Origin of the sequence: Geomonas oryzae (genome assembly GCF_004117875.1) — a bacterium.
Classification (GTDB): domain Bacteria; phylum Desulfobacterota; class Desulfuromonadia; order Geobacterales; family Geobacteraceae; genus Geomonas; species Geomonas oryzae.
Genome location: NZ_RAHW01000005.1, coordinates 399,519 through 457,189, shown reverse-complemented (window position 1 = coordinate 457,189; position 57,671 = coordinate 399,519). Strand labels below are relative to the sequence as shown.

At 64.9% G+C, this 57,671-nt stretch carries 35 protein-coding genes and 1 riboswitch (1 of these 36 only partly in view); of the genes, 27 read left to right on the top strand and 8 right to left on the bottom strand.

Features of this window, described 5'->3' with window-relative positions; genetic code table 11:
- Positions 1 to 2,721: the 5' portion of a PAS domain-containing sensor histidine kinase gene (locus D6Z24_RS14990; RefSeq protein WP_129127403.1), read on the bottom strand. The gene continues 183 nt to the left of window position 1, outside the view; the window shows 2,721 of its 2,904 coding nt (coding positions 1–2,721); the start codon lies at positions 2,719 to 2,721; its stop codon lies off the left edge, out of view.
- Between the two features lie 274 nt (positions 2,722 to 2,995).
- On the opposite strand from D6Z24_RS14990, the gene D6Z24_RS14985 reads away from it, so the two are divergent.
- The 4 genes from D6Z24_RS14985 to D6Z24_RS14970 all read left to right on the top strand — a co-directional run bounded on the left by D6Z24_RS14985 (position 2,996) and on the right by D6Z24_RS14970 (position 11,439).
- Positions 2,996 to 5,155, top strand: coding sequence for a hybrid sensor histidine kinase/response regulator (locus tag D6Z24_RS14985; protein ID WP_129127402.1), 2,160 nt, complete (start codon positions 2,996 to 2,998; stop codon positions 5,153 to 5,155).
- A 215-nt stretch (positions 5,156 to 5,370) separates the two neighbouring features.
- Entirely contained in the window at positions 5,371 to 7,887 is a 2,517-nt protein-coding gene (locus D6Z24_RS14980) for an ATP-binding protein (RefSeq protein WP_162605148.1), read from the top strand.
- On the top strand, positions 7,884 to 9,146 hold the full coding sequence (locus D6Z24_RS14975; protein WP_129127400.1) for a hybrid sensor histidine kinase/response regulator: 1,263 nt from the start codon (positions 7,884 to 7,886) through the stop codon (positions 9,144 to 9,146). The genes D6Z24_RS14980 and D6Z24_RS14975 overlap by 4 nt, the downstream gene beginning before the upstream one ends.
- Positions 9,147 to 9,159: 13 nt before the next feature.
- The gene (locus D6Z24_RS14970) at positions 9,160 to 11,439 is read left to right on the top strand and encodes a response regulator (protein ID WP_129127399.1); all 2,280 of its coding nucleotides are present in this window, start codon (positions 9,160 to 9,162) and stop codon (positions 11,437 to 11,439) included.
- Positions 11,440 to 11,506: 67 nt separating this feature from the next.
- Here D6Z24_RS14970 and D6Z24_RS14965 read toward each other — a convergent pair whose 3' ends face one another.
- On the bottom strand, positions 11,507 to 14,368 hold the full coding sequence (locus tag D6Z24_RS14965; RefSeq protein ID WP_129127398.1) for a hybrid sensor histidine kinase/response regulator: 2,862 nt from the start codon (positions 14,366 to 14,368) through the stop codon (positions 11,507 to 11,509).
- Between the two features lie 202 nt (positions 14,369 to 14,570).
- Between D6Z24_RS14965 and D6Z24_RS14960 the strand changes: the two genes are divergently transcribed.
- Positions 14,571 to 16,073: a hypothetical protein gene (locus tag D6Z24_RS14960; protein ID WP_129127397.1), complete on the top strand. Its 1,503-nt coding sequence runs from the start codon at positions 14,571 to 14,573 to the stop codon at positions 16,071 to 16,073.
- Here D6Z24_RS14960 and D6Z24_RS14955 read toward each other — a convergent pair.
- The 4 genes from D6Z24_RS14955 to D6Z24_RS14940 form a co-directional block, all read right to left on the bottom strand.
- Positions 16,045 to 16,635, bottom strand: a complete 591-nt coding sequence (locus D6Z24_RS14955) for a DUF4337 domain-containing protein (protein ID WP_129127396.1) — start codon at positions 16,633 to 16,635, stop codon at positions 16,045 to 16,047. The genes D6Z24_RS14960 and D6Z24_RS14955 overlap by 29 nt on opposite strands.
- A gap of 14 nt (positions 16,636 to 16,649) precedes the next feature.
- On the bottom strand, positions 16,650 to 17,441 hold the full coding sequence (locus D6Z24_RS14950) for a PTS sugar transporter subunit IIA (RefSeq protein ID WP_129127395.1): 792 nt from the start codon (positions 17,439 to 17,441) through the stop codon (positions 16,650 to 16,652).
- Between the two features lie 2 nt (positions 17,442 to 17,443).
- The gene (gene mgtA, locus D6Z24_RS14945; RefSeq protein ID WP_129127394.1) at positions 17,444 to 20,125 is read right to left on the bottom strand and encodes a magnesium-translocating P-type ATPase; all 2,682 of its coding nucleotides are present in this window, start codon (positions 20,123 to 20,125) and stop codon (positions 17,444 to 17,446) included.
- A gap of 393 nt (positions 20,126 to 20,518) precedes the next feature.
- Positions 20,519 to 20,688, bottom strand: a riboswitch (M-box (ykoK) riboswitch).
- 70 nt (positions 20,689 to 20,758) lie between these two features.
- Positions 20,759 to 23,341, bottom strand: a complete 2,583-nt coding sequence (locus D6Z24_RS14940) for a sigma 54-interacting transcriptional regulator (protein WP_129127393.1) — start codon at positions 23,339 to 23,341, stop codon at positions 20,759 to 20,761.
- A gap of 474 nt (positions 23,342 to 23,815) precedes the next feature.
- On the opposite strand from D6Z24_RS14940, the gene D6Z24_RS14935 reads away from it, so the two are divergent.
- The 14 genes from D6Z24_RS14935 (at position 23,816) to D6Z24_RS14870 (ending at position 44,564) form a co-directional block, all read left to right on the top strand.
- Entirely contained in the window at positions 23,816 to 24,229 is a 414-nt protein-coding gene (locus D6Z24_RS14935; protein ID WP_129127392.1) for a hypothetical protein, read from the top strand.
- Positions 24,230 to 24,311: 82 nt separating this feature from the next.
- Positions 24,312 to 27,914, top strand: coding sequence for a translocation/assembly module TamB domain-containing protein (locus D6Z24_RS14930; protein ID WP_129127391.1), 3,603 nt, complete (start codon positions 24,312 to 24,314; stop codon positions 27,912 to 27,914).
- A 193-nt stretch (positions 27,915 to 28,107) separates the two neighbouring features.
- The gene (locus D6Z24_RS14925) at positions 28,108 to 28,683 is read left to right on the top strand and encodes a DUF1318 domain-containing protein (RefSeq protein ID WP_246014680.1); all 576 of its coding nucleotides are present in this window, start codon (positions 28,108 to 28,110) and stop codon (positions 28,681 to 28,683) included.
- Entirely contained in the window at positions 28,680 to 37,007 is an 8,328-nt protein-coding gene (locus D6Z24_RS14920) for a CHAT domain-containing protein (RefSeq protein WP_129127389.1), read from the top strand. Before D6Z24_RS14925 ends, D6Z24_RS14920 begins: the two co-directional genes overlap by 4 nt.
- Before the next feature lie 39 nt (positions 37,008 to 37,046).
- Entirely contained in the window at positions 37,047 to 37,547 is a 501-nt protein-coding gene (locus D6Z24_RS14915) for an SH3 domain-containing protein (protein WP_129127388.1), read from the top strand.
- A gap of 12 nt (positions 37,548 to 37,559) precedes the next feature.
- Positions 37,560 to 38,450, top strand: coding sequence for a M48 family metalloprotease (locus tag D6Z24_RS14910; protein ID WP_129127387.1), 891 nt, complete (start codon positions 37,560 to 37,562; stop codon positions 38,448 to 38,450).
- A 340-nt stretch (positions 38,451 to 38,790) separates the two neighbouring features.
- Positions 38,791 to 39,744 (top strand): ABC transporter substrate-binding protein, encoded by a 954-nt coding sequence (locus D6Z24_RS14905; protein WP_281275035.1) that lies wholly within the window; start codon positions 38,791 to 38,793, stop codon positions 39,742 to 39,744.
- Complete coding sequence (locus tag D6Z24_RS14900) at positions 39,741 to 41,687, top strand: sensor histidine kinase (RefSeq protein ID WP_129127385.1); 1,947 nt, start codon at positions 39,741 to 39,743, stop codon at positions 41,685 to 41,687. Before D6Z24_RS14905 ends, D6Z24_RS14900 begins: the two co-directional genes overlap by 4 nt.
- A gap of 12 nt (positions 41,688 to 41,699) precedes the next feature.
- Entirely contained in the window at positions 41,700 to 42,350 is a 651-nt protein-coding gene (locus D6Z24_RS14895; RefSeq protein WP_129127384.1) for a response regulator transcription factor, read from the top strand.
- 111 nt (positions 42,351 to 42,461) lie between these two features.
- Positions 42,462 to 42,689: a hypothetical protein gene (locus D6Z24_RS14890; RefSeq protein ID WP_129127383.1), complete on the top strand. Its 228-nt coding sequence runs from the start codon at positions 42,462 to 42,464 to the stop codon at positions 42,687 to 42,689.
- A gap of 238 nt (positions 42,690 to 42,927) precedes the next feature.
- A complete protein-coding gene (locus D6Z24_RS14885) occupies positions 42,928 to 43,107 on the top strand; it encodes a CsbD family protein (RefSeq protein WP_129127382.1) in 180 nt (59 codons plus the stop codon).
- A 152-nt stretch (positions 43,108 to 43,259) separates the two neighbouring features.
- Positions 43,260 to 43,451, top strand: coding sequence for a Thivi_2564 family membrane protein (locus D6Z24_RS14880; RefSeq protein WP_129127381.1), 192 nt, complete (start codon positions 43,260 to 43,262; stop codon positions 43,449 to 43,451).
- Between the two features lie 57 nt (positions 43,452 to 43,508).
- Positions 43,509 to 43,658 (top strand): lmo0937 family membrane protein, encoded by a 150-nt coding sequence (locus tag D6Z24_RS14875; protein WP_129127380.1) that lies wholly within the window; start codon positions 43,509 to 43,511, stop codon positions 43,656 to 43,658.
- A gap of 81 nt (positions 43,659 to 43,739) precedes the next feature.
- The gene (locus tag D6Z24_RS14870; protein WP_246014683.1) at positions 43,740 to 44,564 is read left to right on the top strand and encodes a hypothetical protein; all 825 of its coding nucleotides are present in this window, start codon (positions 43,740 to 43,742) and stop codon (positions 44,562 to 44,564) included.
- Between the two features lie 74 nt (positions 44,565 to 44,638).
- Here D6Z24_RS14870 and D6Z24_RS14865 read toward each other — a convergent pair whose 3' ends face one another.
- Positions 44,639 to 47,215, bottom strand: a complete 2,577-nt coding sequence (locus D6Z24_RS14865) for a sensor domain-containing protein (RefSeq protein WP_129127378.1) — start codon at positions 47,213 to 47,215, stop codon at positions 44,639 to 44,641.
- 253 nt (positions 47,216 to 47,468) lie between these two features.
- On the opposite strand from D6Z24_RS14865, the gene D6Z24_RS14860 reads away from it, so the two are divergent.
- From D6Z24_RS14860 to D6Z24_RS14840, 5 genes are all read left to right on the top strand, one after another.
- Complete coding sequence (locus D6Z24_RS14860; protein WP_129127377.1) at positions 47,469 to 48,995, top strand: mercuric reductase; 1,527 nt, start codon at positions 47,469 to 47,471, stop codon at positions 48,993 to 48,995.
- A 64-nt stretch (positions 48,996 to 49,059) separates the two neighbouring features.
- The gene (locus D6Z24_RS14855) at positions 49,060 to 49,743 is read left to right on the top strand and encodes a TVP38/TMEM64 family protein (protein ID WP_129127376.1); all 684 of its coding nucleotides are present in this window, start codon (positions 49,060 to 49,062) and stop codon (positions 49,741 to 49,743) included.
- A 223-nt stretch (positions 49,744 to 49,966) separates the two neighbouring features.
- Positions 49,967 to 51,022: a pyruvate dehydrogenase (acetyl-transferring) E1 component subunit alpha gene (gene pdhA / locus D6Z24_RS14850; RefSeq protein WP_129127375.1), complete on the top strand. Its 1,056-nt coding sequence runs from the start codon at positions 49,967 to 49,969 to the stop codon at positions 51,020 to 51,022.
- A gap of 1 nt (position 51,023) precedes the next feature.
- Complete coding sequence (locus D6Z24_RS14845) at positions 51,024 to 51,986, top strand: alpha-ketoacid dehydrogenase subunit beta (RefSeq protein WP_129127374.1); 963 nt, start codon at positions 51,024 to 51,026, stop codon at positions 51,984 to 51,986.
- Positions 51,987 to 52,113: 127 nt separating this feature from the next.
- Positions 52,114 to 53,328 carry a dihydrolipoamide acetyltransferase family protein gene (locus D6Z24_RS14840; protein ID WP_129127428.1) on the top strand — a complete coding sequence of 405 codons (1,215 nt, stop codon included), beginning with the start codon at positions 52,114 to 52,116 and terminating at the stop codon, positions 53,326 to 53,328.
- 62 nt (positions 53,329 to 53,390) lie between these two features.
- Here D6Z24_RS14840 and D6Z24_RS14835 read toward each other — a convergent pair whose 3' ends face one another.
- Positions 53,391 to 54,482, bottom strand: coding sequence for a Glu/Leu/Phe/Val family dehydrogenase (locus D6Z24_RS14835; RefSeq protein WP_129127373.1), 1,092 nt, complete (start codon positions 54,480 to 54,482; stop codon positions 53,391 to 53,393).
- A gap of 224 nt (positions 54,483 to 54,706) precedes the next feature.
- Between D6Z24_RS14835 and D6Z24_RS14830 the strand changes: the two genes are divergently transcribed.
- From D6Z24_RS14830 to D6Z24_RS14820, 3 genes are all read left to right on the top strand, one after another.
- A complete protein-coding gene (locus tag D6Z24_RS14830) occupies positions 54,707 to 55,537 on the top strand; it encodes a rhomboid family intramembrane serine protease (protein ID WP_129127372.1) in 831 nt (276 codons plus the stop codon).
- 142 nt (positions 55,538 to 55,679) lie between these two features.
- Positions 55,680 to 56,309, top strand: coding sequence for a uracil phosphoribosyltransferase (gene upp / locus D6Z24_RS14825; protein ID WP_129127371.1), 630 nt, complete (start codon positions 55,680 to 55,682; stop codon positions 56,307 to 56,309).
- A 64-nt stretch (positions 56,310 to 56,373) separates the two neighbouring features.
- On the top strand, positions 56,374 to 57,651 hold the full coding sequence (locus D6Z24_RS14820) for a uracil-xanthine permease family protein (protein ID WP_129127370.1): 1,278 nt from the start codon (positions 56,374 to 56,376) through the stop codon (positions 57,649 to 57,651).
- Positions 57,652 to 57,671: the final 20 nt, after the last annotated feature.

Below are 57,671 nucleotides of genomic sequence, written 5' to 3'. Positions count from 1 at the left end.
CCCGGCGTTGTCGGCGACGGTGACGATGCATCTTTCTCCATCCTTGAAAAGCCTGATCCATATCCGCGGCGTGGCCACCGCACGCTCCTTGAGGGCTTCCCTCGCGTTGTTCACCAGGTTCATGATGACGTGGGTAAACTCGTTTCGGTGCCCCGTCACGATGAGTTCGTCCGTCTCCTCGATGCTGAGATCGACACGCAACGCTTTCAGCGGCGCTTCCAGAAGTTTCACCGTGGTGGCCACGGCGGCATTGACGTTGAACGGCCGCGGCTCCTTCTCCTCCTTCAGAAAGTCCTTGAAATCGGTGATGGTGTCCGACATGTGCCGGATGACCTCCATCACCCTGGCAACCTCTCCCTTCAGGAAATCACCACTGAACTGCCCCAGTTCGTAGGTCAGTTGCATCTGCTGGACGATGAGACCCAGGACGTTCAACGGCTGCCGCCACTGGTGTGCGATGTTGGCCAGCATCTCCCCCATGGCCGCCAGACGGCCCTGCCGAACGAGGAGCTGCTCCTTTTCCCGCAAGTCTTCTACAGCGGCAAGGCGTTGCTCGGTTTCCCGCTGCAGGGCAAGGTACGCCTGCTCCAGCTCCGCCGTCCGCTCTCTTACCCGCAGCTCGAGCTCGTCCTTCGCCTTGCGCAGCGCCTCCTCCGCCTCTTTCCGGCGCGTGACGTCCTCGATGATCGCCACTTCGAATTTCGGCCTGCCGCCGAGATCGCGCACGAGCGAAAGGGTGAGCCTGGCCCATACCTGGTCCCCCGTTTTGTGGATGAAGCGCTTCTCTACGCTGTAGCTGTCCAACTCGCCGGCGGCCATCCTCCTGAACGGCACAAGGTCCAGGTCCAGATCCTCGGGGTGAGTGATGTCGGGCCAGGGAGTCGCCAGCATCTCCTCCCGGCTGTAGCCCAGCATGTTGCAGAATGCCGCATTGACATCGATCCAGCGCGCATCCTCAAAGGAGACCCGCCCCATCCCGACGGCCGCCTGTTCGAAGACGGCACGGAACTTCTCTTCGCTATCCCGCAGGGCGTTCTCCATCCGCTTGCGCGCCGTTATTTCCTGGTTTACCGCGACTGCGCCGGTGATCTCGCCCTTGTCGTTCCTGATGGGGACCGCGGAAAGGAGGATGACCTTTCTACTGCCGTCGAACGCTTCTATCTCTACTTCTTCGTTGAGGATGGTCTCCCCTTTCAGGATGGCCCTTGCGCCTCCCCATTCTTCTGCGGCGATCGCTTCTCCGGAATCGGTCCGCCACCCCTTGTACGTTTCGTATCCGGCGATCCCGACCTTGGGGGCGCCGCCCCATATCTCTTCAGCAGCCCTGTTGCCATGCAGGATGTCGCCGCTCGCGGTGATCACCCATACCCCGACGGGAAGCGTTTCAAGCACGGTGCTCAGCAGTTCCTCACTTTCCCTCAGTGCCTCCTGGGCCTGCCTTTTTATCGTGATATCCCGAATGGTCAGAACTCCCATGTGCAGTTTTCCCTGCGCATCACGGATCGCCGTACCCCGGTAACTGTAGATCCTCTGCCAGCTCCGCTCCCGGTGCCTTACCAAAAGCTCCACGTCGTGCAACTCCTCGCCCCTCATGATCCGGCGCACCGGCCACTGTTCAAGGGGGAGGAGTTCCCCTTCCATCGTTCTCAGTTCGATGGTTCGTGCCGCGCTCTCGAAGGTCTTGAGTTCGTCGAGTTCCTCCTCGAAGTCGTACATCTCCAGGGCCCGGCGGTTCCAGTAGAGCCCCGCAGTCTCCACGTCGATGACGATGAGTCCCTCGGCCATGTTGTCGATGATGTCGCGCAGCTTTTCCTCGCTTTGGCGCAGCGCCTCGCGGGTCTTCCGGTCTTCCACCGCCTGCACATGGACTTCAGCGCGTTTGCCTATTTGGTAGACGATCACGGAGAAGATGACGATCCAGGAGAGCATGAGGAGGCTTATGCTGAAGGTGATGCCGTAGAGGCCGTAAGCCTCGCCGGTGAGGACGAGCCACCCGAGCAGGATGGGGAGGGTCACCGCCGGCAGCAGCAGGGCGCGTGATACGAAGCCGCCCGGCGTGGGGGACGTGAACACCGCCATGAAGGCATCTCGCGGTCTGGCGAGGAGAAGCCCGATGCCGAGGAGCATGAGCGATAGGGTCGTGGGCCAGGCGATGCCCGTCACGCGCGGGGCAGCATAGAGCCCTTCTACGTGGTACAGGTAGCCTAGAAACCCCATAAGTCCCAGTAGGCAAAGGACACCCCCCAGCAACTGGGCCGCCTGGATCGCCACCCTTTTCCCTTGCAGCAGCAAGAAAATGCCGATGCCGCAGAGGGTGAAGGCGGTGGCGCCGGGGGGACCCATCCGGTTCGGGTGCAGGACTCCCAGTGCGCCCGGCTGTTCATACGCCACGAGCTGGTCGATGCCGAAATCGACATCTAAGAGGTGCTCCGCCAGGGTGAGGGCGGCGATCACCGTCGCCGGTGCCGCCAGGACGGCCGCCAGGCTCCTGGCGCCCCTGGGATCTTCCGCCACTACGGCGACGGCAAGGCCGCAGAGAAGCAGGCACAACGAGGCGTTCGTCTTCATCACGAAGTGGTGCAAGCCGCTCGAGGTGAGGAGGCCGGAGATCCAGAAGACGAGATGGATCGCTCCGATGACGGCAGCCACCATCCCGCTCAGGGCCGCGCCGCGTCGCAGTTGCTGTTCCGTAGGCTTTAAGTGTCTGAGGTAGGGGGCCATGCAGCCTCATGTCTGCGGGAACCAGGATTAAAAAAACCTTACTCAATATAGCAGTCCTTTCCCGGAGTGCAGCTACCTCAATCAAAGGTTTTGCACCCCGACGCCGACATGTCAGATGTTTTACCTCTGCATGCTTTCTTAAACCGCATCGACATACTATCGGCTGATGCTTTACCCGATTATTTTAGTTACAGCTATTGCCATACTGGCAAAATGAAGCAAACTGTCTGGAACATATACAAAACCAATCTCATAGGAGCTGACATCCGCCTCCATGTTTATGGCAAAGGGAAAAGCTAAGACTGACACAGCACTCGGCAGATCGGTCAATGTTCTGAAAAGGCACCTCTTCGCCGGGGTGGTGGTGCTGAACATAGTCGTTGCCGGGATGGTCTCGCTCGCCTTGATGAAAAGCCGGGACGTGTACACGGAGCGGGCTAGCGTCACGACGCAGAACCTTGCCAGGGTGCTCGACGAGAACATATCGGGCATCTTCTCCAAGATAGACATATCCTTGCAGGCGGTCTGCGACGAGTACGAACGGCAGCTCGGCGCCGGGCGGGTGGACTCCGCAGCCCTCAGCCGCTTCATAATTCGACAGCAGGCCCGGCTCCCGGAGCTGGTCTCGCTCAGGGCGACCGATGTGGCGGGGGTCGCGTTATACGGCCCGGATGTCACGCCGGCAACCACGAAGAGCCTCGCCCATCGCGACTACTTCATATACCTGCGCGACACCCCCGGCGCGGGGCTCGTCATCTCGAAGCCGCTCATCGGCGGCATCTCCGGTAAGTGGATGATCGTCCTTGCCAGGCGCGTGAACGCTCCGGACGGTTCCTTTGCGGGCTTAGCCTACGCCGGGGTGACCCTCGACTACCTGTCCCATACTTTCTCCAAGCTCAACATCGGCAAGCAGGGGTTGTTGTCGCTGGTGGCGTCGGACTTGAGCGTCGTGGCGCGCTACCCGAAATTGAACCGCTCCCCCGGGGGCTCGGAGATCAAGGTCACTTCCAGCCGGTTCAGGTCTTTGCTCGCCAAAGGCGAGAGCATGGGAACCTACCGCACGAAGAGCAGCGTGGACGGGGTGGAGCGGGTCTTCTCCTTCCGGAAGATAGCGCTGCCGCAGCCGCTCTACGTCTTCGTCGCCATGTCCACGGCCGATTACCTTGCCAACTGGTACAACGACCTCTATCGCGGGGTACTCTTCGTGCTGGTCTTCATGATCATGACGACGACACTCACGCAGGTTTTCAACCGCGAGTGGGACCGCAGCAGGGAGGCGGAGCAAGCGCTGAAGGCGATGGAGGACGAGCGGCTAAAGATGGAGAAGCTGGAGTCTCTCGGCATCCTGGCCGGCGGCATCGCGCACGATTTCAACAACATCCTGACCGGCATCATGGGAAACCTCTCCTTTGCGAGGATGCAACTGGAGCCGGAGCACCGCTCCCAGCCTCTTTTGGAGGCGGCGGAACGCGCGTCGCTGCGCGCGGGAGACCTGGCCAAGCAACTGCTCACCTTCGCGCGCGGCGGAGCGCCGGTCCGGGCGGTCACCTCGGTCGGCGTGCTGGTGGACGAGGCCGTCTCGCTCACCCTGAGCGGTTCCACCGTGAAGGGGATCGTGGACGTCCCGGCATCGCTGAGCGCTGTGGAGGCCGATGCGGGACAGATGTGCCAGGCCTTCAGCAACATCATCATGAACGCGGTGCAGGCGATGCCCGAGGGGGGACTGCTCGTCATCACCGCTCGCGACCACCTTCTCGAGGCGAACAACTGGCAGAAGCTCCCCCCCGGACCGTACGTGAGCGTCGCGTTCTCCGACGAGGGTGGCGGCATCCCGCAGGAGGACCTCAAGAAGGTTTTCGATCCCTACTTCACCACCAAGCCGCAGGGGAAGGGGCTGGGTCTCGCCTCGGTCTACTCCATCGTCAAAAGACACGGCGGCAGCGTGAGCGTCGATTCTCAAAAAGGGGACGGTACGACCTTCACCGTCTACCTCCCATCATTGGGGGCGAGCGGTGAGGAACATGCACCCGAGGTGACGCGCATCAGCCAGGAGTCTCCCACCGGGCTCTCCCTGCTGGTCATGGACGACGAGGAGGTGATCCGGCAGCTGGCGGCGGGGGTGCTCGGGCACCTGGGACACCGGGTGGTGACCTGCGCCGACGGCGGCGACGCGGTGCAATTGTACCGGGAGGCGCTGCAGGAGGGAGCGCCCTTCTCGGCGGTGCTGGTGGATCTCACCATACCCGGGGGGATGGGGGGAAAGGATGCGGCGCAGCAGATCCTCTCCCTCGATCCGAAAGCGCGCCTCGTCGTGATGAGCGGCTACTCCAACGACCCGGTCATGGCGAACTTCCGCGACTACGGTTTCCTGAAGGCCCTGCACAAGCCTTTCGACGCCCAGGCGATGGCGTCAGTGCTGGAGTCCCTGCTTTAGATCGGGCCCCTGTAAGGGAAATCGAATCTTTACCTGCGTTTATCGCAATGCCGACTTGATTGTATTGTCCCGCGGATTGCACTATATTAGCGGCTCTTTAACAGAGAGGCTGCGGAACTGTGTTGTCACAGGAAGTACTGTCAAAGTAGCTGCCCGAACGATGTGCGGGCTGTCTTGCGGCAGACTTCGGAAACTGTGCTGCTATGAGGTTACCCATGAACTCGACGGGATCCCGGCATGATCAGGCACACCTGCCTTCGTCCTTTGCCTGCTTCGTCCGCTTCTTTTGTCCCCTCCTTTTCTTCTCCGCCGTTTTTCTGCTGACATGCCTTGCCCCCACCGCCGTCCTCGCCTCTTCCAGAACCGTCTCCGTCGGCATCTACGACAACCCCCCGAAGATTTTCGTCTCGGCCGCCGGAAAGCCTGCGGGGATCTTCGTCGACATCATCGAGCACATAGCCGCAAGGGAAGGGTGGCAGCTGCAGTACGTGACCGGGACCTGGAGCCAGGGGTTGGAGCGCCTGCAAAACGGCGAGATAGACCTGATGCCTGATGTCGCATATACGGCGGAGCGCGAGAAGGTTTATTCCTTCAACAAGGTAGCTGTCCTTTCGGGCTGGTCGCAGGTCTATGCCAGGAAGGGAAGCGGCATCCAGTCGATACTGGACTTAAACGGCAAGCGTGTGGCGGGCCTTGAGAAGACCATCCAGCTGGAGACCCTGGACCGGCAGGCGAAGAGCTTCGGCTTGAAGATAACCCAGGTGCCGGTCTCGAACTACAAGACGGAATTCGAGATGATCGCCTCGGGCAAGGTCGATGCCGGGGTGACCAACCGCTATTACGGGTTGATGTTCGCCAGGAAATCGGGTTTGGAGGATACCCCGATCATGTTCGATCCGGCTCCCTACTGCTTCGCGGCACGAAAGGACGCCGCCGGGCCGCTGCAGCTTTTGGAGGTCATCGACGGCCACCTCACCGCGATGAAAAAGGATCCCCAGTCCGCGTACTACGCGACGCTGAAGCGGTGGACCTCGGAAGAGGTGAGCTTGAACATGCCTGCATGGCTGAAGATCCTCGGGGGGACGCTGGGGGGGCTCCTCGTCATGAGCCTGATCGGCGGGGTCGTCCTGAAGCAGCAGGTGAACGTACGGACCAGGGAGTTGCAACAGATCAACCGGGAGATGGAGCAACGCATCGACGAGCGTACCGGTTCCTTGCGGCAGGCGAACCAGCAGCTGTGTAACGCCCTGGACGAACTGGCCCGTGCCAAGGAGGGGGCCGAGGCCGCCAACCGCGCGAAGTCGCTGTTCCTCGCCAACATGAGCCATGAAATCAGAACCCCGCTGAACGCGGTGCTCGGGTTCAGCCAGATCGTACTGCACGACCCGAACCTCTCGCCGGCGAACCGGCGCAACCTGAGGACGGTCAACCGCTCCGGCGAACACCTCCTGGCCCTGATCAACGACGTGCTCGACATGGCCAAGATCGAATCGGGGCGCATGAGCGTCGAAGCGCTCCCTTTCGATCTGCACGGAGTGCTGCAGGACGTGGTGGAGGTTTTCTCTCCCAAGGCGGCTTCCAAGGATTTGCAGCTCATCCTCGAGGTCCGTCCGGATACGCCGCGCTACGTGCTTGGGGATGCGGGGAAGCTGCGCCAGATCGTCATCAACCTGGTGGGAAACGCGGTGAAGTTCACCGACCAGGGATGGGTCGCGCTGCGCGCGCGGGGGGAGATGCGTGACGGCCGCCCGTTCGTGGAAGTGGAGGTGGAGGATACCGGCCCCGGCGTGGCGCCGGAGGACATCCAGCACGTCTTCGGCCTCTTCGAGCAGGCGGACGTCGGCCGAAGGACCCAGGGAGGGACCGGACTCGGGCTCCCGATCAGCCGCGAGTACGCCCGGCTCATGGGGGGGGATCTGTCGGTTTCCAGCGAGCCGGGGCATGGCGCATGTTTCCGCGTGACCCTTCCCGTAGTCGAGGCGGAGCAGGCGCCTGCTCCGGTTCCTGCCGGGCAGCCGCGCCGGGTGCTGCGCCTGAGGCCGGGACAGCGGAACTGGCAGCTTTTGGTGGTGGACGACCGCGACACGAACCGGGAGATCCTGGTGAAGATGCTCACCCCGGTGGGGTTCAGCGTCATCGAGGCGAAGGACGGACAAAGCGGCATCGAAGCTTTCGCCTCCCGTATGCCGGACCTCGTTTTCATGGACGTGGTGATGCCGGTCATGGACGGGCGCGAGGCGACCAGGCGCATACGTGCGCTGCCCGAGGGGAGGAAAGTCCCCATCATAGCCGTTTCGGCCAGCGTCTTCGAGGATCAGTTGCGTGAAGTCATGGCGGCGGGGGGCGATGATTTCCTGCGCAAGCCGTTTCGCGAGGAGGAGCTTTTCGAGAAGCTGGCCCGGCTGCTTCCGGTCGAGTTCGAGTACGAAGACGAGGAGGGCGCCCCGGTCGCAAGCGGGGAAGACGCCTTGTCCGATGCGGGGATGGCCGAGGCGGTGGCGCTCCTGCCGCAGGAGGTGCGCTCCGAACTGATAGCAGCTGCGCGGGAGCTGGACCGCGGACGCATCCTTTCCCTGCTCGGCAGCATCGGCGAGAGCGCCCCCGGGGTGGCCGACCGCCTGCGCGACCATGCGGAAGGGTACCGTTTCGATCTGATCGAGGAGGTGCTCCAGCAAACGCCGGTGCAGGGGGGGGAGCCTGCGGCGGAGGGTAGGGAGGCGGACACGGTATGACGGAAAAAACGTCAATGATCCTGATCGTCGACGACACCCCGGCCAACCTGCAGCTGCTGGAGTCGATCCTGAAGGAGAAGGGGTACGAGGTGCGGGGCGCCATCAACGGTCCCATGGCGCTCAAGGCGGCGCGGCTGCAGCCCCCGGACCTGGTCATGCTCGACATCAACATGCCGGAGATGAACGGTTTCGAGGTGTGCCGCGCGCTGAAAGGCGACCCCGCACTCGCCTGCATCCCGGTGATCTTCGTCTCCGCTGCGGTGGAGACCGAGGACAAGCTGCGCGCCTTCGACGAGGGGGGCGTGGATTACGTGACCAAGCCGTTCCAGGCGCAGGAAGTGCTCGCCCGGGTGGAGACCCATCTAGAGCTCTCCCGGGTGCGCGGCGCACTGCAACGGCAAAACGCCGAACTCGCGCGGACGCTGGAGAACCTGACCCGCGCCCAGGTGCAACTGGTGCAGTCGGAGAAGATGGCGGCCCTGGGGCTTCTGACCGCGGGGGTCGCTCACGAGCTCAACAACCCCCTCAACTTCATCGCCGCCAGCGTACAGGGGCTGAAAAAGACCGTGGCGCCGATCGACGAGTTGATGACGCTCTGCCAGGCGCTGCCGGGCGGGGTATGCGATGAGGTGATCGGACGCATCGAGGCATGGTGCCGGGAAAACGAGTTGGGCGAGCTGCGCGAGAGCATGAACGAGCTCGTGAACAACGCCTGTTACGGCGCGAATCGCGCCGCCGAGATCGTGAGCAGCCTGAGGATCTTCTCCCGTCTGGACGAGGCGGAGCGAAAGAGCGTGAACCTGCACGAGTGCCTCGACGCCGCCCTCTTGCTCTTGAACGGCAGCTACAAGGACCGCGTCCGGATCGAGCGGCACTACGGAGAGCTTCCTCCCTGGCTGTGCCAGCCGGGCAGGCTGAACCAGGTGTTCATGAACCTTTTGGGGAACGCGGTCGATGCCGTCCTTGCCAAGCCTGCGGCAGGTGACGAGTGGATCCGCGTCAGCACCCGGATGGCGGAGCGCGAGGGACGGCACTGCGCCGTCGTGGAGATCGCGGACGGCGGCGTGGGCATGACGGACGAGGTGCTGAAGCACCTGTTCGAACCTTTCTTCACCACCAAGGAAGTCGGCAAGGGGGTCGGCCTCGGGCTTTCCATCTCGCACGGCATCGTCCGCGACCACCAGGGCGTCATCGAGGTGGAGAGCCGCGTCGGGCAGGGGAGCCTGTTCCGCGTGGTCCTGCCGCAGCTCGAAACCTGAGAAAGGAGCCGCCATGAGCGAAAAAACTCCCGCAGCCAAACCGAGACTCCTCTACGTCGACGACGAGCGGCCGAATCTCGTGGCGCTGCGTGCGCTTTTGCGCGACACCTACGAGGTGTTCGTCGCCGAGACCACCGACGAGGCTTTCGCGCTTCTTTCCGGGCACGACATCCCCCTTGTGGTTTCCGACCAGCGCATGCCCGGCATGACGGGGACCGAGTTCCTGGAGAAGGTCGCGGCGATCTATCCGGACTGCATCCGCATGATCCTCACCGGGTATTCGGATATCGACGCCGTCATCAACGCCATCAACCGCAGCCAGATCTACTACTACTTCAAGAAACCGTGGAACGAGACCGAGATCCGACTGACGCTCTCCAACGCGCTGGAATCGATCATGACGCAGCGCCGGCTGGTGGAGAGCGAGCGGCGCTTTAGGAGCACCTTCGAGCAGGCGGGGCTCGGGCTTGCGCACCTCGAACTTGGGGGGCGCATCCTGCGGGCGAACGGCAAGCTGCAGGAATTCCTGGGAACGACGGAAGCGGAACTCCTGGGAACGCCGCTTGGCGACTGGTTGCCCGGCTTCGACCCGACCGAGCCGCTCGGCCACCCCGGGCAGCTCGTGGTCAGGGAGGCCCCGGTGGCGACGCCGCAGGGGGAGCGCTGGAGCCGGCTCACCTCCTCGGTTTCGCTGGACGGTCATGGAAAGCCGGATTACCTGATCACCCTCGTGGACGACCTCACGGAGCGGCGGCAGACCGAGGAACTGGTCCTCAAGCTGTATCACGTCGTGGAGCAGAGCCCGCTTTCCATCCGCATCACGGCGAAGAACGGGATCGTCGAGTTCGTGAACCCGAGCTTCACCCGGATGAGCGGCTACACGGCGGAGGAGATGGTAGGCAAGCAGGCGGATCTCCTGCTTTCGGAGCAGGCTCAGGAGGCGGACCACAAGACCCTCTGGGATTGCATCACCTCAGGGGCGGTCTGGCAGGGAGAGATGCCGAGCCGCACCAAGGACGGCCGGCTTCTCTGGACGCGCGTCACCGTTTCGCCGGTCCGCACCAGAGACGGGGTCGTCACCCACTACGTGACCATCAAGGAAGACATAACGGAGCGGCACCGCCTGGAGGAGCAGCTGCTGCAATCGCAGAAGATGGAGGCGATCGGGCAGCTCGCGGGGGGCGTGGCCCACGATTTCAACAACATCCTCATGGTCATCATGGGGTACGGCGCCATGCTGAAAGGGGACGGCCTCCTTGCCCCCGAGCAGAAGGAGAAGGTCGACCACATCCTCGAGTACGCCGACCGGGCCGCCCAGCTCACCTCGAGCCTGCTCGCCTTCAGCCGCAAGCAGGTGATGAGGCTGCAGCCCGCCAACCTGAACGACATCATCCTGCAGGTGCAGAAGTTCCTGGCGCGGGTCATCGGGGAGGATGTCCAGTTGAGATCGGCGGTAAGCGCGGAGCCGCTGCCGGTCAGGGTCGACAGCGGCCAGATCGAACAGGTCCTGATGAACCTGGTCACCAACGCCCGCGACGCCATGCCGGGGGGGGGCGTGGTGACCATCGAGACCCGCCGGCAGATGATCGAGGAGTGCGGCGCATCGACCGGTGAGCACCCGGCGCCGGGGGCTTACGCGGTCGTTTCCGTCTCGGACACCGGGGTCGGGATGGACGAGACCACGAGGACCAGGATATTCGAGCCATTCTTCACCACCAAGGAGCCCGGCAAGGGGACCGGCCTCGGCATGTCCATCGTGTACGGCATCATCAAGCAGCACAACGGCTTCATCAACGTGTACAGCGAACCGGAAGTGGGGACCACCTTCAGGGTCTACCTGCCGATGTACCGGATGGGAGGGGCTGCCGAGGAAAGCGCCGCCGTGCCGGACGCTCCCGGACGGGGAACGGAAACGATCATGGTCGTGGAGGACGAGCCTTCACTGCGCCGGCTCTTGGACAGCATCCTGACCGAGCACGGGTATCGGGTCATCCTGGCGCAGGACGGGGCGGATGCCATCGAGAAGTTTCAGGGGACGCCGCCGGGGACCATCGCGCTGGTGCTTATGGACCTCATCATGCCCAGGATGAACGGCAAGGAGGCCTGTGAGGAGATCAGGAAGGTCGACCCGGAGATGCGCGTGGCGTTCACCAGCGGCTACACCAGGGAGTTCATCGACATCCGCGACGCCATGGCCGAGGATGTCGAGCTCATCATGAAGCCGGTCCAGCCTACGGAGTTGCTGCGGAAGGTACGGGACATCCTCGACCGTTCCGCGACGCCGGCCGCATAAGGTCCCCGTAGGACCTCACCGAGGCGCTGCAGTCGGCGCCTGCCGTGGAAAGAAGGAGGCGGCCGGCTCAGTGCGCGAGCAACTGGGCGATCTTTTCGTGGAGCTGCCTGGAATCCAGCGGCTTCGAGATGTAGTGCATCCCTTCCTCCACGATGCCGCGCTGGGCGACGATGTCGGCGGTGTAGCCCGACATGAAGAGCACCCTCATCCCGGGGCGTACCGTCCTGATGCGTTCGGCCATCTCCCTGCCGTTCATCCCCGGCATCACCACGTCGGTCAGGACCATGTCGATCTCATCCCCCTGCACGCAGATGTCGATGGCGCTTTGCGGCGTACCCGCCTGGATCACCTTGTACCCCATCTCCTCGAGCATCATCGTCGTCGTGCAAAGGAGCATCTCCTCGTCCTCGACGAGCAAAATGGTGCCGCTGCCGCTTTTCGGCAGGACGGCATCGACCTCCTCCTCGCGCGCCTCCTCGTGGTGACGCGGCAGGTAGATGTTGAACACGGTTCCCTGCCCCGGCTCGCTGTAGACGTTGATGAACCCGTTGTTCTGGGTGACGATGCCGTACACCGTGGCGAGCCCGAGTCCTGTGCCGACCCCCACCCCTTTCGTCGTGAAGAACGGCTCGAATATGTGCTCCCGCGTCTCCCGGTCCATCCCGGTGCCGGTGTCGCTTACGGTGACCTTCACGTAGTCGCCCGGGACGCAGCCGGCGTGGTGGCGGCAGTAATCCGTGTTGAGGCGGATGTTCGCGGTATCGATGTTCAGGTTGCCGCCGTTGGGCATGGCGTCCCTGGAATTCGCCGAGAGGTTCATGAGGATCTGGTCGAACTGCGAGGGATCGATGAGGACGGTCCAAAGCGGCGTCGCCGGCTTGAAGGTGAGCTTCACGTCCTCGCCGATCAGGCGGCAGAGCATGCTCTCCGCGGCGAGGATCTGGCTGTTCAGGTTGACCGGCTTCGGGGAAACGATCTCCTTGCGCGAGAAGGCGAGCAGCTGCCGCGTGATCTCGCTGGAGCGCTGCGCCGCCTTCAGGATGTGGTCGAGAAACTTCTGTTCCGGCGCGTCGTCGGGGATGCGGTGCCGGCAAAGCTCGGCGGCGCCGATGATGACGCCCAACATGTTGTTGAAGTCGTGGGCGACCCCGCCGGCGAGCCTGCCGACCGATTCCATCTTCTGGGACTGTCTCAGCTGCTCCTCGAGCTTTTTGTGTTCGGTCACGTCGCGCCAGATGCAGTAGTAGACCCGGCGGTCCTGGATGTTGACGATCTGCGCGTTGACCTCGACATTTCTCAGCTCGCCGCTCTTGGTACGCTGCACCGTCTCGAAACTCCCGCGCCCCTCCCTGACGATATCCGCTATCCGCCCGCGTGTCTCCTCCTGCGTCTCCTGGGCCTCAACGTCGAAGATGGTGAGCTCCGCGAACTCCTCACGGCTGTAGCCCAACTGCCGGCAAACCGCGCCGTTGAAGTTTAGAAAACGCGCCGTCTCCGGGTCGATGATGACGATGCCGTCGGGCGATTGCTCGAGGAGTACCCGGTTCAGCTTCGACTCCTCCTCGATGACCCGCTCCATCTTCTTGCGGTCGGTGATGTCGGTGACGACGGCGATGCGGCAGGTGCGCCCCTTGTAGACGATGTCGTGCGAGGTGACCACGATGGGGAAGACCGAGCCGTCCTTTTTGCGGTGGTGCCACTCCCCTACGTAGGTGTGCCCGGTGAGCTTCGCGGCGACATCGGTGATCCTGCGCTTCTCGTAATCCGGGTAGAGGTCGGTCAGGTTGAGTGCCAGCGCCTCCTCGCGCGCGTACCCGTAGGCGAGGGTAAACGCCTCGTTCACCGCGACCATCTCCATGCTCCCGCGCTCGTAGATCAGCATGGGAGCCGGGTTGTGCTCGAATAGGTCGCGGTATCTCTGCTCGCTTGCGCGCAGGTCCGCCTCGGCTTCCTTGCGGGCCGCCTCCTCCTTTAAGATCAGCATGGCGTGGACGATGAAGCTGGAGACGGCGATGCCCGCCGCCAAAAGGAAAACGAGCAGCGCGATCAGGCGATTGCGGTACGAGGTAAGGGAGGCGAGGATCTCCTTTTCCGACGAGGTGACCGCGATGGACCAGAAGGTGTTGCCAAGCGCCACCGGGTAGTAGACCGCGAGCTGTTTCGTCGGTTTGTTTGCCCGCACGTCGACTCTGGCGGTGTAGCTCCCCGTGCCGGGGCGCCCCTTCAGCATCTCCCGAGCCATGGCTTGGCGGGAAGGGGACTCCTTGGCGTTTTCGAAAACGCTTCTGCCGCTATGACCGGCAACCGGGCAGTACAGCTCGGTGCCGTCGCGGCTTATCACCCAGGCGTACCCGGTCTTGCCGGTTCTGATGACGTCGAAATAACGGTGCGCCAGGTTCTGGAAGTTGATGACGATGGCGATGCTCCCCTTGAAGCGTGTCCCGTCGAAAACCGGGACGTGGAGGGCCACCGCGTCGTACCCCTGCACCGCCCGGAATACGTCGCTCACCACCGGTTGGTGCGTGCGCAAAAGTTCGCGGATATGCTTTTGATCCGCGATGTTTTGCCCCTCCGATTCCCGCTGCGGAACGGTGAAAAGAATGGTCCCGTTTTCGTCCACGCGGGTGAAGGACCGGATCTGCTCCTTGTGGGCATCGTAGAAGAACTCCATCTGCTGCCGTCCGGGAGCGTCGAGGGCGACGATTTCCTTCATCCTTGCCAGGGAACCGAGGATGCCGGTCCAGGTGGAGAAATATTCCTCGATCCCCTGGGCCGCCTGCCTGGCGTGGATCATCTGCTCGTCGTGCAGCCTGGAGATGGCCGCATCCTTCGCCTTGTCATAGGAGAGGGTGAAGATGAGCCCGCACACGATCGTGGCGACAATGACCAGCAGGGCGAGCGCCCTTTTCTGTATGAACCTCTGCATCATAATGAAAAACCCTGGCCGCCATATGGGCGGGGTATTTGCGGTGCACCGCTACATCACTCTTATCGACCGTTGCACGGGAAACTGTGAGGGAAAAAACGAACCGGAGGGGGCGCAGCCACTGGTTGAATGCGGTGTCGTTGCAAAAGCGAGTGCCGCCGATACAATTCGTTGGTCTTTTCTAATAGGCTAAGGGGAGGTTCCGATGAAAAGCTACCAGGAGATTGCCGCCTTTGTCGTCGCGGTCGCCACCGCTTTCTTCTACCTGCTGTGGTTCTTCATCCCCCCCGTCCGCCTGGTCTGGCGCTGCCTCTCCACCGAGGAAAACCTCCCCGTGATGAACACGCTGAAGGCCTGCTGGGATTCCGCCTGGCCCTTCAAACCGGCGATGTTCAGAAGGCAGATGCGGCTTTGGCTGGAGCTGAGGCTTTTGCACCCGAAGCCGCGCAAGGAGCCCGCCTGGTACCTGGATGCCAAGACCAAGAGGTACCAGCTGCAGTTCGACGACGAGGCCTACCGCCGCGAGCTCGCCGAGTGGCGGCGGGCCAACCGGGCCAAATTCGGCGCCTTGAAGATCAAGGAGCGCGAGCCGGTGATCGAGGTGTTGGACGTTTTCAGGTTGAACGACGAGAGCACCAAAAACGGAATCAAGCAGTACCTGCTCGCCGTGTCGCAACTGCGCCTTTCGCTGGACGAGGAGGCCTCCTTTCTCTGCAGCGTGAAGATCGAGCACGGTTTCCTTTTGCCCTTGAACCTCTTGGCCGGGCTCATGTCGCGCTTCTCCGACGACTGGGACCCCATCATCTCCTCCTACGACCGGATGTCGCACCGCGGTTTCTCGGCGCAGCAGATGACCATCTTCAACCTCTGGCTTTTGTGGGGACCGAGCGTCCCGATCTGCAGCTGCGAACAGTGGCAGGGCCCCGTCACGCTGCAGTACGGCTTCGGCGACGAGAACAATTCGGTGCGGGTAAGGGTGAGGGACGAGAGAAAGGAACAGCTGCTGGCCGACCTGAGAAAAGCGGCGGCGGCGCAAACCGGCGCGGCGCACCCCGCCCTGCACGCCAGCGTGACGGGCAAGCTCTGGCCCCCCAGCAGCTTTTTCCAGGGGGAGATCTGCGGTGCGCAGCAGGAGCTTTTGAACCCGGACCGGGAGGCCTTCATCCTTGAGTACGAGGGGCACAGCGTGGTGGGGAACCCGGCGAGTTCGCGGCTCTTCTACACCGCGTACGTATGGGCGCTCTTCGTGGTGGGACGGGAGCAGAAACCGGGAACGGAACAGGTGCGCAGCGAGCCTTGGCTGCACGTGATCCCGTTCTTCGAGCACGGCAACATCGTCGATGAGTCGTGCTACGAGATGGCGAAGCTGCAGCTTGCCCGGAAGGTGCTCGAATACGTGAGGGCGAGCGGTCACCTGGAGGCGGATCCGAGTCTCGCCCCGCTCAGGCTCTGGTACGTGACCGCCCTGGACGACTCAGGCTGCGGGCGCGGCATCGAGGTGCCGCCGCGGGGCAAAAGCATCAAGGCGACGCTGGAGGAGCTGCTCTCGGAGAGCGAGCACCGGCCGCTCAGAAAAAGGATCATCACCGACGACGCGTCCTACGCCGGGCTCCTGTCGGGGTGCCACCTCTCCAAGGTCGTCTCGGAACTGTTCGCCGCGATCGAGGGGGAGAGCGGCGCTAGGAGAGGGCGCGCACCAGCGCGGTAGGATGCAGCGGCAGGCCGGCAAGGCCTGCGACACCCATGACGATCCCGAACCCCGCCACGGCGAGCGCCAGGTACAGGAGCTTTTTCTTCTGGGTGAGCGAGGCGATGGCGAGCATGGCAAGCGATACCGCGAGCGTCGCGTCGGAGAGGTCGAACTGGTCGTCCCGGTAGTTCAGGTCGTCGTACTGCTTGCCGAGCCCGTTCGCGCGGGCGGCGAGCTTTTCCTCCTCGCCCTTGTAGCGCGCGATGTTCTCGCCGTACTCCTTCTTCTGCCGCTCGAGCGCGGCGGAACTCTCGCGCGGCGCCAGCGCGCCGATCGCCGCCACCTGGTTCAGCCCCAACTCGGCAAGGTGCTGTTTGAGTTTCTTCGCCTGGTACTCGTTCCAGGTGTCCACCTGGTCCGATTTGGCCTGCAGCATCGCCTGGACGATGTTGTCGTCCTTCACCTTGCAGACCGCCATGAACACCGAGATGATGGCGACCGCCACGGCGACCTTGTTGTTGAGCGCGTTTCTCTCCTCGGATGAATCGAGGCGCTGCTGCAGATCGTTTGCTTCCGTCATGGCAAACCTCCCGCTTACTTCCCTCCCGAAGTCCTCAGTGCCAGGCAGTCGATGAGCAGACGCTCGCCGGTGAAGGAGGCGTCCTTTCTTTTCACGATGCGCCAACCGCCGGCGTTGAAGGAGCTGTGCGAGGTCACCTCTTCGGCGAGCCCGGGCATCCCCTCGAGGAGCTCAACGAGCGCCTGGTCGTGTCCGAGCACCACCGGTTTGAGCCCGGTTCCCACCAGGATGGTGACCGGCTCGACGAGCAGGTTCGCGAGGTCCTGGGGGACCGGCTCCACGGCGGCCGCCTTCCCCTGCAGGCGGATCATCCTGGCGCGGGAGTCCGGGCCGACCGTTCCCTTCGTGGTGCTGATCAGGTCGAGCAGGTGGTCGCGGATGTCGTTCAGGCTGTCCGCCGCGTTCAACCGCTCGATCTCCGGGTAGATCTCGAGCGCCTTAGCCAGCAGAGAGATCTCGCGCAGGTAGTTGCTGCGCTGGTTCTCCGGGACGAGGTACATGGCGATCACCTTCACCGGTTTGCCGTCCGGCGTGCCGTAGTCGATCCCCTTGGGGCTCCAGCCGACGACGCAGATCAGGTCCTCGTCGAAGGGGACGCGGGCGTCGGGGCAGGCCCAACCCTTGCCGAGGGCGGTCTTCGAGGCCGCCTCCTTGGCGAGGATGAGGCCGGCCACGTCGGTGTCCGGGGGAAGCGACGGGACCGCCTCCAGGATGTGGGCGAGGAAGCGGAGCGCGTCCTCCTTGTCGTAATCGTCCGGGATCTCGAGGAGACGCCCTTCCTGTAGTGCGTCGAGCAGGCTGTCCATGATCAGTCACCTCCAAAGCGTTTGAAGAACCAGGTCTTCACGAAGTGGGTCAGGATGGAATAGGTCAGAAGGAACGCGACGATATAGACCCAGTACACCGGCGGCAGCGGCACGAGGTTTAAGGCGCCCGCGAAGGGGGAGTAGGGGAGCCAGGCGCCGAGCCCCATGATGGCGAGCGTCGTCAGGGTCATCGGGAGCGAGGCCGAGCTGCCGAAGAACGGCACGCGCCTGGTCCTTATGATGTGCACCACGAGGGTCTGGGTGAGCAGCGACTCGACGAACCAGCCGGTCTGGAAGAGCCGCGCGAGCCCGTCCTGCTGCAGCGCGGTGACGCCGGGGGCGTTGTAGGCCGCGCAGCCGAAGACGTACCACATGAGCGCGAAGGTCGCGTAGTCGAAGAGCGAGCTTATGGGACCGATGCAGAACATGAAGCGCTTTATGTTGCCGATGTTCCACTTGAGCGGCTTCGCCACCAGTTCCTCGTCCACCCGGTCGGTCGGGATCCCGGTCTGCGAGAAGTCGTATAGGAGGTTGTTGGCGAGGATCTGCACCGGCTGCATCGGGAGGAAGGGGAGCAGGTAGCTCGCCCCCATCACCGAGAACATGTTGCCGAAGTTGGAGGAGGCCCCCATCCGGATGTACTTGATGATGTTCGCGAAGACGCGGCGCCCCTCCATGATCCCCTCTTCGAGGACGAGAAGGCTCTTCTCGAGGAGCACGATGTCCGCGGTTTCCTTGGCGACATCGACCCCGGAGTCGACCGAGATGCCGACGTCGGCGGCTTTGAGCGCCGGGGCGTCGTTGATGCCGTCCCCCAGGAAGCCGACCACGTGCCCGTTGTCGCGCAGGCTGCGCACGATCTGCTCCTTCTGGGCCGGGGAGAGCTTCACGAAGACGTCCACCTCCTGGACCACCCGCGCGAACTCATCGTCGTCAAGGCGCGCAAGCTCCGCACCGGTCAGCATACCCTCGGCCTTCAGTCCCACGTTGCTGCAGACCTTCTTGGTCACGAGCCCGTTGTCGCCGGTAAGCACCTTCACGCGCACGCCCGCCTCCTGCAGAAGCGCGAGCGCCTCGCTTGCCTGCGCCTTGGGGGGATCGAAGAAGGCGATGAACCCCAGGAGGATCATCTGGGACTCGTCCTTCACCTCGAACTGGGTCTTCTCGCGCGGGAATTCGCGGTAGGCGATGGCGAGGACGCGGAAACCGTCGCGGTTGTGACGCTCCACCTCCTCGAAGAGGTTGTCCCGGATCATGTCAAAGAGGGGGTAGACCTCCTCGCCGATCTGGTAGTGGCTGCAGCACTCGTAGATCTCCTCCACCGCCCCTTTGCAGATGAGCACGTGGTCACCCTCGAAGTCGACGACGACCGACATGCGGCGGCGCTGGAAGTCGAAGGGGAGCTCGTCCACCAGGCGGCAGAGCTGGACGTTCATCTCGGTGTGGTCGAGGATGGCGCGGTCGATCAGGTTTCTTAGGCCCGTCTGGTAGTGGCTGTTCAGGTAGGCGTAGGTGAGGACGTCCTCGCTGGTGCGGCCGGTCAGGTCGACGTACTTCTCGAGGACGACCTTGTCCTGGGTGAGCGTCCCGGTCTTGTCGGTGCAGAGGATGTCGATGGCGCCGAAATTCTGGATCGAGGGGAGCCGCTTGATGATCACCTTCTTGGCCGCCATGGTGAGCGCACCCTTGGCGAGGTTCACCGTGACGATCATCGGGAGCATCTCGGGGGTGAGGCCGACGGCGATGGAGAGGCCGAAGAGCAGCGCATCGACCCAGTTCCCCTTGGTCATGCCGACGATCATGAAGACGGCGGCGGTCATCACCAGCATGAAGCGGATCATGAGCCAGGTGAAGGAGCGGGTCCCCTTGTCGAAGCTCGTCTCCTCCGGCTTTTCGGCAAGCGACGCGGAGATGGAGCCGAAGAGGGTCCTCACCCCGGTGTTTACGACGACGGCGCGCGCCGAGCCGCTGTTCACGCTGGAGCCCAAGTAGCAGGCGTTCGGGAGTTCCCAGGCGGAGAGTCCGGCCTCGTGCTCCTTGTCGACCATGGCGCTCTTTTCGACCGGCATCGATTCGCCGGTGAGCGCGGACTGGCTCACGAAGAAGTCCTTGGCGGAGAGAAGGCGCACGTCGGCGGGGATGATGGAGCCCGCCATGAGGAGCACGATGTCGCCCGGGACCACGTCGCTTATGCGGATCTCGGTCTCCTCGCCGTCGCGCAGCACCAGGGTGCGCGACTGGACCCTCTTGCCGAGCGCCTCTACCGCCTGGCCGGAGCGGCGGTCCAGGATGAAGGAGAGACCGACGCTCAGGATGATCATGGCGCTCACGATGAGGGCCGACTTGGTCTCGCCGACGATGCCGGAGATGACGGCGATGACGAGGAGCTGGATTACGAGCGGGCTCTTGCAGCGCTCGAAGAGGTCGGCGAGCACGGTGAGGCGTCTCGCGTGGGCGAGCTCGTTGGCGCCGAACTCGTCGAGGCGTTTTTCGGCCTCCTCGGCGGAGAGCCCCTCCTTCGCCTTCGTGTCGAGCTCTTTCAGCGCGTCGCGCACCGAGATGGAGCAAAGCTCCACCAGGCGGCGCTCGCTTTCCCCCTGCGACGCCGATTTGTGCGCCTGCTGGCGCTGGGCGGGCGTCTGCTTTGTCGAACGCCCTACCTGTATATTGGAAACGATGAACATCCTGCCTTCTCCTGTACGGCAACCTTGCGTGCGGGCAAAGCGTACCACATCCGCAGCCGGACGGACCGGTGCTAAGACGGTGCGCGTGACCGCAATACGACGCCGGATGCGCCACGGGCGTAGAGCGCCCTGCGTAAGCCGGTCGGTGCTTGCATCAAGAGGGAGTTCGTGTGGAAGACTCCCCGCTGCTTATCGAGTCCCGTTCCTGGGGGCGGAACCGGATCAAAGCGGGCAGGGAAGGAGGAAGGCTTTGAAGGGGGTTATCGCCGCGGGAACGGGATGGGTAACGGATATTCGCTACTATGACTGTCCAATGTGAAAAACCACCACCTTTCTGTGCGATGTGTAGAAACGAAAAAAGGCCACGGGAGAACCCGGGCCTGGATGTGCCTCACGGTTCCCCACTCGTCGGTTTTCGGCAGTGCACAACGTAGGTCGCGAGGGACCAGCTACCTTAAGTAGAGCCTTAATCCGGCAATACCTGGTCTACCCATTGGCGTCTTTCGACGTTTCCGGGCAGTAGCCTGTGTTTGTGCAAACGCCTCATCTTAACGAGGAACTCTGTCTGTTTATACCCTGTCGGGAAAATTGTCAACCCGTTATCGTCGGGGAGGGGGACTGGCGTGCGATCGGCTAGAGGATCGCCACGAAAACCGTCGCTGCGGCGACGATCAGGAAACGGTGACCGGCGAGCGCGCCGACGGGGAGACCGTCCTGCCGCTGCAGCTTGCCGAGGATCCTGAGCGAGAAGAGCGCCGCGAGCACGATGAGCGGGTAGATGAGAAGGCGCAGCGTGCCGAACTCGGGGGTGAGCCGCGCAGCGTCGAGCCGGCCGCCGAGGCCGAAGGCGTCGATCATGAGCGGGACGAGCGTGGCACCCCCCTCGACCAGGGCGCGGAAGAAGATGAGGAAGAGCCCGGCCGCGGCGAGCGGGAGGTAGGCGAGACCGCTCGTGGTGAAGACCTGGCGCCACCCGGTCCCGCGCACCGTCGCCGAGGCGAGGAGGGTCAAGAGGGTGAAGCCCGCCACGATGGCGAGGGCGACCAGGTAATCGGTGACGCTCCATAAAGTGCGCGAGAAGATCTCGATGTGGCGGCCGGCGACGAGCGGCGTCCCCTTGGCGGCGATGACCACGCCGACCAGGGTCGTGCTGAAAAAGGCCTCGCGCAGGCCGCGCCGGGCGCGGTTGAACCCTCCCCAGGTCGGGTTTCTGAGGTCCAACTGCATGGAGTGGTGCGGGCAGCTCCTCACGCAGTTCAGGCAGAGGACGCAGTGGTCAGAGCTGTCGACCCCGGAAGGATGGAGCCCCATGGGGCAACCCTTTTCCTTGATGCAGTCGTCCACCCGGCAGCGGCTCAGGCAGACGTTGTGGTTACTGTGCATCTCAAGCGGAGAGATGCGCGAGACGAGGCTCACGATGCGCCCGAGCGGACAGAGGAACTTGCACCAGCCGCGGCGCCCGATGACGAGGTCGGCGCTCACCGTGGCGGAAAGTATCCCGAAAAGCAAAAGTCCGGTCGCCCCGGCGTAGGTGAACATCCCGGTCGCCTGCTCCGCCAGGAGGATCAAAACGAGCGCCACGAAGGAGAGGGTGGGGCCCCAGCGGCGCAGCCAGGGGGCGGGGTCGCGCACCACCCGGCTCGACACGCCCAAGTACTCGCCGATCGCCTCCATGGGGCAGAAGCTGCACCAGCCGCGTGCGAAGAGAAACGCGGTGACGAGAAGTGCCGGCCACCCTATGGTCCAGGCGGCGAGGTTCGCCGCGTTGTTGAGAGAGGGCCCGAAGAGGGTGTAGAGCGTCACCGTCAGAAAGAGCGGCACGGTGACGTAGCGCAAAAGGCGCGGGAAACGCGGGTTGCGCGCGAGCCTCTCCACCGCCGGGAGGGTGAGGAGGTCGAAGTGGCCGTCCCCGAAGGGGTGCCCCTGCAGGGAGATGTGCTCCGGGTGGATCTCGTCGTCGTTGCACACCACCACGGCGCGCGAGACGACCTGGTACAGCTCGCTCGCGTTCAGGGGCCAGTCGTGGTCCACCAGGCGGTTCAGGGCGTCCTGGGAGAGGCGGCGCACGCTTTTGTGGTGCTTCGCGTTCAGTGACTTCAAAAGGCTCCGTGCGATGACCGGGATGTCCTTCTTGCGCTCCCTTAAGGGGGCCAACTCCACCGTTTCGCCGGAGAGTTTCTTGAAGAGGACCGCGTTGAACTTGCCGCTGTCGACCATAGGGGCGAGCGGCTTGCCGCTGGTCGCGATGATGCGCACCTGGGTGCTTCTAAGCTTCGTCTCGCCGCGGCGCGTGAAGTGGCCGCTCTCCATGAATTCGACCAGTTCTTCCTGCACCGCGGGGGTGAGGCAGTCGATGTTTCTGAGGATCATGTCGCCGCCGGCGGCGAGCTCGATCATGCCGCGCCGCACCCGGCGCGCGTACACCGCTCCCTCCGGGGCGTGTCCGAAGAGCGCCGCCTCCTGGGCGAGACCCAAAAGCAGCGAGCTCTGCGCCGCCGATTCGCTCGCCGCGCACTCCTCGCCCAGAACCGGCGGGGGCGCGGCGCAGTCGAGGAATAGGACGGGGCGGTTGTCGTCGCTGTGGAAGTGGATCAGGCGGGCGGCCAGGTCCTTCCAGGTGCCGGGCTCGCCGAGGATGAGGACGTGGCTCCTCGTGCCGGCCAGGTGCTCGAGGCGCTTGTTCAAGAGGCGGACCCAGGGGGAGATGCCGGGGAACTCACCGAATTCCGGAAGGAGCTGCCAGCCGATGATGTTGGTGATCACCTCGCGGTGTTCGCTCTCCTCGCGCTGGTGGCGGTGCGCCCAGCTCCCGAGCTGTGCCGCGAGGATGCGGCTCATGTTGGCGTAGAGAAGCGGCATCCGTTCGAGGAGTTCCTCGAAGTCCTGCCGGGTGAGCCGTGCCGCCTGCACCTCGGTGATGGCGCGCACGTCGGCGGAGCGCTTCTCGTCGGTCAGGATGGCGCGTTCGCCGATCACGTTGCCGATGCCGAGTTCGGTGAGGTTCAGGATCTGCCCGGAGCGGTCCAAAAGCTCCACCCGGATGCGCCCCGAGAGGATCACGTAGAGCTCCATCGCCGGCTCGTTCCTCGCGAGGATGACCTCGTCGGCGGCGAACCGGCGCAGCTCGAGGCGCCCGGCCACCTGCCGGAGGTCGCCCGGGGCGAGGCCGTTGAAAAGACGGATCCCGGAAATGGTTTCGCAACTGATGGTGCCCATCGATCTCCCGTTTTCGGCGCGTGGTGTACCCGGCGCGGGGGAGGGTGTCCCACCGCGGCCGCAGCTGGGGCTGCCGAAGACGGTTCGATGGTAGCGTAAAAGGTGGGGGGCTGTCTAAAACGTATACCGCCCGCGATGTTGCAGGCGCGTATACGTCCCGTCGGGGCATCCCCTCCTCCGGAGAGGGAGGGTTAGGGAGGGGGCGTGCAGCGGCTCGATCCTACTTCCCGCCTCCCAACCACCCCCTCCGTGGGGAGGGGCGCGTTCATTCCGGCACTCCGTCGATTGCATCATATTCTCAATGTTCCGGTGCTGGTCTGTGCTGTGTCTCTAACCAATGAAGCGAATATAATCGCCCCCCCGTTGTCTGTCATAGTTGCCGTGCTAGACTTTTATCGCCCCAAATTAGCAAAGCGGCAGACAGTGAATCGGAGCCGCTGATTGAGTTGAAGACTTCCATGACCTGGAGGCCTCATGCTTGAATCAGGAAAGATTCATGTGTGGCTGGCAGCGACGCTTGCTGTTGCTTTGGGTGTCTTCCTCTTCTTGCGCGTGGGGGAGGCGAACCTCGACCACCAGACCAGTGCCAGCGGCATCCTCACCATGCAGGAGTGCATCGCCTGCCACTCTGAAGGGGCGACGCATCCGGTAGCCATCTGTCTCGACGACCACTGCCTCTACACAAACGACCATTCCCTGATGCACCGTTACCCCCCGCCGGGCAAAGAGCTGGACTACGCGCCGGCAGCCGAGATCCTCGCCGCGGGGTGCATCCTCGAGGACGGCAAGATCACCTGTCTCTCCTGCCATGATCTGACGCAACCCGCGCCCCACCTGATTCGGGTCGGCGACCAGCTCTGCGGCATCTGCCACAGGCTCCTGCGGTGAGCGCGCCGTTTGACTTTAAAAGTGGGAGATGATAAGAGAAATTGCCTCGCAACTTCCGCTGGACCTCCCGGGACCCTGACCGATGCGCCCTCGTCTCCTCGCCTACATCCGCACCATCCGCCTCAGACGCGTACTCCTCGTAGGGAGTGCACTGGCGCTCTCCGGACTCCTCCTCATGGTGCTGCTCGTGGTGTCCCTGCCGACCCTCATCTCCACGTCGCCGGTGCAATCCCTGCTGAGACTCGGCATCTCCAAGGGCCTCAAGCGCCCCGTTTCCTGGGATGACCTCACCGCGTCCTGGTCCCGCGGTATCGCCGTCTCCGGCCTCACCCTGGGGGAAGGGCCGCCCCCGCTGCTGCATGCCTCACTCAAAGAGCTGAAGATCGTTCCCGGCCTTTCCCGCGAGAAGAGTTCCGGGCGCTGGCGCGTGAGCCTGGATGTGAAGCTTGCCAGGCTCGATGCCGACCTCGCCCCGGGGCCGCCCAAGCCTCAGGAGAAGCCGGCGGACCCGCTCACGCGGATCGCGGAAGGGGTGCAGAAGTTCCACACCATGGAGTGGCCGCTCCCGGTCGAGGTGCGGGCGATGGTCGACGCGGCCCCGATGACGCTGCGTTACGCCGATCCGGAGTCCAAGCGCCAGCTCCTCATGAATAACTTCGCCTTCGGGCTCGCGGTCCCGTCGCTTTCCACGCTGCCGGTCACGGCGTCGCTCACCGGAGCGGTCTCCGTCGACGGCGGCAAAGCCCAGCCGGTTCGCCTCAAGGCGCGGGTCGCCGATCTCGTGACCGCGGCGCATCGCATCAAGCCGTCCGCGGCGCTCTTCGGGGTTGAGGCCGGTCTTCCCGGCGCCGATTTCGACATGAAAGGCGGTGTAACGCGACCCGAGGGGCTGAAGGCCAGGCTGCACCTCTCCCTTGCCGAGGTGATGAAACTGGCGACGCCTCTGGTGAAGAAGCCTCTGCCGGAGCTTGGAGGCGCTCTCCAGGTGGCCCTAGATGGGGAGACCGATCAGGCGGGGGACCTCCGCCTGGCGCTCGCGCTCGACGGCGAGCGCCTGTCCGTAAGCAAACTCCCCGGGAAGAGGGGGAAGGTGGCGCCCCTCGACCTTCGCTTGCGCCAGAAGCTTACGAGTGATCACAAGAGGCAGCAGGTGACCTTCAGCGAGGGGAGCCTTGCGAGCCCGGGACTCATCACCGCGTCCTGGAACGCCGTAGTCGACCGTCCCACCGAAAAGTCCCGCGCCGTCTCCGCAGAGCTTTCCGGAGTGCGCCTGGAGCTTTCCCGCGCCGCCGCGCTTGCCGCTCCCTTCCTCTCGAAGGGATTGCCGCTCAAGGAGGTGACCGGGAGTGCGACCCTTGCGAGGCTCACCGCGCGCCTTAGGGGACCGGAGAACGACGGCGAGGTGGCGGTATCCGGACTGGCCCTGGCCCTGCCGCGGCTTTCCCTAAAGCGCCCCGCCGGCGCGGTGCAGGGGGAGAACATCGCACTTTCCCTCGACCGGGCCGTTCTGCCGCTTAAAAAGATGACGCCGGTGCGGGCCACCGCCGAACTGTCCCTGTCGGCCGCAACGCTCGAGGCGGCGGGGAAGAAGCCTCTGCGTGCGCAGGGTGTGCGGGGGCGGGTGGCCCTGAACCTCTCCGGCATCGACTTGAAGGGAAAGCGGGCAGTCGCGGACGCCACCCAGAGCCTGGGCATCGAACGCCTGGCCGTTGGGGAGGATCTGGCGTTCGAGAAGCTGCGCGAGGAGGTTTCGCTTAAGGGACGCGTTCTTTCCGGCGGCACCGTGGACGCGGCGCTTCCGATTTTAAACCTCGAGGCCGCGTCGCTGCAGGCGCACCAGGGGGAGCGGGTTGTGACGCTTCGCCCCTTTGCCGCGCGGCTTGCCGCGGAAGGGGTGCATCTGCCGGCCAAGGGGAAGGGGAGCCCGACCGTGGCGCAGGCGAATTTCACCCTGACCGCGTCCGACGCGCTCACCCTCACCGCAAAAGGGGCGCTCACCGGAGAGGGAAGGCAGCTCGCGGCGACCAGGGGGGAGGCGCGCATCGACCTGCGCCGCCTCATGCCGGTTGCCGCCCCCTTCCTTCCCGCCGGCTTCGACGCGGCCGGGCTCGCCTCCGCCTCGTGGGACCTGGCCCTGCCGCTGCCGCTCGCGCAGGCTCCCGCGGAGACGAACCCGCTCCGCAAGGCAAAGGGTGGCGTCCTCCTGCTGGAGCGCGGCGAACTGACCGTCAAGCTGAGCGATATGGACCTGAAGCTTCCTGCCGCCCAGGGAGGCTACCGGATCAAGGGGGTGAATACGGCGCCGCAACTGCGCTTTTCCGTGCCGCGCGCCGACCTTCCCCTAACCATCGATGGCGGGGCGCGCTTCGCAGCACTCGAGGGGCTCACCGGCAAGGCGGCGACGCTCCCTTTGCAATCCGGTGCGCTCAAGCTGCAGGGGGAGCTTTCCGGTTGGAAGGAGCTCCGCCTCACCGAGGAGCTGACCGTGGCGTCGCTGGGCCTTTCCCAGATAGCCGAGCTCACCGTCGGGCGCCTCGACACGCTCATGGATGAGCGCGAGCTGAAGCTCGACACGGCGACCCTCTTGAAGCGCCTCGACGCCACCATGTTCGCCCACCTGGAGGGGAACTTCCCCCCCGAGGCGAAGCAGGTCATCGCGGGGTGGCGCCTTGCCGGCAGCGTCGCCGCCGGCGCGCGCGTCGATCTGACGGCGGCGAAGGAGCTCAAGGTGCGCGGCTACGGCAAGTGCCGCGACCTGGGCGTTGCCGACGGCAAGGGGGTGGGGGCGGACGGCATGCGTGCCGACCTCGTGCTCGACCGGACCTACGCGCTGGCGCAAGGAAAGGGGGAGACGTGGGAGCCGCTCTCGACTGCGCTCGTGCGTCCCGCTCCGGTTGCCCCGTTCACCGTGGCGAACTCCGATCTCGCGAACCGGATCTACCAGGACCTGCGCGGTGAAAGCGGCGGTCCGCGTAAGATCGGCGTCCGCAGCGCCTCCTTCAGGTCCGGCGCCCTGCCGCTTGCCGCGAGCGCCCTGGACGCCGACCTCCTCCTGGAGCCCGAATCGCTCGGTCTCTCCTTCTTCCAGGCCGAGTTCGCCGGGGGGACGGTGCGCGCCCGGGGCATGATCGACCTCACCGGGGCAACCCCGGTGCTCTCCACCTACTGCAATTTCTCGCGCCTCGATCCGGTGCTTCTCTTTCCGGCCGCCGGGTCGCTTCGTCCCGGAGGCGAGGGAGAGCTTACCGGCGAGCTGAGCCTTTCCGCGCCGCTTGCCACCGAGAAGCGCGCGCTTCTGGAAGGGATGCGCATGAACCTGAACCTGCGCCGCTTCAGCTCGCGGGTGCTGGACCGTGCCCTTTTCGCGGTCGATCCGTACCAGAGAAACGAGAAGATCGTGGCGCAAAGAAAGGCGCTCAAGATGGCCGATCTGAAGGGGCTGCGCGTGAGCGCCGTGGACGGCGCGCTTGACTGCGAAGGGGAGCTTGCGGTTAAGGGTATGGATGTCGCCATTCCGAGGATCGACCGTCTGCGTCTTTCCGAGCTTCCGATAGACAACGAGCTGAAGAGCCTGATGCAGGCGATAAGGAGTTCCCAACTGCTCCTGGACCTGGTCCGCTCCGACACCCTTGTCGTCGACGAAAAGGGGAAGCTGTCCCTCAAAAGGAGAAAACATGTGGAATGAAACACGTTCTACGTTCTGCGTTCTACGTTCTACGTTAAAACCATCGGCGGGTCCTTTTAGCAACAGACTTCCGTTTGTCCCCCTCGCCCTCCGGGAGAGGGGGCCCGAAGGGCGGGTGAGGGCGTTGCCACGGAGTGAGGGGGGCGGCAGCCTGCGTTCGCCGCGCCTTTCGTTGTCAATTGTCCATCGTCAATTGTCCATTGCCCTCGCCCTTCTTCTCGTCTCCGGCTGCACCCTGGCGAAGGTCGACGTGAACGTGGTGAGCGAACGGACTTCGCTGGAGAACCAGGTGCTCGGCACCTATAACGCCCTCTCCGAGGACGTGCTCCTCGTCGCCTCGGTACGCGGGGTGTCGCCGACCGGGAAGGTGGAAACGCCCCCTAAACACTCACCGGAACAGCAGGAGGCGGCACAGGCCCTGGAAACCATCGCCTTCCACGCCGACGACGTGGACACCCTGAAACGGCTCGGTTGGGTCGGGGAGAACCTGGATGGGACGCTGACCCCTTTCGCACGCGAGGTTCCGGAAAAGACCCCCGCCGACCTGGAGGCCTTCGCGGCGCGCTACAGCGAGGGTGAGTTCCGCCAGGTGATCGGCGAGGTGAACCGCTCCCGCGAACTGCTGATGACCCGGGTGGTGCGCACCAACGAAAACTTCACCGCCGGGGACCTCCCGGCGATCCGCAAGGTCTTCGCCCGGATCAACCGTCAGAACAGCGCACCGGGGACCAGGGTGCAGCAGGACGACGGGGCGTGGGGCGTCCGATGAAGGCGTCGGCAAGAAAAACGGCCCTCTTCCTGGCCATGGCCTCGCTCCTTGCCGCCGGCGTCGCGGAAGCGGTGCCGCTCGGTGAGGAGCTCCTGGCCCCCGCAGCACCGCGCCCGGCTCCGCGTTCGCGCCCGGAGACGGCGCCTGCCGCCGCACTCTACACGCCGCAGTCGGTGCTCTACGCGGTGCGCTCCCCGGACGGCAAGTCGATGGCGACGGTGGAAAAGGGGGACGCGGGGTACGAGCTTTGGCTCCACCCGACCGGCGCCACGGAAAAGCTGCCGCGCCTTTTGCGCAAGAGCCCGGTGCGCCTCGCCGCCCCCGCCTTCGATGCCGGTGCGACCAAACTCGCCTTCACCGACGAGCGCGACGACCTGAAGGGGGACATCTGGCTTCTGGACCTGACGCGCCCGGACGCGGAACCGGTGCGCCTGACCGGCAACGACGCCGGCGAAGACGCCCCCTCCTTCGCCAGGGACGGGAACGTCCTCTTCTACCAGCGCGAACTCCCAGGCTCCGGGCGCCGCGAGATCGTCCGCCTCGACCTTGCCTCCGGCAGGGGCGAGCCCCTCCCCATCGGCATCGACGCCGCCTTCGCGGTCCCCTCGCCGGACGGCGGCCGCCTTGCCTTCGTCTCGCGCGAAAACGACCCCGGCGGCGACCTCTGGCTCTGGGATCTGCAAGCCGGGCGTCTCACGCCGCTCACCGCCGGGGGGGAGCGCGACCTCTACCCGGCCTGGCAGGACGACGACACCATCCTCTTCACCCGCTTCGCCCCTCCCGCCGGGGACTCCGCCACCGGGCCGGAAGGGGGCGCCGTCTTCCGGCTGCAACTGAAGCGCGCCGGCGAGGGGAGTCTCCCCGCCGCGTTCCCCCTCACCTCGGGGCTTCTCTCCACCGTTGCGCCGCTTCCCGCACAGGACGGGGTGCTTTTCGTGGCCGGGGGGGCGGCCGGGGGGCAGGTGGTGTCGCTTCCCCTTTCCGGCGAGATCCCGGACCGGCCCGACCTTGCAGGTCAATGGGAACTCGCGCGCCTGATCCTCGAGCGCCAGCCCGCCGATCCGGCAACGGCAAGGCTCGCCCTCCTGCGCGTCCTGGCGCGGGAGGACAAGGCTTCCCGCGAGGGGGCGCTCGCCTCGCTCGCGCTTGCCGGACTTATGGAAGAGGCGAAGGATCATCCGGGCGCCCTGGAGCGCTACCAGGAGGCGGCGCGGCGCTACGCCGCGTTCCCGGCCGAGGCCGCGCTCGCGCAGGTGGCAGGGGTGCGGCTGCGGGCCGCCCTGCGCTGCGATGAGGTCGTCGTGGCCGGACGGCGCCGCGAGGTGATCGCCGAGGCGCAGCGGGAGATGACCGCCGCGGCCGTGAACAAGGGGCGCGACGCCCAGGCGCGGGCGCTCATCGACTCCGCCCGCCTGCAGGCCGACTACGGCTCCGGCGCGCAGGACCAGTTGGCCGCCATAGCACTCCTGGAAAAGGCCGTCGCCGACCCCGCCGTGGACGAGGCGTTAAGGGGAGAAGCCGCCTACCGCCGCGCCCGTCTCCTCTCTGGGATCGAAGGGGGCGAGGGGGCGGTTAGCGCGCTGGTCGAGGTGGCGAAGCGTTACGACCGGCAGGAGCGCTGGGCCGAGGCGGCCATCGCCGGCATCCTGGACCAGTTGACCGCGGGATCGAGCGAGCCGCGCGAGCGTCTGGCCGCGCTTGCCGAGCAGTACCGCACCACCCTGCCGCGCCTCGCCATGGGTGCCTGGAACCGCAGCGGCGACTTAGCCTACCGCGGCGGCGACTGGGTGCGCGCGAAGGACGCCTACCGCACCGTGCTGGAGCAGTTCCCGCCGCTTGCGACGCCGACGGCGGCGGCCCGTTTCGCGCTCGCCGAGATCCTGTACCGCGAGGAGCGCTTCGGCGAGGCGACCGCCCTCTACGAGAAGGAGATGGCGCTGCACCCAGAGGACGCGCCGCTCTACCAGTTGGCCCGTGCCGCCTACATCAGGAAAAGCCTCGCCGCCGGGGAGAGCCTGTACCGCCTGGGCGAGATCGCCGCGGCCCGCGCCGCCTTCCTCGATCTCATCCGCTACGAGGGGCGCAGCCTCGAGGCGCATAGAGGTTACGTGAAGTCGGTCGCCGCCCAGGGACAGGCCCCGGAGCTCCTGGCGCTCTACCGCGAGATGCTGAAGAAGTACCCGGACGATCCGGTGCTCCTCTACGCCGCCGGGCTCTGCCTCACCTATCTTCCCGGCAAGGATTCGCTGAAGGAGGGGGACCGCCTCATCGCGCGCTCCGCCGAGCGCCTCCCCGGCTCCGAGTACCCCTTCCAGACCCGCGGCTACATAGCCGAGGTGCTCGAGACGGTGCACGGCGAGGCGGGGGGGCTCGAGCGGGGACTCAACCTCTACCGCAGGGCGAAGCTTTTGAACCGTCCCGAGGTGAACCCGGAGAACGCCGCCAACCTCTCCTTGAACATCGGCAACGTCGCCTTTTTGCTCGGCCGCAACGCGACGGCGTGGAGCTTCTACCGCCAGCGTCTCGCCTCCAAGGTCCCCTTCGACAACCCGGAGACCGAGCTTCTCTTCCACGAGCGCTACGCAGCGGCCGCGTTCCAGGTGGGGGAGAAGGATGCCGCCATCGAAGGGTACGGCCGTGCCCTTTCCCTCGCCCAGTCCCGGCTCGACCCGGCGCGGGCGCTCGAGCAGTTCGGCCGCCTGACGCGCCGGACGAACGAACGCCTCTTCGCCGGTGAGAAGCTCTCGCCGGAGTTGGAGCGTTTGCTCGCCCGGCAGCGCGAGATCAACGCGGAGCTGGAAGTTATCGGCGCGGAGCGCGTGGAACCACCACCTTCCCCCGCGTGGGGGAGGTTCGAGGCGGCGCTGAAAAAGCTTCTCTCGCGTGAAAAGGAGCTGGTCGCCGCTGCCGGTGCCGGTACCCCGCAGGGGGAGAAGTACGTCCTGGAACTGACCGCCATGGCGGCCGCCGTGGAACGGGAGCTCGACGCAGTGCCGCGTCTTGTGGATACGCAGGCCAAGCTGAGCGACCGGCTCGGGCTTGCCCTCTTCGACGCGGAGCGCTTCAAGGAGTCGGCGGAGCGTTTCGACGTTGCGTACCGCCTGAACCGAGACCTGGGGAGGACGGGGAACCTCGCCGCGAACCGCCGTTCGGCGAGCATCGCCCTCTACCGCCAGTCCGAGAGCGCCTCGGGCGGCGACCGACGCAGGCTCCTCGAGCTGGCCCGGGACGGCTTCAAAGAGGTGCTGACGCTTCTGGAACGCTACCCCTCCGCGAAGAAGGGGGCGCCGAAGCGAGGCGGCGGGCTGATCAAGATAGGCGCCGACGTCGCCCTGAACAAGGGGGACGCCACCGAGGCTGCCTTCGGATTTTCCACGGAGCAGGAGCGGCGTCTCGCGCAGAGCTATCTCGCGCGCATCGCCTCCGAGCTTGGTGACAACCGGACTGCGGCGCAACTCTTCAAGGGGCTCTTGGATCGCTATCCGGCGCAGACGGACAAGCTCGCCGAGGGGGACCTCTTCGGCGTAGGCCTCCTGAGCCACCGTGCCGCGCAGCTCGACTACGCGCGCGGCGACCGCGCCAAGGCGGCGGAAGGGTTCCGGAAGGGGACCGAGATCGCGCTTCGAAGCGGCAATGCCGTCGGCGCCATGCTGAACCTGGTGAACTGGGGGATGCTCATCCCGGCCGACGCCGCGCCGGAGACGGTGGCCGGGTTCCTTGCGGAGCAGGCTCGCGTCTCGGCCCTTGCCGACTCCTACCGCGGCGCCCTTCCCGCCGATGCGCTGGCCCGTTACGGCAACGACGCCGGCGCCATACTGGCCCGTCTCGCCTCCGGCCGTCCCGACGACGGCAGCCGTCAGGCCCTCGTCTACCGCGCCATCGGGATGTGGGACCGCGTGCTGCGGACGCTCCTCCCCCCAGCGCCTCTTCCCCCTCCCTGTCCCTCCCCCTCCGGGGGAGGGGACCTGATGCCCCCGACGGCGCAGAAATGCGTTGAGACGGCGGACGCATCGTCCCCCCCTCCCGCAAGGGGAGGGGGCCTGCTTCTCGCGGCGCGGCTGAACCGTGCTGCGGCGCTCGCCTCGCTCGGCCTCCCGGACGCGGCGGCAACCGGCTACCGCGACGCGCTCGCCGAGGCGCGCGCCGCCGGTAACGGCGCCATGGCCTGGCGCGCGCTCGCCGGACTTGGCGACTTCGACGAGGCGCTGAAGCTCCTCGACCGGCTCCCCCCCACGCAATACGACCTGCATCTTGGCGAACTCACCGAGCGCTTCGCCCCCCGCATCGAGGCGTTGACCGCGAAGGACCCGGAGCAAGGTTTCGCCCTCGTGGAGCGCCTCTCCGAACTGGAGCGTGTCCAGATCCTCGGGAAAAGCCTCCTCGGCATGGACGACCCCGCCGTGCTCGCCCTCCTTCAAAAGGCGGCGCCGCATCTTTTAGAGCTGGACCGGGTCCGCGCCGAGCTTTCCGGCCCGGCGCCGGCCGACCCCGCGTATCTCAAGCTGCGCGGCGAGCAGGAACAGGCGGTTCTGGACAGCTTGCTCGGCAAGGACCTGGGGCTCCTTCCCCCGTACTACGCCGCGGCCGGTCCCGGGGTGCTGCGCCTCGCCGCGTCGTCGGCGGCCCTTCCGGGGGGCGAGAAGGAAGAGGGTTTCCGGTCCCGCCTTGCCTCCTTCCGCAAGGGGTGCGCCTCAGGAAAGGCGCCGCGTCTTTGCCGGGCGCTCACGCCGCAGCCTGCCGAGGCGATCGACCTCCTGGAACGTCTCCCGGGACGGAGCGTACTCCGCCTGGTGGCGCTTCCCGGCGACCGCTTCCTCCTCTTCACCCTGGGTGGCAAGGAGGGTGTCCGCGCCGAGACGATGACGCGCGCCGCCGTCGCCTCGCGACTGAACGATCCCGCGCTCGTCGCCATCTACGAAGAGCCCGGCGCCTTCGCCGACGCCCGCGTCCTCACCTGGGGGGTGAGCGCGAGCCAGCTTCTGCAGAGCGTCGAAGGGCGCAGGCCGCTCAGGACGCAGGTGCTCGACCCGGCCGGCGTGTGGCCGTCGCTGCCCCCCTTTGCGAAACTTTCCCCCGACGCGTTGCCGGAGCGCCTGCCTGACGCCCACACCCTGACCCTACCCGGCGCCGCCGGACTCCTCCCGACGGTACCCGCCCGTCCCGGCGGGGGAGGGGGGCTCGAGCCCCTCTTCGAGGACGCCACCGGGGCGCGCCGAGACCTCTTGGCACTCGCGCGGGGCGAGTCGGTCTCGCTCGTCGTGGCCCCGCGCGGCGGGAGGGGGGAGGCCTATTACCTGGGACAGCTCGCCTCGCTCGCCGGGGTGCCGAGCCTGCTTCTTTCCGATGGGAGCGGCACCGATCTCAGCCCCTTCGCGAAAAGCTACGCGGACGCCTCGCTCGCCCAGGCTAGGCGCGAGCTTCCCCCGGGCTGGCTCCTGATCGGCGACTGGGGGGGCAACGCCGCCGAGAGCGCGCAGCTCGCAAAGAAGCAGTTTGGCGACGTGGTGAAGCGCGCGGTGACGGCGCACAACGAGGGGCGCTACGCGCAGGCCCTGGCGCTATTCGACAACGCGCTCGTCGTGGCGGACGCGACTCCGGAACTTGCCAAACAGCGCGCTCCCCTGCACCGCCATGCGCGGGAGAGCGCCTTTGGCGCCGGGCTCACCGAGCGCGCCGTCATCCACGCCGATCTCCTCGTCAAACGCCTGGCGAAGGAAAAGCCTTACTCGGCCGAGCACGCCGACGCGCTTTTCAGGCTGGGGCTTCTGCAGGGACGCCTGGAGCGTTTCTCCGAGGCGGCCGCCTCGCTCAAGGAGGGGGTCTCCATCTTCGCGGACCTGGGCCTGGCGAAGGAGCAGGCCGCGGCGCTCTCCGACTTCGGCGCCGTGATGGAGAACGCGGTGGACTACCCGGCGGCACGCTCGCTTTTCGAGCAGTCCGCGGGGCTGAACGCCCAGTTGAAGGACGAACTGAACCTGGCCGACCAGTACCGGAACCTCGGGCGCATCCTCGACCTGCGCCTGAACGAGTTCGCCGCCGCCGAGCGCTACTACGCGAAGGCGCAGGAGATCTACGCGAAAAACGGCAACCGGGCGCTCGAGGCCGAGACCATCCTGGAACGTGGGCGCTGCCGGCGCCTGCTCGGGAACTTCACCGAGGCGGACCTCCTCTACCGCGAGGCGCTCGACAGGATCGGGGACGCCGCGCTCAAGACCCGGATGAGGATCGTCCTGGAGCAGGGGAACAACGCCTGGTTCCAGGGGCGCTACCAGGAGGCCTTCGATCTGCGCGAAAAGGTGGAGCGGGCCGCGCAAAGGGAAAACTGGCCTCTGGAAGAGGTGATGGCGAAGAACACCGGCGGCCTCATCTGGTGGACCCTGGGGGATTCAAAACGCGCCCTTGTGGAACTCAAACAGGCGCTGGAACTTTCCGGGAAGCTGGAGGCGCGCCGGGACGAGAGGGCGACCACGCTGAACAACATGGGCCTCGTGCGGCGCGAGTCCGGTGACTACCAGGGGGCGCTCGAGAGCCTGGGCGAGGCGCTCGCCATCGACCGCGCCCTGGGCTCGCGCTGGGCCATCGCCTATGACCTCAGAAACCTCGGGCAGACCCGCCTCAGGATGGGGGACCCCGCCGGGGCGCTGAAGCTCCTCGACGAGGCGGCGACGCTTGCCGACGGCACCGGGGACCGGGTGAACCAGGCGAAGATCCACCTCTCCCTGGGGGACGCCCGTGCCAAGAGCGGCATGAAGGGAGAGGCGGGCAGCAGCTATAAGAAGGCGCTCGAGCTCGCCGATTTCATGCTGCTGCGCGAGGTGCGCTGGCGCGCCCTTCTGGGGCTCGCGCGCCTCAAGGAGGGTGCCGGGGACCGGGAGGGGGCCGTCTCCTCCTACCGCGACGCGCTCGCAACCATCGAGGAGCTGCGTGCCGAGATCAAACTGGACCAGCTGAAAGACGGCTTCCTCGCCGACAAGATGGACGTTTACCAGGGGCTCGTCGGTCTTTTGGTGGAAATGGGGCGTGACGACGAGGCCTTCGCCGTCGCCGAGCGCTCACGCGCCAGGAACCTGATCGACATCCTGGGGCGTCAGCGCCTCTCGCTTGCCGGCGGCGCCGACCGCGATCTGTACGAGCGTCAGAACCGGCTGCGCGAGCAGATCGGCGAACAGGAGCAGTTGGCGCAGCAGGCGGGCAATCCCGCGGAGCGCTCCATGTACCAGGCGGCGCTCGAGCGGCTGCGCGGCTCCTACCAGGACCTTCTGATCGATATCGAACGGCGCCGCCCGGAACTGTTGTCGCTCGTCAAGGTGGCGCCGGTCACCGTGCCGGAGGTTCGCTCGCTTTTGGAGCCCGGCGTGACACTGCTCTCCTACTACCAGCTACCGGATCGGCTCTTGTGCTGGCGCCTGGAGCGGGAGGGAAGCCGCCTCTTCGTACTCCCGGTCCCGGCCGCCGAGCTTTCCGGGAAGATCGCCACCTACCGGCGCATGCTGCAGAACCTGGAGCCCTTGGAGGATAACTCCCGGGAGCTCTACCGGTTGCTCCTCTCCGCCCCCTTGTCCGGCGTCGCGCAGGGGAACACGGTGGGGATCGTGCCGCACGGCAGCCTCCACTACCTCTCCTTCGCGACCCTCTACGACGGGCGCGATTACCTGGTGGACCGGCACAACCTCTTCCACCTCCCGGCCGCCTCGGTGTACCGCCACACCCTGGCCCGGCGCCAGGCCGCGAAGAACCTGCGCATCTTGGCCATCGGCAACCCCGACCTCGGCAACGCCTCGCTCGACCTCCCCTTCGCCGAAAAGGAGGCGGGGACGCTGCGCTGGAACTACGCGGACGTGACCACGCTGACCCGCGAGCGCGCCACCGAGAGCTGGGTGCGTGAGAATATCTCGCGGTTCGGTATCATTCATCTCGCCTCGCACGGCGAGTTCGACCCGGTGAACCCGCTCTTCTCCTCGATCAGGCTCGCAAAGGACGCCGGAAACGACGGCAGGCTGCAGGCCGAGGAGGTGTTCGGGCTCGACATCAAGGCGGATCTCGTGGTCCTCTCCGCCTGCCAGACCGGACTTGGCGACGTGAAAAGCGGCGACGACGTGATCGGCATGAACCGCGCCTTCATCTTCGCCGGGACCCACGCCCTCGTCTCGAGCCTGTGGCGCGTATCCGACGTCTCGAGCGCCATCCTGATGAAGCAGTTCTACCGGGACTACGCCGGCACCGACAAGGCGCAGGCGCTCGGCCTCGCCATGCAGCACGTGAGAAAGCGCTACCCGCACCCCGGCTACTGGGGGGCGTTCGTACTGACCGGAGACTACAAATAACGAAGCGCCGGAGCCATTCCGGCCATAACGGAGGTGACCATGAAAAAAACGGTTTTCGCCGCCCTGCTCCTTTTGGCGGCGGCCACGGCGTTCGGCGCCGAAAAGCGCTGGGTGGTGAGCGAAGGGACCACGTTGAAGAGCGAGCAGTCGGTAAGTGCTGCGAACCTGGCGGACCTGCCGGTGGGGGCCGAACTCACGCTGGTCGAGGACGGGGGGCGCTGGCTCAAGGTGCAGACCGCCGACGGCAAGGAAGGGTGGGTCTACGCGGGGCGGGTCGCCGACGCGGCGCCGGTCGCCGAGGTGGGTGGCGGCGACGGACTTCTCGGCGGCACCATGCAGCAAAGCCAGATAAACACCGCGAAGGCGGACAGCGCCCGCAGCATCCGCGGCCTTTCCCCGGAGACTGCCGCGTACGCGAAACAGCACGGCACGCCGGAAGGGCTCAAGAAGGAGCTGGACCGGATCCTCGCCCGCAAGGTTTCCGACAAAGATGTCAAAGCCTTCCTCAAGGAAGGAAAAATCGGCGAGTACGCCCGCTAAAGGAGGATGCCCATGAAAAGACTGATCGTTTCCCTTGCGGCTCTCTCCTGCCTCGCCGCGGTGCCGGCCCACGCCGGATGGCAGGACAAGCTGAACAACCTGATGAACCCCGAGTCCAAGGAGGGGAAGATCCTCTCCGGTGCGACCCAGGTGCTCTCCTCGTCGCAGGAGATGACTTACCAGACCGAGTGCACCGTCGGCGAGAGCCTCGCCCTCGACAGCATGCAGCGCTTTGGCAAGCCGGTGAACAACGAGGCGCTGCAGAAGTACGTGAACCTGGTCGGCAACGCCGTGGCGCGCAACAGCCGCCGCTCCACGATCCCGTACCGCTTCGTGGTGCTGGACAACCCGGTGCAAAACGCCTTCGCCGCACCCGGCGGCATCGTCTTCATCAGCCGGGGGCTTTTGAACCTCCTGGACAACGAGGCGGAACTCGCGGCGGTCCTCGCCCACGAGGTCGGGCACGTGGCGGAGAAGCACGCCCTGAAGAGCACCAGGCGCGCCCAGTTCCTGCAGGGGGCGGCGGCGATCACCGCGGCGACCATGAAGGGGAGCAAGGGGCAGCAGTTCGAGTCGATGATCGGCGACATGCAGTCGACCCTCTTCGACAAGGGGCTCGACCAGGGTATGGAGTTCGAGGCGGACCAGGCTGCCCTGGAGACCACCTACCGTACCGGCTACGATCCTTCCGCCATGATGACCGTGCTCGAAAAGCTCAAGCGCCAGGAGGCGACCGCGGCGAAGAACGGTTCCTGGTTCTCGACCCACCCGCCGCTCGACGAGCGCATGGCGCGGGTTGCCGCAGGTCTTAAGAAGTATCCGGACCGCGCGTCGCTTGCCAAGCTGCCGGCGCGTTTCGCGAAGTACGTCAAGGGGGGGAAGGCTTCCAAAACGACAAAGTGACGGCCGACTGTCAAAGTTTATGAAAATATGCTTTGATAGCGGCAAACACCAAAGAAAGGGCAGGCTTTGGCCTGCCCTTTTTTCGTTCAGCGACGCTATTTTACTCAATATGCTGTATTTGATGCAGGGAGTGCTAAAATTAATTGCACTTTGTTAGCTACTCGTCATATTATTCACCGGTAGTTTGCCGGTCTTTGACGTTGTAGAGACCGTGCAGACACTTTCGGCCGCCTCCTGTGAAAGAATGGGGGGAACCTTCCTGCAGCCTTGCTGAGCATGCGCCGATCACGAGGAGTGGATACTGAGAGTCGCGCTGATACTGATACTGTGTCTGCTTGTTTTGGGCTGCAAAGGTCAGCGCCCACCCGAGGCACACCCGCCCATTCCCTTGCGTCTGGCCTGGGCCAACTTGCACGACTGCTCGCTGGTGCAGCTTGCCGCCGCCAAGGGGTTCTTTAAGGAGGCGGGGCTTGCCGTCCAGGTGCTGCCCTGCGGCTACGGCAAGGAGGCGTTGCAGGCGGTGCTGGATGGTAAGGCCGATCTCGCCACCGTCGCCGAAACGCCACTCATGTTCGCCGTCCTCGGTGGGCAGAAGCTCTCGGTGATCGGCAGCATCTATACCTCGAACAAGAAAAACGGCATCGTCGCACGCAGGAAAAGCGGTATCTCCGCCCCAGGAGATCTGAAGAACAAGCGCATCGCCTTCACGCAGGGAACCACCTCCCACATATTTCTCTCCTCTTTCCTGACCGCCAATCACCTGGCCATGGATGAGGTGACACCGGTTGACTTGGCCCCGGAACAGATGCAGGAGGCCATTCTTTCGGGGAGGGTGGACGCGGTCTCCACCTGGGACCCCACTGGCAAGATCATCGCCGAGAGGATGGGGACTGAAGGGGTGGAGCTGAACGATCCTCACATCTATACCGAGACTTTCGTTATTGCAGGTCACTCCTCGTTTGTGAACGGCAACCAGGAGGCGATGCGGCGCATGTTGCGTGCTCTGCTCCGGGCCGAAGAGTTCGCGGTGCGTCACCCGCAGGAGGCCCAGGCCATCGTCTTTGCGGACCTTAAGCTTTCACCGGCACTGGTTGCCGAGTTGTGGGGGGAGGGCTCATGCACCGTGGCCTTGGACCACGCCCTGATCCTGGCGCTTGAGGAGGAGACCCGCTGGGCGGCGAAGCACCGCTTGGCGAAGAACGTACAGATGCCGAACTTCCTGGAAGTCATTGATCCGCGCCCATTGCTGTCGGTGAAGCCAAATGCCGTCGACCCACAGGTGCTCAGACCGTGACCTTTGCCCGCAGGCTCAAAGTAAGCGCGTTCCTGTCCCTCACGCTGTTGCTGATCGTGGCCTCGCTGCTCGCGTGGACGAGCAGAGAGCTGCACCTGGCCGGGGAGAAGCACGCACTCGCCGACCGTATCCAAGCGCTGGTGTTCCAGCGAGCCACTTTGCGCGATGAATACTTCCTGTACGGTGTAGAGCGGGCGAGGCTGCAGTGGTTCTCTCTCACGGAGAAGACCGCGCACCTGGTAGGTATGGGGCATCGGGAGTTCGGAGACAAAGAGTCGCGTGAGGCGATGAAGCGGTTGACTCGCGACCTCGCCGAATCGCAGCTCATATCGCGGCGCCTCGCTGAGCGGATGCGGGGGCTTTCCGGGGTTGATCCTGCCTTCGTGCACCACGACGAGTTTGCAGGCCGTCTGTACAGCCAGATCATGCTCAAGGACTCGTCGCTGCAGCAGGAAGCGGTGAGTCTGCAGAAGTCGGCCCGCGAGAGGTTCGAGCAGGCGACGCAGCGCATGATCACCCTGACTCTGGTGCTGGTGTTCCTCATGGCGCTCGGGACCATCGTGAACTCCGGCTACCTGAACACCGTGCTGCATCGTCGCATGATAGCGGTCAAGGAGGCCGCCGACCAGGTCGCCGCGGGGAACCTGGAGCACCGCATCCCCGCGGAGGGGACCGACGAACTGGCCGAGATGAGCCGGGTCTTCAACAACGTGACCCAGCAGGTGCAGGATTACACCAAGGCGCTGCACGACAGCGAGCAGCGCTACCGGATGCAGTTGCAGGAACTAGCCAACGTCTACACCCACACCCCGGTCGGCCTTTTCGTCGTGGACCGGGACCTCAGGTTCCTGCGCCTTAACGAGCGCCTGGCCGAGATGAACTGCAAGAGCATCTGCGAGCATGTGGGGCGCACCATCGACGAGGTCCTGCCGCCGGAGATCACCTCCCAGCTCAAGGAGATCTGGCGGCCGGTGCTCGAGGGGGGCGAGTGCATCCGTAACGTCGAGTTGCATGGAAGGACGGATGCCTCCCAAAAGCAGCCGCGCCACTGGCTGGCGAACTACCAGCCGATTCTCTCCGCGGGAGGGGAGGTGACCGGTCTCATGGGTGTGGTGCTGGACATCACCGAACGCAAGGCGGCCGAGGAGATGATGGTCGGGGCGCGCCGGCAGCTCGAGGAAGAGGTGCAGCAACGCACGGCGAAACTGCAGCTCACCAATAAGCACCTGCTGCAAGAGATAAAGATCAGGAAGAAGGTGGAGGTCGAGCTCCTAAAGCAGCAGCAAAAACTCCAGGATATGGCGCTCGATCTCGCCATGGCCGAGGAGCGGGAGCGCGACCGCATCGCAAGCGAGCTGCACGACCAGGTGGGGCAGCGGCTCATCCTGGCGAAGATCAAGCTGGACGCCCTCGCGAGCAACGTGCCGACCGGCGAGTGCGAGACCGAGGCCGAGGGGATCGGTGGGCTCATCGAGCAGACCCTGCAGGACATCAGGTCGCTCACCTTCCAGTTGCGGCCCCCGCTTCTTGCGAGCGCCGGGCTCGAGGCGGCGCTTCGCTGGCTGGGCGAGGAGCTCTACGCCGACTTCGGGCTGCAGGTCGAATTCAGCGACGACGGCAAGGAGAAAACCCTGCGCTACGAGATCCGCTCGACGGTGTTCCAGGCGGTCAGGGAACTGATGCTCAACGTCGCCAAGCATGCCGGCACCATGCAGTGCCGCGTCGCAATCCTGCGCTCCAACGACTTCCTGGTGGTCCAGGTGGACGACGACGGCGTCGGGCTGAATGGGGACGCGGCCGCGAAAGGGGCGACCAGGGAAGGCGGCTTCGGGCTTTTGAACGTAAGGCAGAAAATAGAACACCTGGGAGGGGCCTTTTCCATAGTCGGCAAGGCTGCCGGCGGAACCCTGGCCACGGTAACGGTGCCGCTTGACGGTTTTTAGAGGAGGAGAGAAATGAAGATGAAGATTTTGATCGCCGATGACCATGCCATCGTCCGGCAGGGGCTGCGCGCATTGATCGACAAGGAAGAGGATATGATGGTGAGCGCGGAAGCCGGGACCGGCGCCGAGGCGATCAGCCTGACGCGCAAGGAGCGCCCGGACGTCATCGTGATGGACATATCGATGCCGGACGTGAACGGCATCGACGCCACGCGCAGCATCATGGCCGAGTTCCCCGAGGTGAAGGTGCTGGCGCTCTCCATGGAGTCCGACCGCCGTTTCGTGGTGGAGGTCCTTAAGGCGGGTGCAAACGGCTACGTCCTCAAGGATGCGGCCTTCGCAGAGCTCGCGAGCGCGATTAGGGCCGTCGCCGCCGGGGAAACCTACCTTCCACCTAGGGTGACCACCCTCCTCATCAAGGAGTACCTGCAGCGCATCCCGGACGAGGTGCCCGCCACCTATGAGAACCTCTCCGCGCGTGAAAGGGAGATCCTGCAACTGATCGCCAACGGCAGCAACGCGAAAGAGATCGCCTTCGCCTTCGGCGTAAGCGTAAAGACGGTGGAGAACCAGCGGCACAGCATCATGAAGAAGCTGGACCTCTTCAGCATAGCGGAACTCACCAAGTACGCGGTGAGGCAGGGGCTGACATCGCTTAAGTGACGATGTGAGTCCTCGTATACGTCACTGCTTATTGACCTATTTATTTGTGCGGGCGCTTCACTTAATACTGGCTCTGTTATGGCTTAGCCATCACTGCGCCAGGAGTGAAGCATGCCCGATCAGGAACAAGAGAAGGAAAAGGACGCAAGCCAGGCTGCCGATGCCGAAGCTTCGGAGGAATGCCCGACGACTTGCCGCACCAATGCGCTCGTTGATAGCTTCTCCATCTGCCTTGTGAAGAACCGTTTCTGTGAGCATGCGCTCGCCTTCGGGCATCAGTTCCTGTGCCGTCACCCGCACCACGCCAAATTCTCCGTCCCACAGAAAAAGAAGAAGTAACCTCCCCCCGTTTTCCTTTCCGGAAAGAGCCGGCACTGCCGGCCGCTCTCCTTTGCACCCCTTGCTCCCTCTTGACAGCAAAAGTCGGCACTATACACTTTGTCGGGTTTGATTGGTGTTGTTTAATGTTGCCTATGCGCGATTCACAGTTGCCGGCGCGTCGATCGCCAGCAGAGCGACCGCAGTCACCGACCAGCCAGCACCTTCCGGCACAAAGGTATCGCTCAGGAGGTACACCATGAAAGCGAGCACGAAAGACCAGAGCAAAGGAAAACTGCAGGAACTGAAGGGTCAAGCAAAAGAAACGGTCGGGAAGACCACCCGTAATGTCTCCATGGAACACCAAGGCAGGGGGGAAAAGATAACCGGCAAGATTCAGAAAGACGTCGGTAAGGCGGAGAAGGATCTGGAGAAATAGCGCCACACCTGGCCTGCCACCGGGTGGAAACAGTGCCGGAGTGCCGGCCGCCGCTCTCCCCGGGGCGGCGGTGGCTGCGGTCGCTCTGCTGGCGATCGGGGATGCCCTGCAAAGGGCGAAGGTCAGCCGGACCGAAAGAGGAGGTGTTCGTCATGCCCTTGGTGCACGTGCTGCTCGTTCTCATCGTGGTCGGCGTCCTGCTGTGGCTCGTTAATACCTTCATCCCCATGGCTGGGTCGATCAAGTCCATTCTCAACGCCGTTGTCGTCATCGTTGTGGTTCTCTGGCTTTTGAACGTCTTCGGGTTGATGGAAAACCTCACCAGGCTGAGGGTTGGGAAGTAACAGCAGCTGCCGGATCGTTGGAACGGTCGGGCCGAAAGCTTTCCGGCGGAGGTGGACATGCTCAAGGCAATCATCGTGATACTGCTCGTTGTGTGGTTGATCGGCCTGGTGACCCACTATACCTTCGGCGGATACCTCCATCTGCTGCTTGGGATTGCCGGGATACTTGTTATACTGAACCTGATCCTGAAGCAACGACCGCTGTGACAGTTTTAACCGTCGTCATCGATATCCATTGAGCCGGGTCAACCCGGCCTTTTCTTGAAAGGAGGACCGACCGTGAAACGGATGCCAGCAGCAGTAGCAGTTCTTCTCCTTGCCGCCCTGCCGGCCTTTGCCGCCGACAAACCCGCCCCGGTCTACGGGGACATGCCCCAGATGAAGGATGCGGTGCCCGGCTCGCCGGGTTACATCATGAAAGGCCCCATGCGGAGGGAGATGACGCGTACTCCGGAGCACCTGCTCATGATGGCCTACCACAGAAACGTGGCCAACTTCGCCCAGCTGCTCTATGCCGCCGCCGACGCGGGGGCGCCCGTGGCACCGCAGCTCGCGCGGGTTGCCGTCGCTGAGATGCGGCGCAGCGTGGAGGAGATGGAAAAATACCGCGCCGGAATGCAGCTTCCGCCGCAGCGGCAGAAGATGATGGAACAGCACCTGATCGACGTGAAGATGCACCTGAGGGCGTTGGAGGATCTGGTGCGCGCCGACCGTATCGATGCGGCCCAGGTGAAGAGCCATCTCGAACCGCTCGTGGCCGGGTACCGCCAGGGCGGTTGCGGGCTCATGCCGGGGCGCTCCGCCCAGGGGATGGGGCCGCGTGGTGGCGCCCCCGGCATGCGCGGCATGATGATGGAAAGGATGCTCGATAAGGCGAAGGAACAGGACGAGGATCTCGAGGAGCTCCTGCAGGAGCTCGACCAGGCTCCGGCCGACAAAAAGCTCGACCTCGTGGTGGAGACGGTCAAGAGGATGGCCCAGCAACGTGCCGAGATGACCGAGGAGATGGAGCGTAACCACGAAGAGATGATGCGGATGCTTCAGCCCGGCGCCCCTCCCATGCAGGGGAGCGATGATGAAGGGGATGGCGGGGGGGAAGAGGACGAGGATTAGGCAGGTACCGATCAGGTGTGCCGGAAGGGAAAAAAAGAGGCCGGCGGGGATCACCCTGCCGGCCTCTTGCCGTTTCAGTGCTGCTTCATCTGTTCCCGGCCGCGCGGGTTGTGGAGGAAGTTCGCGTTCTGCTTTAAAAGCGCCGTCATCTTCGGGACCGGCAGCGGGCGGCTGAAGTAGTACCCCTGCGCCTCTTCGCTCCCCTCGGCCTGCAGCCAGGCCAGCTGGGAAGCGTTTTCGACCCCCTCGGCGATCACCTTGAGCTGCATGCTGCGACCGATCGAGATCACGGCGCGTACCACGGCGGCGTTGTCCTGGTCACGGGCTATGTTCCGGATGAAGGACTGGTCGATCTTCAGCTTGTCCACAGGAAGCTTCTTCAGATAGCTGAGGCTCGAGTAGCCGATGCCGAAGTCGTCTATGGAGAGTTGCAGTCCGAGCGCCTTCATCGCCGCCATGCTCCCTAAGACCCTTTGCGGGTCGCTCATGATGGTCGCCTCGGTGAGTTCCAGCTCCAGGCATTCCGGCGGGATGCCGGTCTCGAGAAGGGATGCCTCGACGGTCTCCTCGAAATCGCGATGCTGGAAGAAGCTCGCCGAGAGGTTGACCGCCGCGGAGACATGCCCGATGCCCTGTTGCTGCCACTGCTGAATCTGGCGGCAGACCGTGGGGATGATCCACTTGCTGATCTGGTGCAAAAGGCCGCTCTCCTCGGCGATGGTGATGAACTCCTCGGGCATGATGAGGCCGCGCACCGGGTGCTGCCACCGGATCAGGGCCTCCATGCCGCTGAAGTGCCCGGATACGAGATCCACCTTGGGCTGGTAGTGCAGCACGAACTCCTCATGCTCGAGCGCCCGGCGCAGTTCCGCTTCCACGGCGAAACGCTCGTGCGCCATCTGGTTCAGGCGCGGCGTGAAGTACTGGAAGTTGTTCCCGCCGGTTTTCTTGGCGTGGTACATGGCAATGTCGGCGTGCTTCAAAAGGGCCAGGTAATCCCTGCCGTCCTCCGGGAAGATGCTGATGCCGATGCTCGGGGTGACCATGATGTTGGTCCCCTGCAGCGGGAAGCCGGCGTTGATGATCTTCTCGGCGACGAGCGTGGTCTCGGTCACGCCGCAGTCCCAGAGCACCACGACGAATTCGTCCCCCCCAAGCCGCGCCACGACGTCGCAGGAGCGGGTGCAGTCGCTCAGCTTTCGCGCCACGGACTGCAGCAGCCGGTCCCCCACGTCGTGTCCCATCGAGTCGTTGATCTGCTTGAAACCGTCGATGTCGAGAAACAAAAGCGCCACGTTGCGCCTGTTCTTCATGGCGACCGAGATGACCTGCTCGATCTTGGCGTAGAGGGTGCTGCGGTTTGGTAGCTTGGTGAGCGGGTCGTGGTGCGCCAGGAAGAAGATGTTCTCCTCGGCCCTCTTGATGTCGGTGATGTCCAGGATGAAACCGTCCAGCCTGGAGATGCTGACCTTTTCACCCTTCCTCGCCCGCTGCACGGCGCAGTTGTTCAGGATCCAGCGCACCGAACCGTCCTTGTGCACGATGCGGTGCCGGATCGGTTCCTGGTCCTCACCGGCAAAGATGCTGTTCAGGAACTGCACCACCTGGTTTCGGTCCTCCTCGTGGATCATGGTGAACCACAAAAGCGGGTCCTTGTAGTATTCCTCGGGGGTGTAGCCGGTGATGTCCAGGCACTTCGGGCTGTGGTAGACCGACTTGATGTCGCCGTTTTCGAAGCGGACGCTGTATACGTACTCGTTTATGTTGCTCACGATGGTGCGGCACTGCTCCTCGCTTTTAAGGAGCGCGTCCTCCGCATTCTTCCTGATGGTGATGTCGCGGATGTTGAACTGCAGCACCGTCGTGTGGTCCACCCGGTAGCTGTTGCTGATTACCTCGACCGCGATGTTGCGACCGTCCTGCGTCTCCAGGTGCTGGTCGATGTTGTGCATGAAGTCGGCGTGGTGCAGCATGGCGAACTCGGTCTGGTCCGAGGCGATGGCGCTCAGCGACGGAACGGTCCAGAGCTTGTGGCCGACCAGTTGTTCTCTTCCGCAACCGAGCATGCGGAGCAGGGAAGGGTTGACGTCGCTGATCTCGCCGCTTGCCGCATCGACGATCATGATGCCGTCCTTGGCCGCCTCGAAAAGCCCACGGTAGCGCGCTTCCGAGACTTGGAGCGCCTCGGCGGCTCCCCTCAACTCGGTGATGTCCACCAGGGCCAGCCGGTACTCCCACCCTTCGCGGCAGGAACGTGCCTCGATACGCACCTGCGGTGCCTGGGCACCGTCCAGTGCGAGCGTCACCTCACTGCTGGCCCGTGCGCCTGGGACGGAGAGGTGGCTGAAAAGGGACGTGAGGGCGTGGTGGGAGGAGTCGTCGACGAGTTCTTCGAAGCGGCGCCCCAGCAAGGTGTCGCGGTCGCCACCGAGGAGGGCGGCGCCGGTCTGGTTTATCGCGCGGATCACCCCGAAGCGGTCCAGGGTGAGGTGCGCAATGGGGGCGGCTTCGTAGAGGTCGGTATATAACTTCAATTCCGCGGCGAGCGCCTTACGCGGCAGGTGGTTCGCCTTGAAATTGGTCCTTTTTGCCTCGTTTCTGCTATCGGAACTGTTCCCGGAGCTTTTGGTGTCTGATACTGCACCGCTCATGGGTTCCTCCGTGCTCTCAAGCCCCGGGGGGCTTTGTCTTACGCGGCCGGTCCGCGACGCCGTCACACTGCCGGCAGCTGGGTGGAAAATGGCTCCTTGTATAACTTCGTCATTCTGAGGAAAATGATAAGGTAATTATGGGAAAACTGCACCGGGAATTATCGAAGCGAAGCTTCATGCGAAAGGTCACATTGTTTCGGTTTTACCGGGAGTTGCTGCAGTGGATGGTGCTGAGCCAGCGAGGGGAAACGGTATGAGCACGCGGCAAAGGGTGGAACCCGATACAGAGGAAAATCGTCTGCTCGCTGACAGCGTACATCCAGCAGACTGGGTGAACCCCGAGCCTGCCGGGCGCTACAACCTGGTCGTCGTCGGCGCCGGTACCGCCGGTCTCGTCTGCGCCGCGGGTGCGGCCGGCCTAGGGGGGGAGGTCGCCCTGATCGAGCGCGGTTTCATGGGGGGGGATTGCCTGAACGTCGGCTGCGTCCCCTCCAAGGGGTTTCTGAGAGGCGCGCGCGCCGCTTTCGACGCCCGCAACGGCGCGCGCTTCGGCGTGACCGGCGGGGAGGGAACCGCCGGGGACTTCGGTGCGGCCATGGAGCGGATGCGCAGACTGAGGGCTGGGCTCAGCGGGCATGACGCCGCCAGGCGCTTTAGGGACGAGCTCGGTGTGGATGTCTTCTTCGGGAAAGGACGCTTCACCGGAGCGGATCGCATCGAGGTAGCCGGCGCGACGCTTGTCTTCGCGAGAGCCGCCGTCTGCACCGGCGCCAGGGCCGCGGCCCCGGCCATACCTGGGCTCGCCGAGGTGGGGTACCTCACCAACGAGACCGTTTTCTCGCTCACCGAACTGCCGCGGCGGCTGGCGGTGATCGGGGGCGGCCCGATCGGCTGCGAGCTCGCCCAGGGGGTTGCCCGCTTCGGCGCGCGGGTTTTTCTCATCGAGCACGGCAGGCGGCTCCTCGCACGCGACGATGCCGAAGCCTCCTCGCTGATGCTTCGGGCTTTCCTGCGCGAGGGGATCGAGGTGCACCTAGAGACCGGGGTCAGCGCGGTCGAGGCGCGGGGAGCCGGGAAGGTCCTGCATCTGGAGCGTGAAGGGCGTGACTTCGAGCTCGAGGTGGACGCCATCCTGGTCGGCGCCGGGCGCGCCCCCAACGTCGAGGGGCTCGGGCTCGAGGCGGCCGGGGTCGGCTACGACCGTGAAGGGGTGCGGGTCGACGACACGCTGCGCACCTCCAACCCGCGCATCTACGCCGCCGGGGACGTCTGCTCCCGCCTCAGGTTCACCCACACGGCGGACGCCCAGGCGCGCATCGTCATCGCCAACGCGCTCTTCATGGGAAGGCGCCGCAACTCCGCCCTCACCGTCCCCTGGTGCACCTACACCGACCCGGAGGTGGCGCACGTGGGGTTGACCGAGGCGGACGCCCTTTCCCGCGGCACGGCGCTCGACACCCTTACCATCCCTCTTGCCGAAGTGGACCGGGCGGTTCTGGACGGCGAGGAGGAAGGGTTTGCGCGGGTGCATTTGAAGAAGGGGAGCGACACCATCCTCGGCGCGACCATCGTGGCGCGGCACGCCGGAGAGATGATCGGCGAGGTCGCCCTGGCGATCTCCTCCCGTCTCGGGCTTGCCGCCATCGGCAACACCATCCACCCCTATCCCACCCAGGCCGAGGTGCTCAAAAAGCTCGCCGACCTCCACCAGCGCCGCCGGCTCACCCCGCTCGTGCAGCGGCTTCTGCGCGCCTGGCTTGCCTGGCGAAGAAAATGGTAACGCCCCGCGCGGTTTGTATGCTAGAAATCGCATGTTGCCAAGCCGACTGGGAGCCGAATTCCTCATGAACCCGAAAAAGATCCTCATCGTTCTCACCGCTTGCGCGGCGGTGGCCCTCTTCTTTTATTTCGACCTGCAGCGCTTCCTGACCCTCGAGGCCCTGAAGGCGAACCGCCAGTTGCTGGTCGACTACTACGCCTCCCATACCGTCGGTGCCGTCGCGCTTTTCATGGCGATCTACATCCTGCAGACGGCGTTCTCGCTTCCCGGTGCCGCGGTGCTGTCTCTTGCCGCGGGCGCCGTCTTCGGCCCGCTAGCCGGTACGGTGTACGCCGTGGCGGCGGCCACCATCGGGGCGACGCTCGCCTTTCTGGCCACGCGCTACCTCTTGCGCGACGCGATCCTTGCCCGCTTCGGGGCGCGCCTCGAGGGGATAAACCGCGAGCTCGAGGAGCGCGGCTGGAACTACCTTTTGTTCCTGCGTCTCGTGCCGCTCTTCCCATTTTTCCTGATCAACCTGGCCGCCGGGCTTACGAGGCTCCCGTTGCGCGTCTTCGTGCCCGGCACCTTCGTCGGCATCATCCCCGGAGGCTTCGTCTTTGTGAACGCCGGGGCGAGCCTTGCCACCATCAACTCCCTATCCGACGTCGCATCCCCGCGCGTACTCGGCTCTTTCGCCCTCCTGGGGCTCTTCGCGCTGCTGCCGGTCCTCTACGGCAGGATCACGCGGGGAAAGGGCGCGCGCTGAGTTCTACCCCCTGATGGCCAATGTCTTTCGCTAGCTAACGTCCACCTACCCTCTCCCTTTGGGAGAGGGTAAGGGTGAGGGCGCAGCCAACTGCAACTTCTCACTTCGGGGCAACGCCCTCCCCCCCCCGGGGGGCCATCTCCCCGCCGACTTTTGACATCCCCCAAGTGTCCGTTTACACTCTCATACTCGTCGGGCCCCAATTTTAATAAGAGAGTGGATCATGCCGTTAGAGTCGATCGGAACATTCGAGATAAAGCGCCTTGGCGTGCTGAACGAGCGCGGGGAGGCGGACCCGGATCTCATGCCGCAATTGTCGGAGGAGGAGATCCGCCGCATGTACGAGCTCATGCTGCTCGCCCGCGTCTTCGACGAGCGCGCCGTCGCGCTGCAGCGGGAGGGGCGCATCGGCACCTATCCCCCCATCCTCGGACAGGAGGCGGCCCAGGTGGGAAGCGCCTTCGCCCTCTCCCCTGGCGACTGGGTCTTCCCCTCCTTCCGCGAGATGGGGGTGCACCTCACCCTCGGCTTTCCCATCGCACAGCTCCTGCAGTACTGGGGCGGCGACGAGCGCGCCCAGAAGGCCCCCGAGGGGCTGAACATCTTTCCCTTCTGCGTCGCGGTGGCAAGCCAGATACCACAGGCCGTCGGTGCCGCGCTCGCCGTCCGCTACCGCCGCGACCCTGCGGTGGTGGTGACCTACTTCGGCGACGGTGCTACCTCGAAGGGAGACTTCCACGAAGGGATGAACATGGCGGGGGTCTTCAAGCTCCCCATGGTTTTCATCTGCCAGAACAACCAGTGGGCCATCTCGGTGCCGCTTAAGACGCAGACCGCTTCCCCCTCGATAGCCCAGAAAGCGATCGCCTACGGTTTTGAAGGGGTGCAGGTGGACGGCAACGACGTCTTTGCCGTGTACCGGGCGACGCGTGAGGCGTTCGAGAAGGCGAGGGGTGGGGGCGGCCCCACCTTCATCGAATGCCTCACCTACCGCATGGCCGACCACACCACCGCGGACGATGCCGGCCGTTACCGCCCCCCCGAGGAGGTGGCGCTCTGGCGCGAACGCGACCCGATCGCGAGGCTCGAGCGGTTTCTCGAGGCGCGCGGGGCGTGGACACCGCAGCTGCGGGTCGAGGCGAAGGAAAAGGCGGCGCGTATCATCGACGATGCGATCCGGGAGATGGAGGATGTGCCTCCTCCGGCCCCGGCGGAGCTTTTCGACGGCGTGCTCGCCGCGCTCACCCCGCGCCAGGCCGGGCAGAAGAAGGGACTTTGACATGGCGCAACTGAACATGGTGCAGGCGATAAACCAGGCGCTCGCCTACGAGATGGAGCGCGACGACCGGGTGGTCCTTTTAGGCGAGGACGTGGGGCGCGACGGCGGCGTCTTCCGGGTGACCGAGGGGCTCATGGAGCGCTTCGGCGGCGAGCGCGTGCTCGACACGCCGCTTTGCGAAGCCGGGATCATGGGGGCCGCCATCGGCATGGCTGCCTACGGGTTGCGCCCGGTGCCGGAGATACAGTTCATGGGGTTCACCTACTCCGCCTTTGAACAGCTCTTCGCACACGCCGCGCGCATCCGTTCCCGTTCCCGCGGCCGGTTCACCTGTCCCCTCGTGGTGCGCACCCCCTACGGCGGCGGGATCAAGGCCCCCGAACTGCACGAGGAAAGCACCGAGGCGCTCTTTTGCCAGGTGCCGGGGCTTAAGGTGGTGGTCCCGTCCGGCCCGTACATGGCCAAAGGGCTCTTGTTGTCGGCACTGCGCGACCCCGATCCCGTGCTCTTTCTTGAGCCGACGAGGCTCTACCGACTGATCCGCGAGGAGGTGCCGGAAGGGGAATACCTGGTGGAACTCGGGAAGGCGCGGGTGGCGCGTTCCGGTGGCGCGGTAACCGTGGTCGCGTGGGGGAGCATGCTCGAACGGGTGCTTAAAGCGGTCGATGGCTACGACGCCGAGGTGCTGGATCTCCTCACCCTGAGCCCCTTCGACATCGGGGCGGTGCTCGCCTCGGTGCGAAAGACCGGGCGGCTCGTGATCGTGCACGAGGCGGCAAAGAGCTGCGGTTTCGGCGCCGAGATCGCGGCCACCGTGGCCGAGGAGGCGATCTTGCATCTGCGGGGGCCCGTCCTTCGGGTCACCGCGCCCGATGTCCCGGTTCCGCTGGCGAAGCTGATTGATCACTACCTTCCGGGCGCGCAGCAGATCAGACAAGCCCTCGACGAAGTCTTGCAATACTGATTCATTCCGGGTGGAGTGGCGTGCAGCGGCAGTTTCCCTGCTTTCCCCCCTCCCGACCTCCCCCCTCCGGGGGGAGGAGCTGTGTGTGGCGGTCGGAACGAACGACAGCCTTAAAAAGGAGAAGTGCATGCCTTTCGATTTCAAACTTCCGGATCTGGGCGAGGGGATCACCGAGGTGGAACTGCGCCGCTGGCTGGTTTCGGCAGGCGACACGGTTCGTGAACACCAGCCGCTTTTGGAGGTGGAGACCGACAAGGCGGTGGTCGAGGTCCCTTCACCGAGGGAAGGTGTCGTAGAGCGCCTGCACCGGAAGGAAGGTGAGACGGTGCAGGTCGGGGAGGTCCTTCTCTCCATAGCTGAAGGCGAGGCCGCGCCGCTGCAGCCCCCGCAGCCACCGCAGCCACCGCAGCCACCGCAATCCCAGCAGCGCCCGGCGTCGGTGGGGATCGTGGGCTCGCTTCCCGAGGCTGAGGAAGAACCTGCCGAGGCCGCCATAGAGGCTACGCCTTTCGCCACCCCCATGGTGCGCAGGTTGGCGCGGGAGCGCGGCATCGATCTCGGAACCATCAAGGGGAGCGGGCCGCGCGGCTGCATACGGCCCGAGGACCTGGAGGCGGTCGCTGCCGCCGCGCCTGGGGGGGCGGAGGAGCGCGTACCGCTGCGCGGCCTGCGCCGGACCATCGCCCGCAACGTGACCGCCTCGCAGCGGACCACCGCTTTCGTGACCAGCATGGAGGAGGTGGACATCACCGAGATCTACGAGATGCGCGTGCGGGAGCAGGGGGAGGTGGAATCCCGCGGCACGCACCTTACCTTCCTTCCCTTCTTCATCAAGGCGGTGCAGCACGCCCTGAAGGAGCATCCCCTCCTGAACGCCTCGATCGATGACGAGACCCAGGAGCTGGTCCTCAAACGGCACTACCATTTCGGTCTCGCGGTGGATACCCCCGAGGGTCTCATGGTCCCGGTGATCCGGGACGTGGACAAAAAGAGCATCATCGAGCTCGCCCAGGCGGTCCAGGAACTGGGGCGCAAGGCGCGCGAGCGGAGCATAACGCTCGAGGAGCTGAAGGGGAGCAGCTTCACCATCACCAACTACGGGCATTTCGGCGGCACATTCGCGACACCCATCATCAACTGGCCCGACGTCGCCATCATGGGGTTCGGCCGCATCGTGGAACGCCCCTGGGTGTACCGCGGGGAGATCGTCATCAGGAAGATCCTTCCCCTGTCCCTCACCTTCGATCACCGCGCCACCGACGGGGCCGACGTCGCCCGTTTTCTCGGCAAGGTGCTCCGGTACCTGGAAGACCCTGCTCTCTTGTTTCTCGACTGCGGCTAGAGGCGAATTCAGGGGGGCGCCTTAGGCATACCGATGCGGGATGTGAATCATTTACACATATTTCAGTAGTCCCGGTAGCTCATCGCCTGTCTCACCCTCTCTCGCGCCAGCAGATCGGCCGCCGCGCGGGGCAGGATCTTGTCTGCCGCCGCCCTTTCCAGGGTAAGCCTCGTGTTCCTCCTGATCCGCTCGCTTATCGCGGTGAAGGCATCCTGCTCGCTCCTGCCGGCGTACTCCATGGCCGCCATGATCACCCCTCCGGCATTGGCGATGAAGTCCGGCAGTACCAGGGTGCCTCGTGCCTGCAGTTCCCTTTCCGCTTCCGGCGTTGCCGGGATGTTGGCGCCTTCCAGGACGAGACGGGCCTGGATCTTCCCGACGTTTCCCGCGTGGATCACGTCGGGGGTGGCCGCCGGTACCAGGATGTCGCAGGGGACGGCGAATATCCCGTCGCGCGGCAGCACTTCACCCTTGCCGCAGTCGGCTACGCTCCTCCCCAACCGCTTCACCTCGCTGAGCGCGGCGTGATCGAGCCCCGCAGGATGGTATACCCCGCCTCTCGAGTCCGATACCGCCACCAAAACCGCCCCCTTCCCGGCCAGGAACCGGGCGGTCGCCTTTCCCACGCTGCCGAACCCCTCGATGGCGACCCGTGCCCCCGCCAGATCAAACCCCGCGAAGCCCGCGGCAACCTCGGCGCACTCGGCGATGCCGAACCCGGTGGCGCCGAGCCGGTCCAACGGGAGTCCCCCGATCTCTTCAGGCAGCCCGACCGAGCGACCCGTCTCGTCGCGTATCCAGGCCATGGCCGTCTCGTCGCACCCCATGTCGGGGCCCGGGATGTAGTCCACTATGTCCCTGATCATCCGGGCGAAGACGCGGAAGATCCTTTCCTTGTCCGGGGCAGCGGGGGACGCCACGATACCGGCCTTGGCCCCGCCGTGAGGCAGTCCCGCCGCCGCATTCTTCAGGGTCATGGTCCGGGCCAGGCGGCGCACCTCGTCGAGGCTCACCGTGGGTGACATGCGGACGCCTCCCACCGCGGGGCCTAGTGCCGTGTTGTCGACGACCACGAAGGCCCGCAGCGCTTCCTTGGGAGAGTAAAGCTGGATGACGCGGCAGGGGCCGAATTCGTCGCATGCTGTTTCTGTCATAGCGCACCTCGCAGTATACCGACCGGGCATGTGATGCAGGAAGAACCGACGCTGAAAATCTATCACGTGCAGCAGACGGCGCAACGACGTCGGCGCGAGTTGTCATATCGGAACGATCTCTTGGATCTGCTTTCTTCTATTCCTGCCGCCACCTTCGCTCTGTGGTTGTTTTATTCAGTGAAAATGGTACAGTGTGGCGCGATATCACTCAGAGGTCCCCCGGAATGGCCCACCCCTCCATAACCTGCCCGAACTGCGGGCAACCCACCGACGCCCGTTACGGCTCATGCCTTTGGTGCGGCGCCGCCCTCTCCCGTCCGGGAGGCGCGGTGCGCCGGGTACTGTCGGGCGCTTCCGGGGGCGGTTCCGCCATCAACGGCATCATCGCGGCCAACGTCGTCTTCTACCTCCTGTCGCTTTTCCTGAGTAAAAGAACCGGCATGGAGGGAGGGCTCTTCGGCTTTCTCTCCCCGGATCAGAACAGCCTGTTCCTGTTGGGGGCGACCGGCACCGTTCCGGTTTTCGAGATGGGACGCTTCTGGACCCTCATCTCCGCCAGTTATCTTCACGGCGGGCTTTTGCACATCCTCTTCAACATGATGGCGCTCCGGCAGATCGGGCCCTGGGTGAGCGCCGAGTTCGGCGCGAGCCGCATGTTCGTCATCTACACCGCAAGCGGCGTTGCCGGCTACGTCGCCTCCTGCTTTGCCGGTGTCCCGTTCACCATCGGGGCCTCCGCCTCGGTCTGCGGCCTCATCGGAGCACTCTTTTATTTCGGCAAGAGCCGTGGCGGCAACTACGGCGCCGCGGTATCCCGCGAGGTGAGCGGCTGGCTCATCAGCCTCGTCGTGTTCGGCCTCATCATGCCGGGCATCAACAACTGGGGCCACGGCGGCGGCATCGCGGGGGGGATCATCGCGGCGAAGGTCCTTGGGTACCGCGAGCGGAGCCGGGAAAACGCCGCCCACCACGCCATCGCCATCGTCTGCCTCATCGCGACCCTTGCCGTTCTCGCCTGGGCCGCCTTCCTCTCCATCGCCTACCGCTTCCTCTAGCCCTTCCTCCCCCCCCGTCAGAGACAACCGTTTTCCTTTGCTCCCAATTCTTGACTCGATTGGACCGGTCTAATGCGTAACTGCTTGTTTGCAGGGATAAAATCCGGTATGGTATGACCAAATTTTTCGACGGGAGAGCCTGATGAGCGTCCACGAAGTAAACCACCCCCTGGTGAAGCACAAGATTGGCCTGATGCGCGAGAGCGGCATCAGCACGAAGAAGTTCCGGGAACTCACCTCCGAGATCGCCTGCCTGCTCGCCTACGAGGCCACGAGAGATTTCCAGCTGGAGTCGCGGACCATCACCGGATGGGACGGCAGCAAGTTCGAGATCCAGCAGATCAAGGGGAAGAAGGTGACCGTGGTCCCCATCCTGCGCGCCGGCATCGGCATGCTGGACGGCGTGCTCGACATGATCCCCAACGCCAAGGTGAGCGTGGTGGGGCTCGCCAGGAACGAGGAGACCCTGGAGGCGCACACCTACTTCGAGCGCTTCGTGACCAAACTCGACGAGCGTCTCGCCCTCATCATCGACCCGATGCTCGCCACCGGCGGCTCCATGGCAGCGACCATCGAGATGCTCAAGAAGAACGGCTGCCTCCAGATCCGCGTGCTCTGCCTCGTCGCCGCACCCGAGGGGCTGAAAAAGATCGCCGAGGCGTACCCCGAGATCGACATCTACGTGGCGGCCATCGACGAGCGCCTGAACGAGCACGGCTACATCCTCCCCGGGCTCGGCGACGCCGGCGACAAGATCTTCGGCACCAAGTAGCGCCCCTGCTGTTATCGAGCGGGGGGGTCCCCTCCGTATCTTCCATTCCAAGTGAGGTTTTTGCATGTCCGAAGTAAAAGAACCGGTCTGGCGCCAGGCGCTTTCTGGAGCGCAGATCCTTTTTGTCGCCTTCGGCGCGCTGGTGCTCGTGCCGATCCTTACCGGCCTCAACCCGAGCATGGCGCTTCTGGGCGCGGGGGTCGGCACCATCATCTTCCAGCTCTGCACCGGGCGCGAAGTCCCCATCTTCCTCGGCTCTTCCTTCGCCTTCATCGCGCCGATCATCTACAGCGTGCAGACCTGGGGGCTTCCCGCCACCATGGGGGGGCTCTTCGCCGCAGGCTTTCTCTATCTCGCCTTCTCGGCGGCCATTTACCTGCGCGGCGCGGAGTTCATCCATCGCATCATGCCGCCGGTGGTGGTCGGCCCGATCATCATGATCATCGGCCTTGGCCTCGCCAACGTGGCGGTGAACATGGCCATGGGCAAAACCGGTGACGGCAAGGCCGTTCTCGTCGACTACGACACCGCCCTGCTGGTCGCAGGCGTCTCGCTTCTCACCACCGCCCTCGTCGCCGTGCGCGCCCGCGGCATCTTCCGGCTGTTGCCGGTTCTCTCCGGCGTAGCGGTAGGGTACGTCCTGTCCATCTTCCTGGGACTCGTCGACTTCGCCAAGGTTGCGGCGGCCCCCTGGATCCAGGTTCCGACCTTCGTGAGCCCGCAGTGGAACTGGTCCGCCATACTCTTCATGGTGCCGGTCGCCCTCGCGCCGGCCATCGAGCACGTGGGGGACATCGTCGCCATCGGCGCCGTCACCGGCAAGGACTACACCGTGAAACCGGGCCTGCACCGCACCATGCTGGGCGACGGCCTCGCGGTCTGCACCGCGGCCCTCGTGGGCGGTCCCCCGGTCACCACCTACGCCGAGGTCACCGGCGCCGTCATGATCACCCGCTGCTACAACCCGGTCATCATGACCTGGGCCGCAGGCTTCGCCGTCGTCATGGCCTTCTTCGGGAAGTTCAACGCCATCCTGCAGTCGATCCCGGCGCCGGTCATGGGGGGCATCATGATGCTGCTCTTCGGCTCCATCGCCTCGGTCGGCTTGAACACCCTCATCCACGCCCAGGTCGACATGCACCGTCCGCGCAACCTGGTCATCGTCTCGCTCGTGCTGGTCTTCGGCATCGGCGGGCTTTCCATCAACGTGGCCGGCCAGCACCTGCACGGCGTGAGCCTCTGCGGCATCGCGGCCATTCTCCTGAACCTGCTCCTGCCCAAAGGCGAAGCGGTCCCCATGGGGGGCGACGCCGACGAGGAGGAGCCGGAGACCGCGGTCTAGCGTTTCCGGCAAAGGTGTAA

Excerpts from the sequence above, each read along its gene's own strand:
- D6Z24_RS14985 (WP_129127402.1), top strand. The coding sequence starts at position 2,996 with ATGTTTATGGCAAAGGGAAAAGCTAAGACTGACACAGCACTCGGCAGA.
- D6Z24_RS14980 (WP_162605148.1), top strand. The coding sequence starts at position 5,371 with ATGAACTCGACGGGATCCCGGCATGATCAGGCACACCTGCCTTCGTCC.
- D6Z24_RS14975 (WP_129127400.1), top strand. The coding sequence starts at position 7,884 with ATGACGGAAAAAACGTCAATGATCCTGATCGTCGACGACACCCCGGCC.
- D6Z24_RS14970 (WP_129127399.1), top strand. The coding sequence starts at position 9,160 with ATGAGCGAAAAAACTCCCGCAGCCAAACCGAGACTCCTCTACGTCGAC.
- D6Z24_RS14965 (WP_129127398.1), bottom strand. The coding sequence starts at position 14,368 with ATGATGCAGAGGTTCATACAGAAAAGGGCGCTCGCCCTGCTGGTCATT.
- D6Z24_RS14960 (WP_129127397.1), top strand. The coding sequence starts at position 14,571 with ATGAAAAGCTACCAGGAGATTGCCGCCTTTGTCGTCGCGGTCGCCACC.
- D6Z24_RS14955 (WP_129127396.1), bottom strand. The coding sequence starts at position 16,635 with ATGACGGAAGCAAACGATCTGCAGCAGCGCCTCGATTCATCCGAGGAG.
- D6Z24_RS14950 (WP_129127395.1), bottom strand. The coding sequence starts at position 17,441 with ATGGACAGCCTGCTCGACGCACTACAGGAAGGGCGTCTCCTCGAGATC.
- mgtA (WP_129127394.1), bottom strand. The coding sequence starts at position 20,125 with ATGTTCATCGTTTCCAATATACAGGTAGGGCGTTCGACAAAGCAGACG.
- D6Z24_RS14940 (WP_129127393.1), bottom strand. The coding sequence starts at position 23,341 with ATGGGCACCATCAGTTGCGAAACCATTTCCGGGATCCGTCTTTTCAAC.
- D6Z24_RS14935 (WP_129127392.1), top strand. The coding sequence starts at position 23,816 with ATGCTTGAATCAGGAAAGATTCATGTGTGGCTGGCAGCGACGCTTGCT.
- D6Z24_RS14930 (WP_129127391.1), top strand. The coding sequence starts at position 24,312 with ATGCGCCCTCGTCTCCTCGCCTACATCCGCACCATCCGCCTCAGACGC.
- D6Z24_RS14920 (WP_129127389.1), top strand. The coding sequence starts at position 28,680 with ATGAAGGCGTCGGCAAGAAAAACGGCCCTCTTCCTGGCCATGGCCTCG.
- D6Z24_RS14915 (WP_129127388.1), top strand. The coding sequence starts at position 37,047 with ATGAAAAAAACGGTTTTCGCCGCCCTGCTCCTTTTGGCGGCGGCCACG.
- D6Z24_RS14910 (WP_129127387.1), top strand. The coding sequence starts at position 37,560 with ATGAAAAGACTGATCGTTTCCCTTGCGGCTCTCTCCTGCCTCGCCGCG.
- D6Z24_RS14895 (WP_129127384.1), top strand. The coding sequence starts at position 41,700 with ATGAAGATGAAGATTTTGATCGCCGATGACCATGCCATCGTCCGGCAG.
- D6Z24_RS14890 (WP_129127383.1), top strand. The coding sequence starts at position 42,462 with ATGCCCGATCAGGAACAAGAGAAGGAAAAGGACGCAAGCCAGGCTGCC.
- D6Z24_RS14885 (WP_129127382.1), top strand. The coding sequence starts at position 42,928 with ATGAAAGCGAGCACGAAAGACCAGAGCAAAGGAAAACTGCAGGAACTG.
- D6Z24_RS14880 (WP_129127381.1), top strand. The coding sequence starts at position 43,260 with ATGCCCTTGGTGCACGTGCTGCTCGTTCTCATCGTGGTCGGCGTCCTG.
- D6Z24_RS14875 (WP_129127380.1), top strand. The coding sequence starts at position 43,509 with ATGCTCAAGGCAATCATCGTGATACTGCTCGTTGTGTGGTTGATCGGC.
- D6Z24_RS14870 (WP_246014683.1), top strand. The coding sequence starts at position 43,740 with ATGCCAGCAGCAGTAGCAGTTCTTCTCCTTGCCGCCCTGCCGGCCTTT.
- D6Z24_RS14865 (WP_129127378.1), bottom strand. The coding sequence starts at position 47,215 with ATGAGCGGTGCAGTATCAGACACCAAAAGCTCCGGGAACAGTTCCGAT.
- D6Z24_RS14860 (WP_129127377.1), top strand. The coding sequence starts at position 47,469 with ATGAGCACGCGGCAAAGGGTGGAACCCGATACAGAGGAAAATCGTCTG.
- D6Z24_RS14855 (WP_129127376.1), top strand. The coding sequence starts at position 49,060 with ATGAACCCGAAAAAGATCCTCATCGTTCTCACCGCTTGCGCGGCGGTG.
- pdhA (WP_129127375.1), top strand. The coding sequence starts at position 49,967 with ATGCCGTTAGAGTCGATCGGAACATTCGAGATAAAGCGCCTTGGCGTG.
- D6Z24_RS14845 (WP_129127374.1), top strand. The coding sequence starts at position 51,024 with ATGGCGCAACTGAACATGGTGCAGGCGATAAACCAGGCGCTCGCCTAC.
- D6Z24_RS14840 (WP_129127428.1), top strand. The coding sequence starts at position 52,114 with ATGCCTTTCGATTTCAAACTTCCGGATCTGGGCGAGGGGATCACCGAG.
- D6Z24_RS14835 (WP_129127373.1), bottom strand. The coding sequence starts at position 54,482 with ATGACAGAAACAGCATGCGACGAATTCGGCCCCTGCCGCGTCATCCAG.
- D6Z24_RS14830 (WP_129127372.1), top strand. The coding sequence starts at position 54,707 with ATGGCCCACCCCTCCATAACCTGCCCGAACTGCGGGCAACCCACCGAC.
- upp (WP_129127371.1), top strand. The coding sequence starts at position 55,680 with ATGAGCGTCCACGAAGTAAACCACCCCCTGGTGAAGCACAAGATTGGC.
- D6Z24_RS14820 (WP_129127370.1), top strand. The coding sequence starts at position 56,374 with ATGTCCGAAGTAAAAGAACCGGTCTGGCGCCAGGCGCTTTCTGGAGCG.